Below are 57,671 nucleotides of genomic sequence, written 5' to 3'. Positions count from 1 at the left end.
GTTGCCGACCCGATGCACATCGGCTTGCTCACCAGCCTCCCCTACCTGTGCGCCATTGTCGCGATGGTGCTGATGGGGCGCAGCGGCGACAAGCACCAGGAGCGCCGTTGGCATCTGGTGGCGCCAATGCTTGCCGGTGCGCTGGGCCTCACGTTGGCGGCGGTGTTCGGCACCCACCTGATGCTGTCGGTGTTGTGCCTGTGCCTTGCGGCAGCAGGCGTGCTGTCGGCGTCGTCACTGTTCTGGATGCTGCCGACCACCTTGCTCGGCGGCGTCTCCGCCGCTGCCGGGATCGCTGGAATCAACAGCTTTGCCAACCTGGCGGGTTTCTGCTCGCCCTACCTGATTGGTTGGATCACCACCACGACCGGTTCGAGCGCCATCGGCATGTACCTGATTACCGGTGTGCTGTGCATCGGTGCCTGCCTGGTGCTGCGCATTCCTGCCGCTTCGGTCAATCGTTGAGTTAACGGAGAATTTCCATGACTGCCACTTTATCTCGCGCGCCCTCCACCACGCTGGTGCAGCGCGCCCATAACATTCGCCGCCATGCCTTGCGCATGGGCCAAGTCCAGGGCCAGGGCTATGTCGGCCAGGCGCTGGGCGCGGCAGACTTGCTCGCCGTGTCGTACTTCCACGCCTTGAACTACAAGCCCGAAGACCCCGAGTGGGAACAGCGTGATCGCTTTTACCTTTCCATCGGCCACTACGCGATCGCACTGTATGCGGCGCTGATTGAAGCGCAAATCATCCCACTGGATGAGCTTGAAACCTACGGTTCGGATGACAGCCGCCTGCCCATGTCCGGCATGGCCGCCTACACCCCCGGCATGGAGATCACCGGCGGCTCCCTGGGCCAGGGGTTGGGCATCGCAGTGGGTGCCTGCCTGGGCTTGAAGCGCAAACAGTCCGCCTCATTCGTCTACAACCTGCTGTCGGACGGCGAGCTGAATGAGGGATCCACCTGGGAAGCGGTCATGTCCGCTTCGCACTGGAAGCTCGACAACCTGATCGCCATTGTCGACGTGAATAACCAGCAAGCCGACGGACATTCCAGCGAAGTGCTGGCATTTGAACCCATCGTTGACCGCTGGCAAGCCTTTGGCTGGTTCACCCAGCGGGTAGACGGTAACGACCTGGATGCCTTGGTCAAGGCGTTCGACGCGGCCCGCAGCCACCCCGACGCACAACCGCGCGTCATCATCTGCGATACCAAAATGGGCAAAGGCGTGCCGTTCCTGGAAACCCGCGAAAAGACTCACTTCATCCGCGTCGACGAGCATGAATGGGATGTGGCCCTGAACAACCTGGAAGAAGGCAGAACCGTATGAGCAACGCACACAAGACTGACGTTCAGGCACCCGCAGCGGCGAAGAAAAAGCTGACCACCTCGGCGATGATTGCCTCGATTGCCGCTGAAGGCCAGGCCACAAAACCAGCGCCATTCGGTCACGCACTGGCCGCACTCGCGGACCAGCGCCAGGACATAGTGGGTTTATCGGCTGACTTGTCCAAATACACCGACCTGCACATTTTTGCCAAGGCGCATCCGGAGCGTTTCTACCAGATGGGCATGGCCGAGCAACTGTTGATGAGCGCGGCAGCCGGCATGGCTCGGGAGGGGTTCGTGCCCTTCGCTACCACTTACGCGGTGTTTGCTTCGCGCCGGGCCTATGACTTCATCTGCATGGCGATTGCCGAGGAAAACCTCAACGTCAAAATCGTCTGCGGCCTGCCGGGCCTGACTACCGGGTACGGCCCCAGCCACCAGGCAACGGATGATCTGGCGATCTTCCGCGCCATGCCCAACCTAATGATCGTCGACCCCTGCGATGCCCTGGAAATCGAACAAGCCGTGCCCGCCATTGCTGCGCACCAAGGGCCGGTCTACATGCGGTTACTGCGCGGCAACGTACCGCTGGTGCTCGACGAATATGGCTACACATTCGAGATCGGCAAGGCCAAGACCCTGCGTACGGGCAACGAGGTTTTAATCATTTCCACCGGTTTGATGACCATGCGCGCCCTGGAAGCCGCCAAGGAACTACAGGCAGATGGCGTGGATGTCGCGGTGCTTCACGTGCCCACCATCAAGCCTTTGGATGAGCAGACCATTCTGGCTGAAGCCAGAAAGCCGGGGCGACTGGTAGTGACGGCCGAAAACCACTCCATCATTGGCGGATTGGGCGAAGCGGTGGCAACCGTGCTGTTGCGCAATGGCGTTACCCCGACGTTCCGGCAAATAGCGTTGCCGGACGCGTTTCTCGATGCGGGAGCGCTTCCGACGTTGCACGATCGCTACGGTATTTCCACCCAGGCTGTGTGCGCGCAGATCAAGGGTTGGCTATAGGGTTTGAACCTGCTGGGGACTGAATGAGTCCCCTGCAGGAGTGCCTCCGTTTGAGGTGGGGCCGCTCAGGACGCTACAAACGAAAAGCCGCGACTGGCCGCACTGCGCTCATATTCCAGGAGACACTCATAGTCAGCCTCACTGGCCGGCAGGACTTCCTTGATCGCGAGGTCACGGGACACCTCAGGAAGCTGCCCCAAGGCTTCGTTCATTGCATTCCTGATTGAAACGGCGTCCTGACCAATCGAGGTGATGTAAGGCAGGCAGGGACTGCGCGCACTTCGTGTCAGGATCCTGAGGCCTTCGATCTCGTCACTGTGATCTCTCGCAAGATAGTCGTAGGTGACACTGTCGATGGAAGCCAAATCACCCTCGCCTTCTCTAAGCCTTCGCAGGCTCTCCCTGTGGGATCCGGTGAAGGTGAGTTTCGAAAAAAAACCTCGGTCGCTGATCCCGGCAAGCGTGTGGCGAAATAAATTCATTCCAGAGTTGGAATCCGGGGCGTTGATCAGGCCATGGCGGCCCTGGAAACCTGCCAGGTCAGTCACGGCCGAATCAGCCCTGCAGAGCAGCACACTGCAATGGTCCCCTCCAGAGCCATGGGTAAGCTCATAGCTCGGGCGCCCTACCAGCTTTACCTTTCCCCGTAGCGACGTAACGAATGGATAGCCGCAGGTCTGGGATAACAACAGATCCGGGGAAAGCCAGTGCGCCGCGAGATCAACGACCTGTGTTTGCCCACGGCGCTCGCCGAGAATCGCCAGGATGCGCTCAAGCCAGGCATCCTGTGCGTGTAGAACCCTGGCGGGAGCGAGGTACATGGATAGATCGCTGGTCATATGACATCCATTCAGAGGGGCGATTGATACTGCTCACAGCAGGAAACGGTTGGCCGGCGTCTTCAAGCCCAAGCGATCCCTCAGTGTCCCGGGCTCATATTCCTGGCGGAACACCCCTCTGGCTTGCAGCAGAGGCACCACGCCACGGGTGAAGGTTTCGAAGTCAGTGGGCAAAAACGGAAACATGAGGTTGTAGCCATCGACGGCATTCGACTCGTATAACGCTGAAAGCTTGTCGGCAATATGCTCCGCCGTTCCGATCAATAGCCAGGTGCTGGAGCTCTTGACCAACCGGCGCCCTATCTCGCGGATGGACAGGGAAGTGTCGTACTGCTTGAGCAGGGCCAGCTCGGTTCGAATGCCATCAAACTCGGACTCATCCGGCAACGCTGGCAACGGACCGTCCGGCGATAGTCCTGTCAGGTCCAGGCGGGTGTAGCTGGAGACCAGGTCAATCGCCACCGCATCGATAATCAGGCTGTCCTCCAGGTGCCGACGTCGTTCCTCCTCAGTCTCATCCCCGAGCACCACCGGCAGCACGCCGGTGATGATTTTCAGATCACTGGAATGCCTGCCCTTCAACTCGAGTCGGCGATTCAAATCGGCCCTGTACGCCAGTCCCTCCTCGACCGAATTGATAAAGCAGAAGTGTACGTCCCCATGGGCGGCGGCCAGGTTTTTGCCGGCTTCAGAAGACCCCGCCTGGGCGAGAACCGGGTGGCCCTGGGGTGGACGCGGCACGTTAAGCGGCCCACGTACGCTGAAATGTGCGCCTTTGTGATTGATCGGGTGGATTTTCGAGGGGTCGGCAAAGGCGCCGGTGCCCTTGTCAAACTCAAGCGCGCCCTCCTCCCAGGAGTCCCAAAGCTGCTTGACGACCTGGATGAATTCCTCGGCCCGCTGATAACGATCGCCGTGTTTCGTCACGCCTGACAATCCGAAATTCGAAGCCTCTTCTTCCAGCCAGGACGTCACGATATTCCAGCTGGCTCGCCCTGCGCTGAGGTAGTCCAGCGAAGCAAAATAGCGCGCGAGGTTGAAGGGCTCGTTATAGGAAGTCGAAGCCGTGCCCATCAGCCCGATGTGCTCGGTAACCGCCGCCAGTGCGGACAACAGCGTAATCGGTTCCAGGCGGGCGTTGGCATAGTGCCTCAGCCCGCTGGCCACGGAATCCCAGACCGCAACGTGATCCGCAACAAAAACCGCATCAAACTTCGCTGCCTCCGCCGCCTGCACCAGTTTTACGTAGTAACCCAGGGTCAATATCTCTTGGGTCGGTGCCAGCGGGTGGCGCCAGGAAAAACGATGATCGCCCTGGGGGTTAAAAAAGAACAAATTCAAAATCATACTTTTATTCGACATAACGCCTCCGCGACCTTACCCACGTCGCATTGATTTTCACCGGGCCGTCTTGACGGTATGTTCGGCAACCCACTGCGCCGCGACTTTCGTGGGGTCCTTGTGATCGATATCAACCAGGCGATTGAGTTGCTTGAGGTCGTCATCGGTCAGCTTTGCAGAAACCTCGTTAAGCACCTGGGTGACTTCCGGGGTCAGCAACGCCTTGCGCCCCAGTGGGGTGATGTTTTGCAGGGGCTGTTGATGCTTGTCGTCCTCGAGGACAACCCAAGGCTCTTTCGCCAGGATGCCTTGCGTGGAGACCACCGTGGCCACGTCGATAGCACCGGAGTTCAACGCCAGCCGCGACAAGGGCCCGCCCATGTCCAGCGACTTGACGCTCTTGAAGTTGATGCCGTAGACCGCCTTCAACCCGGGCAGGCCTAACGCAGCCGTGGCAACTTCGGGAGGCCCGCCCAGGGTGAAATCACCCGAGACGGGCGCCAGGTCGGACAAGGTGCGCAGGTTGTACTTTTCTGCGGTCTTTTGGGTGACGGCCCAGGCGGTAATGGAGCCTGCGGACGAAGGCTCAAGCAGCTGGAGGTCCGCCGGCAACTTCTGTTGCAAAGCGCTGAGGATCTCCTTTTGGCTGGTCAGGGCGGTCTTGTCGTCATAGAAACTCAACAGTGACCCCAGGTATTCGGGGACGACGTCTATATCGCCGTTTTCCAGGGCCTGGGCGATGATCTGGCGGTTGCCCAGATTGAGTCGGGTCTTGACGTCTATCCCTTGATTTTTCAGGGCTGACGCATAGATATTGGCGAGAATCGTCTGCTCGGAAAAATTGGCCCCTCCAATGGTGATGGACTGAGCGCTGGCAAACGCGCTGCCCACCAGCAAGCCTAGCCCCAGCAGCAATGAAACCGAGTGCGCTGAGCGAGCCTTCGAACGTTGTTTGTTTTTCATGTGGGTTTGCACCTCTGCAGAGTTAATACACACTTTCAAATGCCTCAGGTCATGTAGCGCTTAGTTCGATTCTCCCCGCGCGCCATTTTCTAACCATGAATGTTTCTATCATTGAACAAACCCACTCACTGACAATCGCCAGTGCCGACACCATCAGTGCGCCGCCAATGATTTGCGGCGTATCATTTCGGCCCAGTCCATCAATCAGAAACCTGCCCAGCCCGCCGAAGCCGGCATACGCGGCGATGGTGGCCGTGGCGATAAGTTGCACCAGGGCTGATCGGAACCCTGAAAAGATCAGCGGAAAAGCCAGCGGCAACTCGAGCTGAAAAAACATCTGCCCCCTGCGCATGCCCATCGATCTGGCAGCCTGCTTCAGGGATGAATCCACCTGATCGATGCCAACATAGGTATTGGTTAATATCGGCGGGATGCTCATGGTCACCAACGCGATAATCACCGTGCTGGTTTCATAACCGATAAGCATGATTGCAAGTATCACAATACCCAGGGACGGTAATGCTCGCCCAATATTGAACAGCCCTATCGCCACCTGCGCACCTTTACGGTAGTTAGCCAACAGTACGCCAAGCGGCAACGCTATTGCGCAAGCAATAGCCAGGCTCAAGGACACATAATAAATATGCTCTGCCAGCCGAGTCAGTATGCCGTTTTCACCTAACCAATTATCTGGAAGAGAAAACCAAAGGTAGACACTTGCGATCATGTTCATCAGCGCACCCAAGGCACCAGCCATTTATTGATTGAATAAAACAGAAAATCAAAACATAACGCCAGTATCACGGTCAGGACCAGGCTGACCGCCACAGGTGTAGTGAAACTTTGAGCCAGCCCGGTAATGAACAGCTGGCCCAGTCCACCTTGACCAATCAAGGCAGTAACAGTCACCAGCCCCACCAAAGTAACCGAGGTTGTTCGTAAGCCCGCCAATAACGCAGGCAGCGCCAGTGGAAGTTCAACCCCGAGGAATCTCTGCATGCGCGTATACCCGAGCGCACGGGCTTCCTCCAATACGTCGGCAGGGTTACTCGCAAGTCCCGCCAAGGTGTTCTGTAACACGATAAGCAAGGCATACAGGCTCAAACCAATGACCGCCGTGGTCTTGGATAACCCGGTAAAAGGCATTATCAAAATAAACAGTGCCAGGGACGGAATGGTAAAGAGTATGCCGCAGACATAAATCATCGGCCGCGCCAATCCTGGCTGCCACAACGTCAAGAGCACCATTGCACCCGCTAACAGCATCCCTATACACAGGCCCAGGGTTACCAGTTGAATATGATCGACTAACAGCTGGCCGATCTGCTGCCAGTTTTCAACGATCCAGGACCAGTCAATCATTGCGCACTTCCGAAGCGGCGTTCATTGAGTGCGCTGTGAAGGCTGGCAATCGACAGGCAACCTTCGTAACTGCCGGCCTCGTCCACGCGAACAACCACCCCCATAGGCGCCGTTAGCATCTTAACCAGGGCGTGATGCAACGAGTCGTGACTCGACACTGTTGTCAGCTCCGGAACAGGCATGTCCGAGTCACTGACCCACTTCAACGGGTTGGACTTGTCATCCAGTAGAAGTTTGAATTCACAACTGATCTCATCCACCGGAAGATCAGAAACCTTCATCAGCGAAAGCCTTTTTAACAGCGGATCTTTGCCGATAAAGGTCTTCACAAACTCGCTGGCAGGATGGGCAAGGATGTTGTGAGGGGTATCGAACTGAACAAGTTTCCCTTCGCCCTCGAAGATGGCAATTCGATCACCAATCTTGATGGCCTCCTCCATATCATGGGTCACCAGGATAATGGTTTTATGCAAACGTCTCTGAAGCGCAACCAGTTCATCCTGCAGTCGCTCGCGTATCACCGGATCAAGGGCGGCAAAGGGTTCGTCCATCAATACAACCGGTGGGTCCGAGGCCAATGCCCTTGCCAGGGCGACACGACTTTGCTGCCCGCCCGACAGCTGATTAGGGTAGCGGTCCAGAAATTCCGGCTGAAGCCCAACCAGGGAAATGAGCTCGCTCACGCGCTGGCGGATTTTATGTTGGCTCCAGCCCAGCAGCCGCGGGACTGCGCCAATATTTTCGGCAACCGTCTGGTGAGGAAACAAGGCGGCGCTCTGCATCATGAAACCAATGCCACGGCGTAGCGTAACGACGTCAAGTTCATCGGTCGCCACGCCGTTGACACGGATGCGGCCACTGTCCTGGGTATCCAGCCGGTTGATCATGCGCAAAATGGTGGTTTTGCCGCAGCCACTCGGCCCGACAAATACACAGATCTCACCCTCCCGGACGTGAAGCGTTAAATCGCTCACGGCCATTCGCGGGCTGCCTTTATGAGTTTTCCTGATGGCTTCAAAACGTATCATTTTCCGACGCCCACATTAGCTTGCCTAGTGTTAGTGCTCAGCAGGATGGCGAGGACAATCCACGGGACTGACCAGATGTTTCTGCAATAACTGGAAGTAGCCATGAATGACATAGCCATTGTTTCGCGCGATCCATTGTTCACGCCTGGCTCTATACACCCTGGGCAAGTAAAACCAGGGCAAACCGGGAAGATCGTGATGAACCAGGTGAAGATTGAGGTTGAGAAACAGCCAACTCAACAGCCCCGACGATTCATTGATAACCGTGCGGTGTTCCGGATACGTTGACGGACGATGTTCGTAAAACGACCTGATCATGGCAATCGACAAAGCCGGCAACGAAACCAGGAATAAGTACTGTATGGCACTGATGGCGCTGTATTCCTCAACCAAAGCCAGCACTACGCCAACACTGAGTAGATGCGCGGCCCACATCCGCCAAGCGATTCGACCGGTATGAAACAGCCCTCTGATTTCGCTACCCACAAGGGCTATCACCGCCAATGGTGCGCCCATAAGCAAACGACCGCCCAAGGTCTTGTTTACCCACAACAACGTTCTGATATACCGAGGCGAGCACAACCAAAAAGCACCGCTGACATAACGACTTTCCGGATCTTGCCCGGGTACCGTCAGCACTTCGTCGTTGTGATGTGCCAAATGGGTGTCCCTGTAAATGTCATAGGGGTACCAAACGGCAAACGGCAGAAATCCCAAGGCCTTGTTTATGGCGGGCCAACGGGTTGGATGACCATGGATAAGCTCATGCTGAATCGACATCCACAGCACAACCAGTGGCACCAGCAGGACAAGGCTGAATACTTCGCCAAGTACTTGCCCATAAAAAATAATAAACGCCCAGGCCAGATAAAACCCGACTAACAAAAGCCAGGTGGGCCATTCGGTTCTACTGGTCAGGGTAGTGCTCAGCTTGACGATTTCCGCTCGATGAGCGTCATCCAAATAGTTTGGCATTGTTGTCAGTCGCGATAGAACGTGCTCGGAACGGGCGCCCAATCACTCACACTTCAAGCTGCAACCCATAAACCGGGATTACCTGAAGATGATTGGCTGGACTAACGGTATGGAAGTGCCCAACAACGACGATTCACATGGCGTAGAGAAGAAACGCCAAGCCTTCGCTGATTGCACTGCAGGCTTCGCTGTTGGCCTGACAAGGGAGAGGTTTGCCGGTAACGGATGGAACGGCAATGGAGGAAAAAGGACGGGTGCTGATATTGTCGGCGTGAGAAATCGCGACATGGGCGCCGTCATGTGACAGAGCCTCAAGGCTGATTTGGAAGATTCGGGCGCCGGACATAGTCGTACCATAACAATAGGATTGAACATATCCGGCGGTCCGGTGACAGCAAGGTAGCATGATGGCTAATACGATCAAGGACTATATTTTATTATGCTTATTCCTAAAATGAATAAGTGATCCAGGCGAATGATGCAAGCCAGCTGCATCGGAACAGACCTCGAATAAAAACAACGGAGGGTTGCCTACCGACTATGAACATTCTCTACGATGAACGCGTCGACGGCGTCCTGCCTGACGTCGACAAACAGGCACTCCTGCACGCCCTGCAGACTCGCTTGCCTGACCTGGAAATCCTGCACCAGCACGAAGCGCTCAAGCCGTACGAATGCGACGGACTCTCGGCTTATCGCACCACGCCCATGCTGGTGGTGCTGCCGCGCCACATCGATGAGGTCCAGGGCGTGCTGCGAGTCTGCCATGAGCGGCGTGTACCGGTGGTGGCTCGCGGCGCGGGCACCGGGTTGTCCGGCGGTGCGCTACCGCTGGAAAAAGGCGTGCTGCTGGTGATGGCGCGCTTCAACAACATTCTGCACATCGACCCCGCCGCCCGCACCGCCCGGGTTCAGCCGGGGGTACGCAACCTGGCGATTTCCCAGGCGGCTGCGCCATTTGGCTTGTATTACGCGCCGGACCCTTCCTCGCAGATCGCCTGTTCCATCGGCGGTAATGTGGCGGAAAACGCCGGTGGCGTGCATTGCCTGAAGTACGGGCTGACCGTGCACAACCTGCTCAAGGTCGACATCCTGACCGTCGACGGCGAACACGTGAGCCTGGGTTCCCAGGCCCTCGACTCTCCGGGTTTCGATCTGCTGGCATTGTTCACCGGCTCCGAGGGCATGCTCGGGGTGATCACCGAGGTCACGGTCAAGCTGCTGCCCAAACCACAAACCGCCAAAGTGCTGCTGGCCGCCTTCGATTGCGTCGAAAAGGCTGGCCGTGCGGTGGGTGACATCATTGCCGCCGGCATCATCCCGGGCGGCCTGGAAATGATGGACAACCTGGCCATTCGCGCCGCCGAAGACTTCATTCACGCCGGCTACCCGGTGGACGCCGAAGCGATTCTGTTGTGTGAACTCGATGGTGTGGAAGCCGACGTCCACGACGACTGCGACCGCGTGCGCCAGGTGCTGGAACAGGCCGGCGCCACCGAAGTGCGCCAGGCTCGGGATGAGGCCGAACGCGTGGGTTTCTGGGCCGGGCGCAAGAATGCGTTTCCGGCGGTGGGCCGCCTCTCACCGGATTATTACTGCATGGACGGAACGATCCCGCGTCGCGAACTGCCTGGGGTGCTGCACGCTATCGCGGCGTTATCGACCGAGTACGGCCTGCGAGTAGCGAATGTTTTCCATGCCGGTGACGGCAACATGCACCCGCTGATCCTGTTCGATGCCAATCAACCGGGCGAACTCGATCGCGCCGAAGCCCTGGGCGGCAAGATCCTCGAATTGTGCGTGAAGGTTGGCGGCAGCATTACCGGTGAACACGGTGTGGGCCGCGAGAAGATCAACCAGATGTGCGCCCAGTTCAATAGCGATGAGCTGACCGTGTTCCACGCCGTCAAAGCCGCCTTCGACCCGGGCGGATTGCTCAACCCTGGCAAGAACATCCCGACGTTGCATCGATGCGCCGAGTTTGGCGCCATGCACGTTCATCTGGGTCAGATGCCCTTCCCCGACCTGGAGCGTTTCTGATGCGCAGCGGACACCCTATCGACGCCAGCGCAGCGCTGCTGGAGCAGGTCAACCAGGCGCTGAACGACGCCACGCCGTTGCGTATCCAGGGCTCCAACAGCAAGGCGTTCCTCGGCCGCGCAGTCACCGGGGAAATCCTCGACACCCGCGCCCACCGGGGCATCGTCAGCTACGACCCGACTGAACTGGTGATCACCGCCCGTTGCGGCACGCCCTTGGCGGAGTTGGCGGAAGTGCTGGACACCGCGCAACAGATGCTGCCCTGCGAACCGCCCTCCTTCGGTGAACATGCCACCGTCGGCGGCATGATTGCCTGCGGGCTCTCGGGGCCGCGACGTCCCTGGTCAGGATCGGTCCGCGACTTTGTCCTCGGGACACGGGTCATCACCGGACAGGGCAAGCATTTGCGCTTCGGCGGCGAGGTGATGAAGAACGTCGCCGGCTACGATCTGTCGCGCTTGATGGCCGGCAGTTACGGCGCACTTGGGGTGGTGACCGAAGTGTCCCTCAAGGTCCTGCCCAAACCACGGCAAACCTTGAGTATCAGCCTGGAAATGGACACCGACCGTGCCTTGCTGCGCCTGGCGGAATGGGGGCAGCAACCGCTGCCGATCAGCGCCGCGTGTCACGATGGCCAGCGCCTGCACCTGCGGCTCGAAGGGGGCGAAGGCTCGGTGGCGGCGGCCCATGAGCGCTTGGGCGGCGAGTGGCTGGACGCGGCTTACTGGCAAGACCTGAACGAACACCGGTTGAGTTTTTTCGATGAGGATCTGCCCCTTTGGCGCCTGTCCTTGCCGCACAACACACCCCAACTGGCGCTGCCAGGTACCCAATTGATCGACTGGGGTGGCGCCCAGCGCTGGCTCAAATCCGACGCCGACGCGAGGGTCATTCGCGCGGTGGTCGAAAAAGCCGGCGGGCATGGGACCTGCTACCACCCGGGCCTGATCGACAGTCCCTTCCAACCGCTGCCCGACACGTTGATGCGCTACCACCGGAACCTGAAGCAGCAACTCGATCCACGGGGCATCTTCAACCCCGGTCGCCTGTACGCGGAGCTTTGAACCATGCAGACCACCTTGAGCGAAGACGCCCGTCGACTGCCGCGCGCCGAAGAAGCCGAACGCATCCTGCGCAGTTGCGTGCACTGCGGTTTTTGCAATGCCACCTGCCCGACCTATCAACTGCTGGGCGATGAACTGGATGGCCCGAGGGGACGCATCTACCTGATCAAGCAGGTGCTTGAAGGCAATGAAGTCACGCAAAAGACCCAGCAACACCTGGACCGATGCCTGTCCTGCCGTAACTGCGAAACCACCTGCCCCTCTGGCGTCGACTATCACAACTTGCTCGACATCGGCCGGGCGGTGGTCGACGCGGCAGTGCAACGCCCACTCAGTCAGCGTTTGCTGCGCGAGGGGTTGCGCAGCGTCGTTCCGAATCCCGCGCTGTTCAAGCTGCTGATCGGCAGTGGCCAGCTATTTCGAGCATTGTTGCCCAACACCTTGCAGGCCAAGTTGCCTCGCCGCGTCTACCCGCCCAAACCGCGCCCGACCACGCGCCACGCCCGCCAGGTATTGATGCTTGAGGGCTGCGTGCAACCGAGTCTGTCCCCCAATACCAACGCCGCCACGGCACGGGTGCTGGATCGCCTGGGGATCAGCGTCATATCCACCCGCGAGGCAGGCTGCTGCGGTGCGGTGGATTATCACCTCGACGCTCAGGCGGCCGGCCTTGAGCGTGCCCGCCGCAACATTGATGCATGGTGGCCGAGCATTGAAAACGGGGCCGAGGCCATTGTGCAAACCGCCAGCGGCTGCGGGGCCTTTATCAAGGATTACGGCCACCTGCTCAGCACCGACCCGGCGTATGCCGACAAGGCGCACAGGGTCAGTGCCCTGGCCAGGGACCTGGTTGAAGTGCTGCGCGGCGAGCCACTGGATAAGCTCGGTGTACACAGCGACCAGCGCCTGGCGTTCCACTGCCCCTGCACCTTGCAGCACGCGCAAAAACTCGGCGGAGCCGTTGAAACCCTGCTGACAAGCCTGGGCTTCAACCTGACCGCCGTTCCCGACGGCCACCTGTGCTGCGGCTCGGCGGGCACCTATTCGCTGACCCAGCCCGAATTGTCGCGGCAACTGCGCGATAACAAGCTGAATGCGTTGGAAAGCGGCCACCCCGACGTCATCGTCACCGCCAATATCGGCTGCCAGTCCCACCTCGACGGCGCGGGACGCACCCCGGTCAGGCACTGGATCGAACTGGTCGAGGCCGCGTTGCCCTCACCAGGTACTGCAGAATCCTTGCGGCTGCACGCACCGAAGCCCACAGCAATCTAGGGGCGCAATGCCTGGATTGAATCGGCCTCCTGTGGTGAGCGGGCTTGCCCCGCGCTGGGGTGCGAAGCAGCCCCTGATGAAGACGAATGCGGTGTATCAGGCACGCCTCTGCGCCTGGTTTTGGGGCTGCTGCGCAGCCCAACGCGGGGCAAGCCCGCTCACCACAACAAGCCCGCTCGCCACAGGTTTCTTTGCGCTCTCCCGGACAGGGTTCAGCCACGGCGGCCTTAAGCAAGCGTGAGGAACAACGCCGAGGTCCAGACCCGGGACTGGTCGCGTTGGCGCGCGCAGATGAACAGCGGATGCTCGCGACCCGGTTGCAGAGTGAGTGGCGCCAAGTCGATCTTGCCTTGGAGCTCGCGAGGCAGCGGCTCGGCGGTGGTCCTTTCCAGGGAGACTTTCAGTTCAGCCCCTGGCAGCTCTTCGATCACCTGGGATTGCGCCAGCAGTTCTTCGCCGGACAGTTCCATCAGCACCGTCGGTGCATGCACGTAGGGCTGCGGTTCGGAGGGATCGCCGACCTTGATGTAGTTGTCGATGCGGCTGCGGACCTGCAACGTCGCACCGGCCAATTGCGACAGGTCGATTTCGATGCTGTCGGTGTCGCCGTTGGTGTCGGTGCGAAAGGCCAGGGTCGTGGCGTCCTTGCGCCATACGGTTTGCTCCGGGTGATCGAGGCCCAGGGCGCGAAAACCATTGATGACCGCGCCCGTCACCCGGATTTCGCCGGTCCAGTACGCGCCGCGATAACGGTCCTTGATGCGTGCGCCGCCCAGGCGCAGCCGGATGCGTTGGGCGGAAAATCCCAGCTCCTGATGCAGGTTGCGTGACCAGATCAGTTTATCGCCGTCGAACAGGTCCACCTGCTCCCAGCCCGCCTCGCCCAGCAATCGATAGTCCAGGGTGGCATTCGAATCCGCCGTGAACACCTCACCCATGAAGTGCTGGCCCTGGCGCAGGCTGGCAAATGCACGCTCGCCCGTCGTGGCAAAGGTGCGACGGGCGCGAAGGGCCTTGCCGACACTCGAACGATCGAAAGACTCGGCGATCACACCGGTCAGCCCGCCGCGAGAGCCAAACACCGCCGTGGCCGGAACCCCGCCGCCGCAACGGCCCTGATGCTCATCGCTGTTCGCCGCGGCGCCGACCCGATAGCCACGCTGAAGGGCTTCGGCGTAGACCCAATGGAACTGGCCCCAGGCCGAGCCGACTTCGATCAAGCGCTCCAGCTCCGGATGGTGCCAGTCGAGGTTGCAACGGCGCCCGCCGACATGGGGCATCATCAGGTGACCTTCCGGGTCTTTCGCATAGGCCGCGTACAACTCGTCCACCGGCCAGGCCCCCGGTTTGATGGTGCCGGCAGTGAACTCGTTCCACTCGAAAGAGCGCACCAGGCGCCCTTGATTGTCGAACGGAAACTCAGGCTTGCGATCATGCAGGAAGACGACATTACGGTCGCCGCCCGCGCAGGAGTTGCCGCACCACTCGGTGCCGGGGTAGCAGACGAAACGGCCGGGCTCGTTGAGTTCGTGAATCAGCTTCACCGCCTGATCCCAGCGTTGCTCGGTGATATTGAAGTCGTTGGCGGTGTAGCCAAGCACATCGAGGCCGGCGACATCGCGGCCGTAGCTGAGGTTGTAGAGCGTGTCGTTGGTGCCCACGGTGTCATCGGAGTGCACATGCAGGTCGGCGTACAGCGGGCGCAATGCGCTGCCGGCCGGGTCAACCGTCACGAAGGCCTGGGCGCCACGCACGCCGGGCGCCTGCACCTCGGCGGACAAACGCCACTCGCCCACCGCGCCGAGGTCAAACCCCTCGAGCCGCACCGTCGCCCACCCTTCATTGGCCAGGGTAAACGCTTGCTGGCGCTCGCCGCCTTCCGGATCAACCAGGGTCAGTACCCCGTTGAGCGGCAGGTTGCGGCACGTGTTGCCCCAGGCATCGTCGACCCGCAGCAGCACGTCGAACCCCTCACCGGCGCTGATCAGGCGCGGCACAATCAGCTGCACACTCTGCGCCGGTCCCGGCACGATGTTCAGCAACGGATCGCCTGGCACCTCGGCAAATTTCGAGCTGCCCAAGGGGTCGATAAACAGCCGGAAACGGAAGTCTTTCTCGACGAAACTCTGCACCCGCGTGCCCGCCCCGCCCTGGCGACGGTCGCCCAGGCGAATAGTGATCTTGTCGCCGGGATTCAGGTAGCCGTCGATGATGTCAATGATGATCGCTTTCTGGAACGGCCGTTCGTGACCCTTCTGGTCGAAGCGCACTTTCAGGTGCTGCACGGTGGCCTGGCTCTGCCCGGGGACCAACTCGCCCGCCTGGTACTCGGCGCTGACGTAGTTGGGGCCGGCCGGGTTCGAGGTCTGGAACAGTGCCCAATCGGAGTAGAACTTGAACGCCAGTTTCAACCAGGCGCCATCCGCCAGGCCGCTGCCGCCGACCTCGTAGACCAGGGTGATTTCATCCCACTGCCCGGCAATCAGCGTGTCTCGGTCACAGTCGATGCTACCGAGGAACGGGCGTTTCTTGTTGCGTTCGTAGAGGCCTTGGGGGGCGATGTAATGCCCGGCTTCGCGGGGATCGAATACGTTACTCACATGACACCTCGTGCAATGGTCCACTGAAGGTTGAAAGGGTTCGAAGGCAAAGGACGATGCTTACTGCACGCGCCATTTCTGGTAGTGACGCTCGATGCGCCGGAACACAAAACTCTCCATCAGCCAGGCAATCAGGCCGATCAGCACAATGCCCAGCAGCACCTGGCTGCTGTTGCCGATCTGCCCGCCGGTGGAGACCATCCAGCCGATGCCCTGGGAGGCGCCGATCATTTCTGCGGCGACCAGTGCCCGCCAGCCCTGGCTGAACCCGATGCGCAAGGCCGCCGTCACGAAGGGCAATGAGGCCGGCAGGTAAACATGGGCCAGCAGTTGCCAGGGGTTGGCGCCCAAGGTGCGCGCCGCGCGGACTTCACCACCGCGAATGCTCTGTACGCCTTCCTGGATGGTCACCGCCATGGGGAACATCGCGGCAATGAAAATCACCAGCACGATGGAGACATAGCCCAGGCCGAAAATGATCATGATCAGCGGCGCCCAGGCAATCGGCGGGATCGCCATGAACAGGCTGTTGAGCGGCGAGATGAAATCGCGAAAGCGCGAAGACAAGCCGCCGGCCGTGCCCAGCACAATCGCGACAAGCACCGCCGCGCAGAAGCCGCCGACTTCCTCCAGGACGCTCGCCCTGAGGTGCTGCCACAGCGAACTGTCGCTGAGCCAACGCAGCGCTTCGCGCGCCACATCCCAGGGCTGCGGCAGGATATAGGTGGGAAAGCGGCTGGCCAGGGCCATCCAGATCAACAGCAGGAAGGGCAGCGAAGCCCATCCCCAATTCGGTTTTGGCAAGGACATGACAGGCTCAGACTCAGCGCGAGGCTTTTTCCAGGTAGGCGGTATCCACGATCTGCTCGGTCTTGAGCGTGGTGTCGATAAAGCCCAGGTCGTGGGAGTAATTCATCAGGCGCTGGATGAATTGGATATCCGCAGGCTGCAAGTCCGCCGACCAGCCCAATCGCGTGCGCGCCTGGGCGACGATGGCCTCCGGGGCAATGGTCTTGCCGTCAGGCCCCTGCACCGCTTCAAGCTTGAACGCCTCGGCGATGATGCGATTCGACTCGTCGGGATGCTCGTTGAGAAACGCGATGGCCTTGCGGTGCGCACGCAGCAGCTTGACCACGTCGTCCGGTCGCTCCTGCAAGGTTTTGGGCAGCGCGATCACCACGTACCACGGGTAGTTCGGCAGTGCCTGGTTGACGTCGAGCAGAATCCGGCTCGACCCGCGCAGCAACGATTGGCTGACAAAGGGTTCCCAGGAAAACGCTGCGTCGACGATGCCGCGCTCCAGCGCTGCGTTCATGTTGCCGGGTGGCATGTCGACGATGTCGAGGTCCTTGTCCGGGTTGAGCCCGGCTTTTTCTTTCAGCACATAGCCGCGCAACAGCACGTCCATGCCACTGCCCTTCTTGACCCCGGCGAGCTTTTTGCCCTTGAGCTGCTCCAGGCTGTTGATCGGGCTTTTTGCATCGACAATCACCGCCGCCTGACCGTAATTGACCTTGGCCAGAATCCGGCTTTGCAAGCCTCGGGAGAACCATTGGTACACCGGCGGCGTGCCGACATAGGCCACGTCCAGCTCATTGGCGGCCAGCGCCTGCTGGATCACCGGGCCATCGCCCAAGGCCTTGAGGTCGACATTCAAGCCTTCCTCGCGGTAGTAACCCTGCTTGTCGGCGATCAGCGCCGGAGCGTTGGCCATGGCGAACACATACCCCACGCGCAGGGGTTTCTCTTCAGCGGCCACGGCACCTGTGCTGCTTGCCAAGGCGGCAACAGACAAGGAAAGAGCAAGCAGCGAACGTTTGATCATGGGGTTAACTCGGGTTGGCGGGTGGGGTTAGGGATGGCTTCGGCCGCGCCCATGACCTGGGAAATGCGCTCCATCAGTTCATTGCGGTAATCGAGAAAGGCCGGCAGGCGACGGGTTTTCAGGTTGGAACGCGGGCGCGGCAAATGAATATCCAGTTCGCTATGGATACCGCCGGGGGCGATGTTGAGCACGATGACCCGATCGGCCAGGAACACCGCTTCGTCGATGTCGTGGGTGATGAACAGCACCGTCTGACCCAGCTCGGCCCAGATCCGCAGCGTTTCTTCATTCATGCTGTTGCGGCTGATGGCGTCCAGCGCGGCGAAGGGTTCGTCCATCAGCAATACGCTGGGCTCCAATGCCAAGGTCCTGGCCAGGGAGACGCGCTGCTGCATGCCGCCCGACAGTTGATGGGGCAAGCGCTGTGCCGCGTTCTCCAGGCCGACCAGGCGCAAATACTGCAACGCCTGGACACGCTGTTGCGCCTCGCTGAGCTGCGCCGTCATCCGCAGGCCAAAACGCACGTTTTCCAGCGCGCTCAACCAGGGAAACAGCTGCGGCGCCTGAAACACATACCCCAACTCCGAGCGCTCCGGGCGCACGGCGGTCTGGTTGATGCTGATCTGGCCGCTCTGGGGTTGCTGAAAGCCCGACAACAGATTCAGCAGCGTGGTTTTTCCGCAGCCGGACGGCCCGAGGATCGCGACGAATTCGCCCGGCTTGGCATTCAGGCTGAACGCGTTGAACACCCGATGGCCGTTGGGGTAGCTGAAACTGATGTGATCGACCGTCAGGGCGTCGGCTTGCGGTGGTGCGTAAGGCAAGGAGTCGGGCATGGCAAGTATCGTCAGGTCGTTTACAATGGGAATGCCTGACATAATACGTATTAATACAAGTTGTCCCAATAACCTATTTTTATAACCTTAGAAGTGAAGGCGCACCGCCCCACTCCAAGGCCCCTGGAAGCCGACCGTGTCCACGTCCATTCTGCGCGACAGCACCACCTCGCTCTACGAACAGATCGCCCATCGTTTGCTGGAAGAGATTCAGCGTGGCGATTTCGAACCCACCGGCAAATTGCCGTCAGAAGCCGAACTGGGCGAACGCTTTGGCGTGAGTCGCGTCACGGTGCGCCTGGCAGTGGGCAAGCTCAGCGACGACGGCGTGGTGGAGCGCAAGCAAGGCAAGGGCACGTTCGTCGCCGCGAAGCAGGTTCGGCATGGCCTGGATGCGTTGCGCAGTTTCCATGAAGCCTTGTTATTGCAAGGGCTCAAACCGAGCATGCAGGTGATCAGCCACACGCTGCAGCCCGTTCCGGAAGCCTTGATGGCGTTGTTTGAAGGCGCCCACGATTGCCTGCTGCTGGAGCGCCTGCATTTCGTGGATGACGAACCTATCGCCCTGGGCCGCAGCCATCTACCGGCCGAGTTGGCCGGCGTGGTCTGGACGGACGTCGAGCATCAACCGATCTACTCGATCCTGGAATCGATCACCGGCCAGGCCGTCACCCGTGCCGACCTGGCCATCCGTGCGCAAGCAGCCGATGCAAGCCTGGCCAGCGCCCTGCACGTCAAACGCGGTGCCGCGTTGCTGGTGATGGAACGCAGCTCTTACTTTGCCGACGGCCGTTGCTGCGACCGCACCACCTTCTTTATCCGGCCGGAACGCTATGCGTTTGTCCTCAGCGGCGTATTCAAATCTGCCAAATAGCGATCTGTACAGGTCATTTGGAGGGATCGGCAGATACGCGGCGCTGGGTTTCCTAGCGATAGCCCCGCGCCTGAACGTCGAACAGCTCGGCATAACGTCCACCCGCAGCCATCAGCTGGTTATGGCTGCCCTCCTCCAGAATCTGCCCGCGTTCCAACACAATAATGTGATCCGCACTGCGCACACTGGAAAACCGGTGGGAAATCAACAGGGTCATGCGACCCCTGGCATGCTCGCGGAAGTGCTCGAACACCGCCGCCTCAGCCCCGGCATCCAGCGCGGCAGTGGGTTCATCGAGGATCAGCAGATCGGCATCCTGACGCATGTATGCCCGCGACAAGGCCACTTTCTGCCACTGCCCCCCGGACAGTTCCTGGCCTCCGAACCAGCGTCCCAGCTGGGTTGAATAGGTATGGCTCAAGCGCTCGATAAATTCCGCCGCCACACCTTGGGTGGCAGCGCTGCGCCAGCGGGCCTGGTCGTCCAGGGCATCGACGTCCCCCACGCCGAGGTTCTCGCCGACGCTCATCTGGTAGCGGATGTAGTCCTGGAAAATAACGCCGATGCGCTGGCGCAGGGTGTGTTCGTCCCACTCCTGCAGGTCGCTGCCATCGAGCATGATGCGGCCTTCATCCGGGGTATACAGACGGGTCAGCAGTTTGATCAGGCTGGTCTTGCCGGAACCATTTTCACCCACCAGGGCCAGGCTTTTCCCCGGTGCCAGGTGCAGGCTGATATTGCGCAGCGCGGCGGATCCGGCGCCTGGGTAGGTGAACCCCACCTGCTCGCAGCGCAGGCCATCGCCAGGGCACGCGCCCTCGGTGAGCCGGCCACGCGGGGTGATCACGGGGGTTTCAAGGTATTCATATAGATCCGAGAGGAACAGGCTGTCGTCGTACAGCCCGGCAATGGCGCTGAGGCTGGCGGTGATTGCGGCTTGCCCCTGCTTGAACAGCACGATGTACATGGTCATCTGGCCCAGGCTTGTCTGGCCACGCACGGTGTCGAGTACCACCCAGGCGTAGGCCAGGTAAAACGCTGCGGTGCCCAGCAGGCCCAATGCGAAACCCCAGGCGTCGCGGCGCAGCGTCAATTGGCGGTCCTCGGTATACAAACGCTGGGCGTTGTCGCGATAGCGCTGGAGGAACAGCGGTGCCAGGCCAAACAGCTTGACCTCCTTGGCATGGGACTCGTGGGAGAGCAAGGATTCCAGGTAGTTCTGCCGGCGCGTCTCCGGTGCACGCCGGTGGAACAGACGGAACGCATTGCCGGAAAAATGCGTCTCGGCGAAAAACACCGGCAACGCACCGACCACCAGAATCAACAGGGCCCACGGCGAAAAGTGCACCAGCAGGACAGCAAAGCTGACCAGCGAAATGAGGTTCTGCACCAACCCCAGTCCTTTGGTCACCAGGCTCAGCGGGCGCGTCGAAGCCCCCTGGCGCACACGCACCAGCTTGTCGTAGAACTCGGCGTCTTCAAATTGCAGCAGCGAAAGGGTCTGGGCTTTCTCCAGGACCATCAGGTTGACCTTCACGCCCAGCTTCACCCGCAACAGCGACTGCTGCATCGACAGCGCCCGTTGCGCCGCCGCCAACAAAGCCAGCACACCGGCCTCGGCCAGCACGTAGCGCATCACCGGCCACACGGGGGCCTGGCTGCCGGCCGCATGAACCTGCATGGCGTGGACCACGCCATCAACGATGCGCTGCCCAATCCAGGCCGCCAGTGCGGGCAGCAGTCCGGCGACAATCGTCGCCAGCAACAGCCCCGTGAACAGTGGCCGCGAGGTTTCCCACACCAGTCCCAGTGCCCTGCGCGCCTGGGTCGAAAACGCGCTCAATCGATTGAACAGCACCATGAATGGCACGGACTCCTTGAGGGGGGGTGAAATCAGGCCGGACGGCCGAGAGTCATGGATATGGGCAGGTCACTGCGCCACTCGCTCCCGGATCCAGGCGCGCCCCGGATTATGACAGGCCGTGACGCCAGAACAACGCGCATTCATCGATGTTCTTCCCAGGCGCGTCGTCGCCAGTGGTTGGCGTGACGTCTTTTGACTCGATGGCGGTTAGGCGCCCGACCTTAGGTCACGTCCTGACGCCCCGCGCGGCCCAGCGACCAGCCAAAATTCATGCCCGCCGCCGCCAGCAGGATCGCGCCTGCGCCCATCACCTGCAGGGCGCTGAGGGGATGGGCGAAGGCTACCCAGTCGACCAGGATGGCGACAATCGGATAGATGAACGACAGTGCCCCGACCAGTGCCGTGGGGATTTTCTGGATGGCGCTGTACAACAGGGTCGACATCAGCCCGGTATGGACCACGCCGATAATGATCAGGTAAGTCCAGGCGCCCTTGAGCGTTTCGCCCCCAGTGAAGTCCACGAACGGTGCCAGCACCAGCACGCCGACCACCATCTGGATCAGCACGATCAGGTGCGCGGTCAAATCCTTGAGACGCTTGGTGATCGCCGCCGCCACGGCATAGAAGAAGGCTGAAGCCAGGGCCAGGCAGACACCCAGCACGTAGTCGGCACCGGTGGCCTGCCCACGGCCCTTGGCGGACACGATCAGCATCAGCCCGGCGAAGGCCAACAGCAGCCAGCCGACCTTGGCGATGCTGAGGCGTTCGGCAAAAAACAGCACACCCAGGCCAACCAGCATGAACGGCTGAACGTGGTAGACCACCGTGGCAATGGCAATGGAGGAATGGGTGTAGGCACCGAACAGCAGCACCCAGTTGAGGACCAGCGCCACCCCGCCCAGGCACACCAGAAGAAATTGCCGGGCAGTGATCCGGGAGCGACGCAGCACCCCAAGCGCCAGGCACGCGACCAGCATCGCCAGGGCGCCGAACAGGCAACGCCAGAACACCACCGCCTCCGGGCTCTGCCCCGACATGACGACGAACCAGCCGACTGTGCCGGAGATGACCATGGCCGAGATCATTTCGAGCGTTCCACGAGTTTGCGACTTCATCACTCACGGCTTCCTTGCTATCGACATCACCATGGCCCAAACCACCGTTCGCGGGGAAATAGGCTGGCAAATACAACTTTATAATGAACGTATGGCCGATATACTGAACACGGCACCCAAGAGCGTCAACCCTTTTAAGGATGGTTTATAAAACAAATGACCGACATAACGAACAAAGTGCCGGGAAATAACCCGAGCCGAATCGATCTGCTGGCGCTGTCAATCAAGCGCGAGCGCCTGGCCGCCGGGCTTTCCTTGACCGAGCTGGCGAAACGCGCCGGGGTAGCGAAGTCGACCTTGTCTCAATTGGAGTCGGGCATCGGTAACCCCAGCATCGAAACCTTGTGGTCGCTGGCGATGGCCATGGGCTTGCAAGTCACCCGGTTCTTCGAGCAACCCCGGCAGGCCCTGCGGGTGATTCGCGCCAACGAGGGCATGACCGCCTATGCCGAGACGGCCCATTACGCAGCGACCCTGCTTGCCGATTGCCCGGCCGGCGTGCAGCGCGACATCTACCGACTCAAGGTGCAGCCCGGCGAAGTTCGTCTGTCTCAGCCTCACCCGCAGGGCACCGTAGAGCATGTGGTGCTGTGCAGTGGCAGCGCCCGTATCGGCCCGGCGAGTGGCCCGGTGTTGCTCAACGCCGGCGACTACATCAGCTACCTGGCGAATGTGCCGCATGTGTTCGAGGCACTTGAGGCGGACACCACGGCGGTGATGGTGATCGAGCATTCCTGAGGTGGGAGCACCCTGACGCCTGCCAAATCCGTAGCTGCCGAGCCCTGGCGAGGCTGCGTCGGCCGCGACTCGGGCTTGAATCGGCAGTGCGCCCAACGCAGCCTCGCTTGCGCTCGGCAGTTGCTACGAGGGCCTTGATGGGGGTTGGATAAGACGGTATCTACGGTTTTGCACAGTGTCGTATAAGACGGTATCTACGGGGGGCAAGTCCGTGAGGTGGATTGGTTTTCGTAGCAGCTGCCGAGCCCTGGCGAGGCTGCGTAGGCCGCGACTCGAGCTTGAATCGGCAGTGCGCCCAACGCAGCCTCGCTTGCGCTCGGCAGCTGCTACGAGGGGCAAGTCCGTGAGGTGGGCAGGGGGATCGCCAGCAACTTAACCCTTTCATCTCGTCCATTTTATCGAGCAGTACGCCAATAACCCCCGCCTTTTTTTTTGGGGGGGGGGCCATCAGTTGCGCGTCAAGAGCGTGTGCGGCGCAACCCCAAACGCCTTGCGAAAAGCATGACTGAAATGGGAGAAATCGGAAAAACCGAAGTCCAGTGCGGCTTGGGAAACGCTGCGCACCTGGCCGCACTCGATAGCCGCGCGACTGGCATTCAGCCGTTCTTTCCAGATCTCCGCGACCGGGCTTTTCTGATGACGGGCGAATGCACGGGTCACCGTGCGGGTGGACACGTGGTGGGCTTGGGCGATCAGTTCGATCGACAGTTCTCGGTCGCTCAAGTGGTGCTGGATGTAGGTCATTATCCGCGCATACAGATCCAGCTCCTGGTGAGTGGTCTTCAGATCCTGGAGTTCCAGGCTGATCGCGAGCAGGTCGATTATCGTGTTGGAGTAACGATTGCAAATGCCTCCATCCTCCAGAAGCACGGGAGTGTTCGCCATCTGGCGCAGCATCTCGCGCAGCGGCACCACGCCGGGGCGGCGGTCATCCAGCACCATTGCGGTGCATTCCGCCACACGCGGCAACCGCTCAGTCAGCAACTGCCGAGGGATGCGCATCAAGTGGTTTTCGCTCCCCCCCAGGCTGAATCGGAACGGCCGGGTTGCGTCATAAAGGAACAAATTACCCGCGCCCAGTGTGGCCTTGCGCCCCTCTTGCTCAAGTTCGCCATACCCATTGAGGGTGAAGCCCAGCCACAGGTCGTCTGCGGGGCCACTGCGTAAATGCCGCTCGGAACGGACCCAATGGTGCAGCGGGGACGACAGCCTGGAGACATCCAACGCCCCTACGCCGGAGACCTGGAGGGTTCCGTTGAAATCGCTCTGGGTCGAGGGTTTGCTGTCAGCCATAAGACAATGGCGACACACCACTTCTTTCCAGTAATCGAAGCGACGCGGTTGCGAAACGGCAAGGGTGGAATAGTGATTGTTCTGAGCCATGGCACTCACCTTAATGCAACGACTTGAAGCAGCGACACGCTGCCGGTCGATCTTGGAAAGCAAAATTCAGACCACGCCCAGCCCTCTTTATCGCGCCTGAGCCCTGGCATCGGGCATCTGTCTTTTCCAACCAAGCGGTTGTCCTGGCGAACAAAGCGAGGCGGTTCGTACCTGCCTGACTATGACCTCACAGCCTGTCCAGCCCGCTACGCCTGAACCTGAAAAAAACAAGGAGCCGCCCATGGAATCTGCGATCGACAAACACCTTAGATGCCCACGAACGTTGTCCCGCCGGGTGCCCGAGGACTACCAGCCGCCCTTCCCTATGTGGGTCGGCCGCGCTGGCGAACAATTGAAGCAGGTAGCGATGGCCTACCTGGGCGTGCAGTTTCGCGGTGAGGCGCAGCGTGAGCGTGCCCTTAAGGCCATGCGCGACATCGTCGGCAGCTTCAGCCTGCCCGACGGCCCGCAGACCCACGACTTGACCCATCACACGGACAACAGTGGCTACGACAACCTGATGATCGTCGGCTACTGGAAGGACGCCGCAGCCTATTGCCGCTGGCTGCGATCGCCGCCCGTCAATGACTGGTGGGCATCGCCGGATCGCCTGAACGACGGCCTGGGTTACTTTCGCGAAATCACCGCGCCGCGTGCCGAGCAGTTCGAAACCCTCTATGCGTTCCAGACGCAGTTGCCGGGGGTGGGCGCGATCATGGACACCACCAGCGGCGAGATCGAAGAGCACGGTTACTGGGGCTCGATGCGCGATCGTTTCCCGGCGTCCCAGACCGACTGGATGAGCCCCACGGGCGAACTGAAGGTGGTGCAGGGAGACCCGGCCAAAGGTGGCCGCGTCGTCGTCATGGGCCATGACAACATCGCGCTGATTCGCTCCGGCCAGGATTGGGCTGACGCCGAGGCTGACGAGCGCTCACTGTACCTCGACGAAATCTTGCCGACATTGCAGGACGGCATGGATTTCCTGCGCGATAACGGAGCCCCCCTGGGCTGCTACAGCAATCGCTTCGTGCGCAACATCGACCTCGACGGCAACTTCCTCGACATGAGCTACAACATCGGCCACTGGCGTTCGGTCGAGAAACTGGAACGCTGGGCGGAATCCCATCCCACCCACCTGCGCATCTTCGTCACCTTCTTCCGTGTGGCGGCCGGCCTGGTGAAGTTGCGGCTGTACCACGAAGTGTCGGTCTCGGACGCCAAGAGCCAGCTGTTCGAGTACATCAACTGCCACCCGCAGACCGGCATGTTGCGTGATGCAGGTGTCGCGCAAAGCTGACCCTCGGCACCGCCCCATTCGTCCCGATTATTTTTTGGCCCTCATCTCTAGCGCATGGGGTCGGGGCCACTTTTTGACAGGCATCTGACCATGAAGTGGCACCGGGCTGAGCTGTCCTGTTCAGCCAAGCGAGTGTCCTGTTCAACCAAGCCGCAGTGGCAAAAGAGGCCTAATTTGTTCTCCATTACTACCCGGAATGATCCGACCCCGAAAGTGCTGGAAGTGTTTGAACAGCCTCAAGTCTTCCCGACGATCATCGATGACATCAAGGAAAATCATGGCCATTATTCGACCCACGCTTGATCAACTGCAGGACCTCGCCACCCAGTTGCACATGCAGCTGACACCTGAGCAGGCAGCGCAGTACCTGGACCTGATGCAACCGAGTTTCGACGCGTACGACCTGGTCGATGAGCTGCCTGATTTCGTTCCGCCCGTACGCTACGAGCGCAGTTCGGGCTATCGGCCCTCGGACAAGGAAAACCCGTTGAACGCCTGGTACTACCGGGCTGAAGTGAACGGGGCCCGGGAGGGCCTGCTGGCCGGCAAAACCGTCGCGCTGAAAGACAACATCGCCCTGGCAGGCGTGCCGCTCATGAACGGCGCTGCGCCGCTGGCCGGTTTCGTGCCTTCATTCGACGCCACCGTGGTCACGCGCCTGCTGGATGCCGGGGCGACGATCCTGGGCAAGGCCACCTGTGAACATTACTGTTTGTCCGGCGGCAGTCACACCTCTGACCCTGCCCCCGTGCACAACCCCCATCGTCACGGTTACGCCGCCGGCGGTTCTTCCTCGGGCAGTGCGGCGTTGGTCGCGGCCGGAGAGGTGGACATGGCCGTTGGCGGTGATCAAGGCGGGTCCATCCGAATCCCGTCGTCCTTCTGCGGCACCTACGGCATGAAGCCGACCCACGGCCTGGTGCCCTACTCCGGGGTCATGGCGATTGAAGCCACGATCGACCATGTCGGGCCCATTACCGCCAACGTGCGCGACAACGCGCTGATGCTGCAAGCCATGGCCGGCGCGGATGGGCTTGACCCGCGCCAGGCCGCGCCGCAAGTCGACGATTATCACAGCTACCTGTCGAGGGGCGTGCGCGGGCTCAAAATCGGTGTGTTGCAAGAGGGCTTCGCACTGGCCAACCAGGACCCTCGCGTCGCCGAGAAAGTGCGTGACGCCATCGCCCGTCTCGAGGCGTTGGGCGCACAGGTCGAGGCGGTGTCCGTTCCCGAGCACAACCTGGCAGGCTCGTTGTGGCACCCCATCGGCTGCGAAGGCTTGACCATGCAGATGATGCATGGCAACGGCGCGGGCTTTAACTGGAAAGGCCTCTACGATGTCGGCCTGCTGGACAAACAGGTCGGCTGGCGCGAGCAGGCCGACCAATTGTCCGCGTCACTCAAGCTGTGCATGTTCGTCGGCCAATACGGGCTGAACCACTACAACGGACGTTACTACGCCAAGGCGCAAAACCTCGCGCGCTTTGCCCGGCAGGGCTATGACAAGGCGCTGCAGACCTACGACCTGCTGGTGATGCCGACCACGCCGATCATTGCCCAACCTCATCCACCAGCCGATTGCTCGATCACTGAGTACGTGGCGCGCGCGCTGGAGATGATCGGCAACACCGCGCCACAGGACATCACCGGGCATCCCGCCCTGTCGATTCCGTGCGGGCGGGTAGACGGCCTGCCCGTCGGGCTGATGCTCGTCGCCAGACACTATGCCGAAGGCACCCTTTACCAGGCTGCGGCGGCGTTTGAAGCATCCGTGGACTGGCGCACGCTCTGAGCCGTCTACGGGCGCCGCCGGCGCCCGTAGAACAATAAGAAATCCAATGACTTTACCACCGTGTTGACTGATAGGAGTGACCCCATGAGTACAGCTACTTCAACGCCCGGCGAAAGAGCCTGGGCATTGTTTCAAGTCCTCAAGAGCAAGGAACTCATCCCGGAGGGCTATGTCGAGCAGCTCACGCAATTGATGGAGCACGGCTGGAGCCCCGAGAACGGCGCCCGTGTGGTGGCCAAGGCGTGGGTCGACCCACAGTTCCGGGCACTGTTGCTCAAGGACGGCACGGCGGCCTGTGCCCAGTTCGGCTACACCGGCCCCCAGGGCGAATACATCGTCGCCCTGGAGGACACGCCGACGCTGAAGAACGTGATTGTCTGCAGCCTGTGCTCCTGCACCAACTGGCCGGTCCTCGGCCTGCCACCGGAGTGGTACAAGGGTTTCGAGTTCCGCGCACGCCTGGTCCGGGAGGGGCGCACGGTACTGCGCGAGCTGGGGACGGAGTTGCCCCGGGACATGGTGGTCAAGGTCTGGGATACCAGCGCCGAAAGCCGCTACCTGGTGCTGCCGGTCAGGCCGGAAGGCTCAGAACACATGAGCGAAGAGCAGCTTCAAGCGCTGGTGACCAAAGACGTGCTGATCGGCGTCGCCCTGCCCCGCGTGGGCTGAAAACAACACCTCATCATCGTTCACTCCCGGAGTTTTGATTATGGATGGCTTTCACGATCTCGGCGGCTTCCAAGGTTTTGGAAAAGTCCCCCACACCATCAACAGCCTGAGCTACAAACAGGTGTTCAAGCAGGACTGGGAGCATCTGGCCTACAGCTTGATGTTCATCGGTGCCGACCACTTGAAAAAGTTCAGCGTGGACGAAGTGCGTCACGCCGTCGAACGCCTGGATGTGCGCCAGCATGTCGGCACCCAGTACTACGAACGCTACGTCATCGCGACCGCCACCCTGCTGGTCGAAACCGGCGTGATCACCCAGGCGGAGCTTGATCAGGCCTTGGGCTCCCACTTCAAGCTGGCGAATCCCGCCCATGCCGAGGGCCGCCCGGCGATCACGGGACGGCCGCCCTTCGAGGTGGGGGATCGGGTGGTGGTGCGAGACGAATATGTGGCTGGACACATCCGCATGCCCGCCTACGTGCGCGGCAAGGAAGGCGTGGTCCTGCACCGCACGTCAGAGAAATGGCCGTTCCCCGACGCAATCGGGCATGGCGATGTAAGCGCCGCCCATCAACCCACCTACCACGTCGAGTTCGCCGTGAAGGACCTGTGGGGAGATGCGGCCGATGAGGGTTTTGTGGTGGTCGACCTGTTCGAAAGCTACCTGGACAAGGCCGCCGGCCCGCGCGCGGTGAACCCATGACAGACGGCGCCCAGGCAAGCCGACTGCCTGTGACGGTCCTTTCGGGCTTCCTCGGCGCCGGCAAAACCACCCTGCTCAACCACATCCTGCGCAATCGCGAAGGCCTGCGCGTGGCCGTCATCGTCAATGACATGAGCGAAGTCAATATCGATGCCGAAGAAGTGCAGCGCGATGTCGCGCTGCACCGTGGTCGCGATGAGCTGATCGAGATGAGCAACGGTTGTATCTGCTGCACCCTGCGCGCCGATTTGCTGGAACAGATCAGTATGCTCGCACGCCAGCAGCGTTTCGATTACCTGCTGATTGAATCCACGGGGATCTCCGAGCCGATGCCGGTCGCGGAGACGTTCGCCTTCCTTGACGCTGATGGCTTCAGCCTCAGCGAACTGGCGCGCCTGGACACCTTGGTGACGGTGGTCGATGGCAGTCGTTTCCAGGAACTGCTCGAATCGCCGCACACCGTTGACCGCGACGACGCCACGCCAGACGCACCCAAGCGCCACCTGGCCGATCTGCTGATCGAACAGGTGGAGTACGCCAACGTCATTCTCGTCAACAAGCTGGACCTCATCGATGCTGCGCAATACCAGGCCGTGCAGGCGATCCTCACGGGGCTTAACCCGACGGCGCGGATCATGCCGATGGCCCACGGTAACATCCCGTCAGCCAGCCTGCTCGGCACCCATCTGTTTGATTTACCCAGCCTTGCCGCGTCGCCGGGCTGGATGCGGAAAATGGAGGCAGCAGACGCGCCGGCCTCCGAGTCGGACACCTATGGCGTGACGTCCTGGGTGTACCGTGAGCGCGCGCCTTTCCACCCGCAACGGTTGCTCGACTTTCTCCAGCAGCCCTGGAGCAACGGGCGATTGCTGCGCAGCAAAGGTTACTTCTGGCTCGCCAGCCGCCACCTGGAAACCGGCCTGCTGGTGCAAAGCGGCAAGCGGTTCCAGTGGGACTATGTCGGGCGCTGGTGGAACTTCATCGAGCCGTCGCAATGGCCCCGGGACGAATACCGGCTGCAGGGCATCAGGGCCAAATGGGACAGCGTGGTCGGCGACTGCCGGCAGGAGTTGGTGTTTATCGGCCAGGGACTCGACACCGACGCGTTACAGCGCGAGCTCGACCACTGCCTGCTGAGCGCGCCGGAAATCGCCGCCGGCCCACTGGCCTGGCAAGCGCTGCCGGGGGCGACAGCCTTTGACCAACAGGCCCTTGCCCGCATACCCACACAGCCCATGGCGATTGACCCCATTTGATCCGAGATAGAGGTGCCCCATGCTCTTTTTCAGCCGAACCAGCCGCTGGGTATTGGCTCCGCTTGCCGACAGACTGGATGAGCCTGACCAGGCGAGTACACCGCTGTCGTCGAGCAACCCGTTATTGCGACGCATCCTGGCGGGCGTCGAGACATTGCTGCAAGAGCGGCGAGCCCTGAAAGCACAGACACACGCGCTGGCATTGGAAGCCACCCAATTGGCCGAGCACCTGGCCCGCCGCGACGCGCTTTTACAGAAGCAGGAGGCGCGCTGGGCACTTATCGCCCAAGGCGCAGGTGAGCTGTTTTGGGAACTGCAACCGGCAGGTATTGCTGCACCCGCACCGGAGTGGGCTATGAAGTGGACAGGGTCCGCGTCGATCCCGACCCAAGGTATTGATCGACTTGGCCGCTGGAACGAGCACCTGCACGCGACGGACCGGCAACGCCATCTTGACGCGCTGGCCCGGCACCTGGCTGATCGCAGCGGGCGAACGCCCTTTACGCTGGACGTACGCATGGCCCTTGCATCAGACGGTGACTATCGTTGGTGCAGGATCAGCGGTGTGGCGCGCCGGGATGCGCAAGGGGTACCGGTCGCCATCGGCGGAAGCCTGCGTGACATTCATGAACAGCGCCTGCACGAAGAGTCACTCGAACTGGCGGCCACACGCTTCGAGATTTCCCGTGAAATGCTCCATGACGGGCTCTGGGACATTGAGGTGGTGGCGGGTGACCCGGCGAACCCGAACAACACCATCTGGTGGTCTTCGCAAATGCGGCGACTGCTGGGGTATACCACGGTTGAGGAATTTCCCAACACATTGGAAAGCTGGACCTCACGCTTGCATCCAGACGACAGCGCGCGGGCAATCGCGGCGTTTGTGGCCCACGTCGAAGACCGCAGCGGCAAAACACCCTTTGATGTCGATTATCGGCTCAAGCACAGCAATGGCAATTACCGCTGGTTTCGCGGCCGTGGGCAAACGCGACGCGCAGAGGACGGTTCCCCGCAAAGGGTGGTGGGCGCCATCACCGATATCCATGCCCACCATGAAGAAAACAGCATGCGTGAGGCTCAGGAACACCAGCACCGAGTAATGCAGGAGACCCTGCGCAAGCTGACGCACATTGTCGCCACCATCCAGGGCATCGCCAGCCAGACCAACCTGTTGGCCTTGAACGCCGCCATTGAAGCCGCCCGCGCTGGCGACGCCGGACGCGGGTTCGCGGTGGTCGCCGATGAAGTGCGCAAGCTGGCGACCCGCACCAGCCAAGCGACCCAGCAAGCGGCCGACATGATGGACAGCTAGCGCCACGGGCCGAGTCGTGAGCAGCGCAGCCAGTGGCAGTACAAACCCAACAATAAGAACCAGGTATCGTTATGCGTGATTATCAAGCTGTGGCCACATCCTTCAATTACCAACAGACCGCCGAACTGGCTTTGCAAGGCGACCTGACTGCCCTGAATGCCTGCGTCGAATGCTGCGACCGGCACGCCCACGACGACGCCGTGGCGTTGTATTGCGAAGCGCAGGATGGCAGCGCCGCCCAATACACATTCAGCCAATTGCAGGCCAGCGCTGCCCGCTTCGGTCATTTCTTGCGTGAGCAAGGGGTGAAACCGGGCGACCGCGTCGCCGGCCTGATGCCGCGCACGGTTGAACTGCTGATTGCCATCTTGGGGACCTGGCGGGTGGGCGCGGTCTATCAACCGCTCTTCACCGCATTCGGTCCCAAGGCGATCGAGCAACGATTGGGCTGCTCCAACGCGCGCTGGATCGTGACGGATGCGCAGAACCGTCCCAAGCTGGATGAGATCGGCAACTGCCCAAGCGTGATCGTAACCGGCGAGGGCCCGCAGAACCCCAGCGATTATCCGTTCTGGAGCATCCTGGACGGCCAAGACGTCGAGTGCGAACCGGTACTGCTGGACGCCAGCGCGCCGTTCCTGCTGATGTGCACATCGGGTACTACGGGGCCGGCCAAGCCTCTGGAAGTGCCGTTGCGCGCCATTCTCGCCTTCAAGGGTTATATGCGCGACTCCATTGGCCTGCAGCAGGACGACCGGTTCTGGAACCTGGCCGATCCCGGCTGGGCCTATGGCCTGTATTACGCGGTGACCGGCCCGCTGGCCTGTGGTCATGCCACGTTGTTCTACAACGGCCCTTTTACGGTGGAGAGTACGTGCCGAGTCATTGCCAAGTACGCCATCAGCAATCTAGCCGGCTCCCCGACGGCCTATCGCTTGCTGATCGCCGAGGGGGCAGCGTTCGCCGACGCCGTGCGCGGTCGCCTGCGTGCCGTCAGCAGTGCCGGCGAGCCGCTCAACCCACACGTGATCCGCTGGTTTGCCGAGCAACTCGGCGTGACCATTCACGATCATTACGGCCAGACGGAAATCGGCATGGTGTTGTGCAATCACCATGGTTTGCGTCATCCGGTCCGTGAGGGCTCGGCGGGTTATGCGGTGCCCGGCTACCGCATCGTCGTGCTGGACGACGCGCATCGGGAATTGCCGGCGGGTCAGCCGGGCGTCCTGGCGGTGGATCGCGAACGCTCGCCCCTGTGCTGGTTCGACGGCTACCTGGGTATGCCCACCCGGGCCTTTGTGGGGCGCTATTACCTGAGCGGCGACAGTGTGGAGCTGAATGACGACGGCAGTATCAGCTTCGTCGGCCGCAACGATGATGTGATCACCACGTCCGGCTACCGCGTCGGGCCGTTCGACGTCGAGAGCGCGCTGATCGAACACCCGGCGGTGATCGAGGCGGCGGTGATCGGCAAACCCGACCCGCAACGCACCGAGCTGATCAAAGCCTTTGTCGTGCTCGACAGCCAGTACCAGCCCAGCGCCGAGCTGGCTGAAGTACTGCGCCTGCATGTACGGCAGCGCCTGGCCGCCCATGCCTATCCGCGGGAAGTGGAGTTCGTCGAGCAACTCCCCAAGACCCCCAGTGGCAAGTTGCAGCGCTTTATCCTGCGCAATCAGGAAATTGCCCGGCAGCAGGCGCCCGGGACATGAACCCGTGGCCGGTGTGCCGGAGCGCCAGGCGTGTGCGCAATCCAAGGCAAAGCGTGTGCTGAACCGATCAGACTTCCAGCGCAAAGCCTCGGAGTTATTCAAGGAGCGCAGTTTCAACCAAGTCAGCATGCGTGAACTCGCCGCCCATGTCGGCATAAGCCCGGGGGCGATCTATCACCATGTGGAAAGCAAAGAGGCGCTGCTTTACGAACTGCTGATGGAGCTGTATCAAACCCTGTTGTCCCAGGTGCACGGCATCAAGAATCGCCGATTGGCACCCGATCAACGCCTGGCCCAACTGATCGACTGTCACCTTCAATTGCATGAACACATGACCGGACACTTCAAGCTGGCGGTCATGGACGCCAATTGCCTGGGCGACTCGATGCAGGCAAGCGTCCAGCAACTGCGGCGTGCCTATGAGTCGGAAATAATGGATCTGATCGGCCAGGCAGGCCATCCACCGGGCGGGCCGTTGCGCGAGGGCGCGCTCACGGCCATTTTGCCCATGCTGAACAGTCTACCCACATGGTTAAGCCCGATGCTCGATAACGTTCAGCGGCGAACGATTACGAAGACCATCGCCTGTGCGGTCTTACGGGCCATTGATTCCCTGCCCTGAGCCCAGCATGACCCATACTGAAACGCCAGGCTGGCCCGAGGCGGGTTGCTGGAGCGCCTCATCAATCAACACAGAAACCTGAACAGTCAGCGGCGCTGATGCATGGAGTGCAGGATCGCCGCCGATATCTGCTCAAGGGGCAACTCACGCTCCACGGCCCCCAGTTTGAACGCCTCCTTGGGCATGCCATACACCACGCAGGACTCTTCATCCTGGCCCAGGGTGCGGGCGCCGTTGTCGTGCATTTCCTTCAGGCCCCGGGCGCCGTCGTCGCCCATCCCCGTCATGATGATCCCCAGCGCGTTACTCCCGGCACTGCGGGCCACCGAACGAAACAGTACATCAACGGAAGGTCGATGCCGGCTGACCGGAGGTCCGTCGACAATTTCCACCTGGTATTGGGCACCGCTGCGCTTGAGCACCATGTGCCGACCACCAGGGGCAATCAGCGCACAACCGGGGATAACCCGGTCACCGTTCTTCGCCTCCCTGACCTCGATCTCGCACAGCCGATTGAGGCGCTCGGCAAACGCGGCGGTGAAGTGTTCGGGCATGTGCTGCACGATGACGATGCCCGGGCAGACCCTGGGCAAGGCGGTCAATACCAACTCCAGGGCTTGGGTGCCGCCCGTGGACGTACCAATGGCGACAATGTTCTCGGTGGTGCGCGCCATTGCCTGGGCGCCCGCCGGCAATATGACGTCGGCCGTCAGCCTGGCGGGAGCGCGCTCGCTGGAAGGCACCATGCGTTTCATGTTGGCCCGCGCGGCGGCCTTGACGGCCCCCGCCAATTCATCGGCACTGTCGGTGAGAAACTGGCGCAGGTTGAGTTGTGGCTTGGTCACAATGCTGACCGCGCCGGCCGCCAGCGCCTGCATGGTGGTGGCCGCACCCTTTTCGGTCAGCGTGGAGCAGATGACCACGGGCGTGGGATGTTCGGCCATCAATTTCTTGAGGAACGTGATGCCATCCATCCGTGGCATCTCCACGTCCAACACAATCACATCCGGCCATTGCTTGTTCATTTTGTCCATGGCGAACACCGGGTCTGCCGCCGCGCCGATAACCTCAATAGCGGGGTCTTGCCCCAGGGTCGCCGTCAGCACCTGACGCACCACGGCGGAATCATCAATGATCAGCACTTTGATAAGGCTCATGTCGCACGCTCTCCATGAGGGCTGCTGGGGGTTCACTTCAAGGCCAGGTAGTTGAGTTCGATTTCGCCGTTGGCCAGATCGAACACAATGGTCCGATAACCCACGCCTTCCACATGAAAGTGTTGACACCGCAACTGATGCAGGTCGAGCAGGCGCATGGCCTGTTCGACATTGCGCTGGCCGACGTAATCATTGTCCGAGCGCACAAGCCCGGGAAACATGTTCCCACCGCCGAATACGCTGATCCTGAACTCCGTCGGCAGGGCCTTGATCGACTGTATTCGAGCGAGCAACAGTTCAAAGGCTTCGTTGCCGTAGCGACCATCCAGGACACCGTGTTTGGCCACGGCGCGCTGTGGCAGCAGGTAGTGACACATGCCCCCCAGCAAGCGCCGGGGATGCCAGAACACCAATGCAACACACGATCCCAGCACCGTACGCAGGCGAATCGCACCCGAGCCGAAAAACCACTCGCCGGGATTCAGGAACACCTCGTTGGGCGGTCGACTGTCAGGCATGCGGCCTCCGGTAGATGGAAGGCTTGACCAGTCGCAGCTGATCGGTGATGCCGTTGAGGCTCTCCGAATGGCTGACCAGAAAGTACCCGCCCGGCTTGAGGTGACTGACCAGGCGCTTGACCACCTGCACTTTGGTGTCGTTGTCAAAATAGATCATCACATTGCGCAGGAAGATCACATCGAACATCCCCAGTTTCGGCAGCGGGTTATTCAGATTGATCGACTGGAAATCGATCTTCGCCGCCAGCGCCGGGTCGACCATGAAACAACCGTGGTTGGCGCCCACGCCCTTGAGGCAATACTTGTTCAACAGCGCCTCGGGGATGCCGCGTATGCCGTCGAGGGGATAACGCCCAAGGCGGGCTTTTTCCAATACCCGGCTGCTGATGTCCGACGCGACAATCTCCCAGGGCCGGCCGGCGAGGTTGTCTGCCAGCACCATTGCCAAGGTATAGGGTTCTTCGCCGGTCGAGCAGGCGCCACTCCATATGCGCAACGGCCCGCTGCCCCGCAGCTCGGGCAACGCTACATCGCGCAGGAAATCAAAATGCTTGGGCTCACGGAAAAAGTAGGTCTCGTTGGTAGTCAGCATGTCCACCGCTACCTGCAACTCCACGCTGTCCTTCATCAGCACCTTGTAGTAAGCGCCGTAGGTATTGAGCTTGAACACCTGCAGTCGCTTGGCCAGGCGAGCGCTCACCAACTGTTTCTTGGCATCGGACAGGCTGATGCCGGCGATTTGATAAATGAGGTCACGAAACTGCACGAACTCGGCGTCAGAGAGGATCACGTTCATCAGGACATTCCCCCCAGCCTGTTCAGGCGATCGAAGGTAGCGAAGACTCAAGGTTGACCAGCGCATCGACCTGTTCCAGGGACAGCACGCGGCCGATGTCCAGCAACAGCACAAAACCGCTCTCCAGTTTGCCGATGCCCAGTAAAAAGTCGGCCCTGACATCGGTGCCGAAATTCACCGACGGCTCGATGTCCTGGTCGGCGATTTCCAGGACCTCGCTGACCGCATCGACAATGATGCCCACCGGCTTGCGCTGGGCATTGGCCTGTACCTCAAGGATCACAAAGCAGGTCCTTGGGGTCTGCACCGTGCGTTCGCCGCGAAAGCGCACCCCCAGGTCGAGCACGGGCACCGCCGCGCCGCGCAGGTTAATCACCCCGCGTATGCTGGGAGGCAGCAACGGCACGCTGGTGATCGGCCCGTATTCGATGATTTCCCGGACGTTGAGCGTGCCCACGGCGAACATCTCCTCCCCCAGCACAAAGGTGAGGTACTGGCTCGGGCTCGAGACGCTGGCATTGCCTGGACTGTCGATGGGTGGGGCCATGATTCACCTCGGGTCAAATACGTTTTCGTCTTCATCAGGGGCGCTTCGCACCCCGGCGCGGGACAAGCCCGCTCACCACAACAGCTCTATCCGCCGGGGGTTCAGCGTTGAGATACCTAGACAGAGATCAGGCCGGCTATCTCATCGACACACAGCACATGCTCGATCTGCAGGAGCGTGACGAACTCGCCTCGCACCTTGGTCATCCCCCCGATGAAGTCGGTGCGAATGTGATTGCCGAACGCCGGAGCGGGCTTGATATCGATCTCGAGTATCTCGATCACTTCGCTGACCGAGTCCACCACCACCCCCAGGACCTGGGATTCGCCCTCCTTCGCCGCCTCAAGGATGACGATGCAGGTGCGACTGCCCAGTACCGTCGTGCCCTTGCCGAAACGCGCCTTGAGGTCCACGACCGGCACCACCGAGCCGCGCAGGTTGATAACCCCCCGCAGGAATTCCGGCATCATCGGTACGCTGGTCACCTGGTTGTATTCGATGATTTCACGAACGCTCAGGGTATTGACCGCGTACATCTCCTCGGCCGCCAGGAAGGTCAGGTACTGCAAGGGTTCATCCACTGGCGACGCAGCTTCGACAGCGCCCTGCATGCCCGCTGAGGTGCCCATGGGTCAACTCCCGAAGCGGACGAAACCACCGTCCGAGGAGCGACTGTCCAGGTCCTGGGTGGACATCGCTCGGCTGATCTGGGGCATCGAGACATTGCGCCCGACACGTTTGCTTTGCACGGTGAAAAACCCCATGAGTTCCTGCAACTGCTCGGCCTGGCCACTCATTTCCTCGGCCGTCGCCGCCAGTTCCTCGGAGGCCGACGCGTTTTGCTGGGTCAGTTGGCTCATCTGCGACATCGCGCTGTTGATTTGTTCGGAACCGATGGATTGTTCTTCCGAGGCAGCCGCAATTTCCTGCACCAGGTCGGAGGTCTTGGCAATCGACGGCACAATCTCGTCCAGCAGGTTGCCCGCCCGTTCGGCCAGGGCCACGCTGTTCTTGGCCACCTCACTGATTTCCTGTGCGGCAATCTGGCTGCGCTCCGCCAGTTTGCGCACTTCAGCCGCGACCACCGCAAAGCCTTTGCCGTGCTCGCCGGCCCGTGCCGCTTCGATCGCCGCGTTGAGCGCCAGCAAGTTGGTCTGGTAGGCAATGGAATCGACAATGCCGATTTTTTCGGCGATGGTTTTCATCGCCGCCACGGTGTCCTTCACGGCTCGACCGCCTTCCGACGCTTCCTTGTTGGCTTTGCCCGCCATGCCGTCGGTGACCTTGGCATTTTCGGTGTTCTGGGAAATGGACGCTGACATTTGCTCCATCGACGCCGAGGTCTGTTCGACCGATGCCGCTTGCTCGGAAGCCGACTGGGCCATGCTTTGGGCGGTGGCGGAGATCTCTTCCGAAGCGCTCGACAGCGAGTCCGCCGAGCCGCGCACTTCGCCGATGATTTCCGAGAGTTTTTCCACGGTGCCATTGACCGAGTGCTTCAGCTCCAGGAACTTGCCCTGGTAGTCGCCGGTAATGCTGCGGGTCAGGTCGCCGGCGGCCATCGCCGACAGCACCTCCATGGCCTCGGTGATCGGTACGATGATCGCGTCCAGAGAACCATTGATACCGAGGATGATGCGGCGGAAATCGCCCTGGTGCCGGGCGGCGTCAGGGCGGGTGTCCAGCTTGCCGATCAGCGCACTGTCGCTGATCTCGCTGGTATCTTCCACAAGGGCCAGGATATTGGCGCGCAGTTGCTCGACGTTTTCATTGATAAAGGCTTTCTTGCCGGGGAAACGCTCCAGGGGCGCGGACAAATCCCCTTCGCCGAACGCGCGAATACAGGCCATGGCTTTTTTCTTCACGTTGATATGGCCGTTGACCATGTCATTGATGCCCTGGCCGATATCCCGGTACGAACCCGAGAAGCCCTCGACATCGATCATCACGTCAATGTCACCTTTTTCATGCTCGCTGGACATGTGCTGCATTTGATTGATCAGCGCCAGGATGTTGGTGCGCAACAGCTCGATGTTGTCGTTGATAAAGGCTTTTTTGCCGGGGAATTGTTCCAGGGGCGCAGACAGATCACCGTTACCGAAGGCGCGTATGCAGGCCATGGCTTTTTTCTTCACCGCGATGTGGCCGTTGACCATATCGTTGATGCCCTGGGCCATGGAGCGGTAACTGCCATGAAAGCGGCCGGCATCGATCTGTGTATCGATCTCGCCCTTGTCGTGTTCACTGGACATACGGTCCATCTCCACGATCAATTCATGCAGGTTCGCGCCCAACTGCTGCATGCTCGCCATCAGGCTGGTGGTGTCTCCCGCCTTGAGCGTTGCCTTGGCATTCAACTCGCCAGCCGATAGACGTGCCGCATAGGCTTGCACCACGGTAGGCTCCGCCCCGAGCCGGCGCATCAGATTGCGCCCCAGCAAGACACCGATCAGCAGGGTAGCCACCAGGGTCAGGCCGCTCACCAGCAGGATGAGGGTGCGTGCGTTCTTCTCGGTGGTGGTGGCAAGCACCTGGCCCTTGCGCCCCAGTTCCAGGTTGTATTCACGCAGCTCGCCGATCGCCGCGAGCACGGCGGTCTGCAAGGGCTGGCTCGTCTCGATCAATGCACGGGCCGAGGCCTGGTCACCGTCATCGATGAGCTTGTCGAAGTGGGTCTGCAACGCCGCAAACTCAGCCAAGTAACCGCGCAGTTGTTTCAACAACGCCGCATCGCGCTCGTCGGAGGTCAACTCGGCCTGATAGCGATCCAGGGCTTTGCCAACGGCACTGAAATCCTGCGCCACGCTGGCCGCGTAAGCCGCCACGCTGGTTTTGTCGGTCTCGTTCAAGCGCTGCCATTGCAAGGCATGCAGGTCGGTGAAGGCCGCGGCGGCGCGGTCGATCTCCAGCAGGCTGGGCACCGTATTGACGTTGGCATAGCTGGCGCTCGTATTGATTTCACCGGCCAGGTACAGGCTGGTGCCACCCAACACGAAGACACCCAGCATGGCTGTGAAAACCAGCAACATGATATTTCTGATAACTGTCATGGCGAGGCACTCCTGATGACGCTTCAATGAGTCGATAAAGGGCTTGGGATCGAACGATGAGGGGTTTCCTTGGCAACCTGTCCTAGCAAATTCGGGATATCCAGGATCAGCGCAACGGCTCCACTTCCGAGGATGGTGAACCCGCCCAGCCCATGGGCATCACCAAACACTTTGCCCAGTGGCTTGATCACGGTTTGGAACTCCCCCTGCAGGCGGTCAACCACCAGGCCGGCACGCAAACCTGCGTATTGCACGACGACCACGTTTTCCCGGCTGCCTCCAGGCTCTTGCACATCAAACATGTCGCGCAGCCGCAGGATCGGCAGCACCTCGCCCCGCAGGTCCAGGTAGCCGGTTTCGGTGCCCCGCTGAGGTGCCAGCTCGATGCACTCCTCCACCATGTTCAGCGGAATCACATAAGAAGCCTTGCCCACGCCGATCAGGAAACCGTCAATGATCGCCAGTGTCAGCGGCAGGCGGATGCGCACCGTGGTGCCCTGCCCGACTTCGCTCTCGAGGCTGACGCTGCCGCGTAACGCCGTGATATTGCGCTTCACGACGTCCATGCCCACGCCACGGCCGGACAGGTTGCTGACCTGGTCGGCGGTGGAGAATCCCGGCTCGAAAATCAGATTCAGAATGTCTTTGTCCGACGGCTGCTGGCCCTCTCCCACCAAACCACGCTCACGGGCCTTGGCCAGGATCTTGTCCTTGGCCAGGCCACCGCCGTCGTCGGACACCTCGATCACGATGCTGCCGGATTCGTGATAGGCATTCAGGCGTACCGTGCCCTGGGCCGGCTTGCCCCGCTGGAGGCGCGTCGACGCCGGCTCGATGCCGTGGTCCATGGCATTGCGCACCAAATGGGTCAGCGGGTCGCCAATGCGTTCGACGACGGTCTTGTCCAGCTCGGTCTCACCGCCGCCGATGTGCAGCACGATGTCCTTGCCCAACTCTTTGGAGACGTCCCGCACCACACGCTGGAACCGCGTGAAGGTTGCGCCGATCTGCACCATGCGCAGGGTCAGCGCCGAGTCGCGGACTTCCTCGACCAGCCGCGATAACAGGCTGGTGGATTCGATCATCTCGCCAATCCCACTGCGTACCGCCACCAGGTTGGCGCCGGCACCGGCAATGATCAGCTCGCCGACCAGGTTGATCAGTTGGTCCAGCTTGGCCGCATCGACCCGAATCAGATTGCCTTCGTTGCTCGCCGCGCTCTTGCCGGCCTTGACCGGCGGCGTTGTCGACTCCTGGACATCAGGCTCGCTGCGCGTTTCGACCGGTGCCTGCTCGGCATCCTCGGTCACGAGCAAGGCCTGGGCCTCGGTCAATGTGCCGCAACGCACCAGCAGCTCGATCAGCGCGGCGTTGTCTTCCGGCAACCCGTCGAGATGGGTCCGACACGCCTGCACCGTGGCATTCGGTGCAAGGATGCGAACCAGCGCGTCCTCGCGGACAAAATCAAAGGCGCCGTCGATGACCTCCAGGGAAGCGTCGCTGGCCAGTGCGAGTTCAAACCCGAGGTAGTTGGTTTCCGGGTCCATCGCGGTCATGGGCGGCAACCCATCGAACAAGGTAACGGTGTGCAGCAAACGCCCCAGCGTGCTCAGGTAACGCAGGAACGCCAAGGGGTCCATGCCATTGCGCAACACATCCGGGCCAAAGCGCAGCGACAAATGCCAATGGCCGGGACTGCCGCCTGGCTCATCCGCCGGCGCCGGCGCTTGAAGGGCCGGCGCCGGGGTCGAGACCGCCGCGTCCAGATACAGCGACAGCCGCTCAATGAGCGCTTGACCCTGAGCCCGCACCGGTTCGTCCAGGCGATCCAGGTTGCCGTCCTCGGCCAGCAGGTCGATCAATTGGCCGATATGGTCACGGGCGTCGAGGAACAACGCACTCAACGCCTCGTCGACGCGCACTTCCAGGCTGCGCACCCGGTCCAGCACGCTTTCGGCGACATGGGTGAACTCAACGATCGGCATCAAGCCAAACAGGCCGGCCGAACCTTTAATGGTGTGGGCCACACGGAACAGGCCGTTGATGGTGTCCAGGTCCTGGGGCGACTTCTCGATCTGCAGCAGCGCATCTTCCATTTGCAACAGAAGCTCGCGACTTTCGGCAATGAACGTCTGCAGCACGTCATCCATGTTCATACGCTTACGCTCCGACCGACTGGGTGAAACACGCATTGGTGAAGTAGTCATCAAGGCCGCTGAGGCGAAAGGCTTCGCTCACCGTCGAACTGGGGTTGCTCAGCAACAACTGGGTGCCTTCCTTGAGAGACTCGCGCTTGATGAGGATCAACAGCTGCAAACCGGCACTGTCGAGTTCATCGACACTGGACAGGTCCAACTCGACTTCATGGGCCAGGGGAAACAACGACAACAGCACGTCCTTTTGCTCGGCAGCCGTGTAGATCGTCAGGGGGCCTTCCATGACTTGGATTCGACGTAGCATCGGGACGGCGCTTTTCATGTAAACCTCCTGGCCAGCGGTCGCTGGTCATCGCTATGGCAGGATCAACTTGGACACGGCAGTCAGCATTTGCGCAGGCTGGAAGGGCTTGACCATCCAGGCCTTGGCGCCGGAGGCCTGGCCTTGCTGCTTCATCGCATCGCTGGCTTCGGTGGTCAGCATGATGACCGGCGTGAACTTGTAGGCCGGCAACAGCTTGGCGGCCTTGACGAAACTGAGGCCGTCCATGTTGGGCATGTTCACGTCGCTGACAATCAGGTGGATTTTGCGGCCGTCCAGTTTGCTCAGGGCGTCTTTGCCATCACAGCCTTCGATCACGTCGTAACCGGCGCCTTTGAGCGTGATGCTCACCACCTGGCGGATGGAGGCCGAGTCGTCGACGATCAGAATGGTTTTACTCATCGGAAAAACTCCTCTAGAAAAACGTGATTTCGTTGGCAGCGGCCTGGGCAGGCGCTTTACCGCCATGAATGGCGTGCTGCTCTGGCATGGTGTAGGCCGTTGACAGCTCCTGCAGCCAACGGTCACTGCTCATCGGCGCCAGGGACTGTCCGCTGAGGCTCGACTCATGACGTTCGTCCAACTGCTGCTGCAACTTGTCGAGGTCGCGGGTAATCAAGGTCAACATCTGGCTGACGCGGTCCTGGAACTGCAGGGCAACCAGCACCTGGGCAATCTCGTCGGCGACGTTGGCGCTCTGCTGCTGCAGGTCATGGCTGTTGCGCACAATGGTCTGGGCGGTTGCGCGAAAATGTTCGATAACCTCCGACACCACGCGCTCCGAATCGGCGAGGGTCAGGGTGTCTTGTTCGGCGTGGTGGCGGGACATCTGCACCGTACGGGCGATGGCGGCGTTGACGGTGATCACGGTTTCGCTGATCTTGCGCCCGGTCTCGCCGGACATGCTCGACAACTTGCGCACTTCATCGGCGACCACCGCAAACCCTCGCCCCGCCTCCCCGGCTCGCGCAGCCTCGATAGCCGCGTTGAGGGCAAGCAGGTTGGTTTGACTGGCGATGTCGCCGACAAACTTGGCCATCTGCTGAAGCTGCTCGGTGAAGCCCGAGAGCTGCATGACTTCCTTGAGCTCATTCTCCTTATTGGTGAGCGCGGCGCGCAGGGCCACGACGATGGAATTGAGGTCACGCTGGCCGACCTCCAGCAAGTCGACCAATTGTTGCGAAGCGTCCTGGCCGCCATTGCTGGAGACGCTGTGGCTGATGTTGGATGACAGCGTGCCAAAACGCTCGCTGAGGCTGAGAATCGAGGTTTCACTGATCGAACGCGCCGCTTCTATCTGCCGCGACCAGATCGGCAGCACGCTGACGCACACCTGTGCCAGGCCGTTATCGACGGCCAGCGTCGGAGCAATGGATGCCGGTTGATCGAGCTGCTGTTGCAGGCCACGCCACTGCGCCCGGCTCCTGCTGTTTGCCCACAGGCCCATGCCGATACACAACGTAAACAAGGCGCCGCCAGCGGCCAGCGACCCCATGCTGAAGCGCTCGCTCCAGGCAATCGCAAGCCCGCCCAGCAGACCCGCGAACGCAACCGGAAACAGGGTCAAAGCAGCGGAAGGGGGGGGTGTCGGTGCGCTCACGGTCTGTCTCCCTGTCAAGGCATGTCGTCACGACCTGACCGGCCATTCGACTGCTTGAAAGAGATACTGGCCCGATAATGGCACTGCCACCATCGGAGCATCCCTATTCTGGGGTAGGGATCCTGGAAAACCGCCTAGGAAAATCCCTACCCCCGTACACGCTTCACGAAATACCCAGGGTCATGGCGAAACGCACAATGTCTGCGGTGGAGGAAAACCCCATTTTTTCCATCAGCCGGGTCTTATGGGTGCTGACCGTCTTGTTACTGATGACCAACTGCTCGGCGATCTGGTTGACGCTCATGCCGTGCGCCAGCAGGCGCAGGATCTGGAACTCGCGATCGGACAAGCTCTCGACAAAGGTCTGCTGCTTCAAGCCACTGCTTTGCAGCGCGATCTGTTCCGCCAGCCCGGGGTCCAGGTAGCGTTGGCCACTGACCACTCGACGCATGGCAACCAACAGGGTTTCGGGATCGCGGTCCTTGGTGAGGTAGCCGAGCGCACCGGCGCGTAATGCCCGTTGCGCGATATGGATTTCGTTATGCATGCTCAACACCAGAATCGGCAGTTTCGGGTATTGGGTATGCAGGCGCGCAATCAGAATCTCGCCGCTGATACCCGGCATATTCATGTCGAGCAGCAACAGGTCGATCTCGACCTGGCGCAACAGTTCGATCAGTTGCGTGCCACTCTCGGCTTCGGCCACCACCTGCACGTCGGCGACCAGCGAGAACAGTTGCTTGAGCCCTTCGCGCATGATGGTGTGGTCATCGGCGATCAGCATGCGAATCATCAATACCTATCCTTGTGCATCGGAATGAACGCCTGGACCGTAGTGCCCTGCCCAGGATGACTGAAAATGATCACTTTGCCGCCCAGCATCAGGCCGCGCTCACGCATGCCGGCCAAGCCCAGGGTCTGGCGGCCGACGGCATCCGGGTCAAAGCCCTTGCCGTTGTCCTGGACCTCGAGCACCCAGTGCGTCTCCTGCGGGCTCAGGGTGACGCTGACCTGTGTCGCTTCGGCATAACGCGCGATATTGGTCAGCGATTCCTGCACGATGCGAAACGCCGCGGTCACGTGGGTATCCGGAAGGGTCAGGGGAATCAGCGGCAGGTTCAACGCACAGGGAACCTGGGTCAGGGTGACGAATTCGGCTGTCAGCCATTCAAGACCGGACACCAGCCCCAGGTTCAGCGCGGAGGGGCGCAGGCTCGTGGACACATTGCGCACCACCTGAATGGTCTTGTCGGTCAGCCCCATCAAGCGCTCGACCTGAGGGGTGAGTTCAGGCGTATCGGTGCCGAACTGAAACCTCAGCAACGAGATGCCCATGCGCAGCGCCGTCAGGTGCTGGCCCAGTTCGTCATGGATCTCCCGGGCAATCAGTTTGCGTTCCTCTTCCCGCGCCGTTTCCCGGCGGGTCGACAGGTCGCGTAATTGCGCGTTGGAATTGGCCAGGCGCCGCTCCGCCGCGCGCAGCTTGGAAATATCGCGCCCGACGGCCAGCACGCTGACGACCCGCTGGCCGTCGACCTCGGGAACAAAGTGGATCAACACCACCTTGGGCGCGGTTTTCAAACCCGACAATAGGAACTCCTGTTCCGTGGCTTTGTTCTGGCGAATCACCTGGGCCACCAATTCTCGAAAAAGCTGGGACTGGGCGTTCAGCGGCACCACTTCATCCATGGGCATGCCCATCAGTTCCGGCCAGGCCCCGCCCACCCATTTTCGCAACTGCGCATTGACGTAGAGCACCTCCCCGAGAACACTCAGCCGAGCGACGGCGTCCGGGCTGTTTTCCACCAGGGCGTTGATGTCGTGCTGGCGTTCCAGTTCTTTCTGTCGGGCCCGGGTCAAATGGGTCACATCACGACCGATCACCAAGACCCGCGGGCCCACGCTGCCCGAGTCGGCCACCGGCACCAAGGTAAAGTGCAGGTTGCGCATTTCGTTGCGCAGCACCATGCCCTCCTCAGACTCAACCACCCGTTCGGTGGCCCTGCATTGGTCATGGAGGGCCTGGATTTTTTCCGCGTTGAGCCGGCCAAATATCGACGCCAGCGCCTCGCCAATAACCTCGCCATGGGGTTTCCCAAGCACCTGCAACAGCGCCGGATTGACCTCGACACAGCGCAGCTCACCCCGTGGCGCAGCCTCCAGCAGGCACAACATGTCCAGGGTATGGTCGAAAATATCCCGGTAGCGGCGCTCGCGCTCCCTGAGCAAGGATTCGGAGCGCCAGCGTTCGATGGCAATCGCGGCAATGTGACAGGTCTGGCGCACGCGCAGCCGGTCGCTCTCGTCCAGCGCAGAACCGGGTGAGCGCGACAACGCGAAAGCCCCGAGGATCTGCCCCTGATTGTCGAGGATGGGCTCGTACCAGCAGGCGGAAGAAGGCTTGGATACCGACGATTCGAGGCTTTGCGGTTCAGCAAGCACGACGCCACAGGAACAGTGAGGCAAGGCCAGTTGAAGATAACTCACCAGCAACCCCAGGGTTTCGTCCAGCGAGGCGCCCGTGGCCATTGTTTCGAAGATGCGCAGACGTGCGTCTTCAAGCACTTGCTGTTTGCGCAACTCAGTGATGTCGTGGGCCAGTGCCAGCACGCCTGCCACCTCACCGGATGGGCTGCGTTCAGCCATCAGGCTGACGACACAACTCACCGCTTCACCACCGGGGCCGGCCGGCCAACTGTTGAGGAATTGAGCGGTCTCGCCTGTGGATGCCACATGACGCAGATGGTCGAGGTAATCGCCGGGCTGCTCCCTGGGGCTGGCGCCTATGGCTTCGTCATAAGACATGCCGGTCAAGAGCAGGAACGTCGGATTGACGTAGGTACGCAACAGGTTGCGATCGTAGCGCACAATAATGTTGGGTGAGTTCTCCGCCAGGGTGAGGAATTTCAGCTCGCTGCCCAGCAAGGTTTCGCGAAGCTGCCAGTTCTCGGTGATGTCTTCCAGTTGGGAGACAAAACAGATCGGCTGCCCCTGGTCGCCCCGCACCAGCCCCACGGTCAGGCGCACCCAGACAACCTGGCCGTCGTGGTGGATGTAGCGTTTATGCAAGGTGGCGCCCTGCCGTGTACCACCCTTCAATTCTTCTATCAGTTGCTTGCCCACTTCGCGGTCTTCGGGGTGGGTCAATGCCATGAACGTGGTGCTTTGCAGCTGTGCCTCGCTGTAGCCAAGCAGCCTGCAAATGACGCTATTGGCCCTCAGCCAACGACCGTCCAGTGACACGAGGGCCAAGCCAGTGCCGGAGGAATCGAAAATGGCTTCAAGTGGGATCTCGGAGAAGCGCTCGCTGTGGGAATGCGCGGTTGGGGGCCCAGGCAGGGGAAGGATTTCAACGATAAAATAGTCGTCGCGCCACGTTGTCATCGACAGGTTCAACCGGCCGGACTGCCTCGCGGTCGCCTCGAAACACACCCGGGATTGCCCATCGGCCTTTTCCAGTGCCGCATAAAAAAGCTGGCTGTCCTGCGGGCGCAGCAAGGAGAGAAACTCGGTGATTGCCTCGGGAGAGACGCCGTTCTGACACTGCAGCGTTGAAAACGCAGGGTTGCCCAACACGACCCGTGCAGATCGATCCAGGACCACAACCGCACCCGACAGGCAGGCAAATACGCCTTTAAGGGTTTGCAGCACTTCCTTGACTGCCATTACCGCTCCTGCATACGTCCACGCTTACGATGAAGACCCCACCGTAAATACTTCAAAAGTTCTTGCTGGTTCGGTCCATAAAAGCCTGGGTACCTGGCGAAGCCGGTAACCGAACCAGTCAATTGAATGTATGCCCAACGGGTGCCCACAAAAACAACACCCTATGGATAGCATTGCCCGGCACTTGATGGAGACTATCGTAGTCTCATTTACGGCCGGCGCCAGCCAGACTAAAGATTTACGTTCAGCCGCAGGAAATCCTCACGCCGGCCTCCGGCATGCCACCCCACGTCGATGTTTTGGATGTCGAACGCTCAACCCACGCCAAGGCCCCGCACATAATAAAAATAGATGATCTTATAAATTTACAAGATAACAATATCTAATAATTAGCTTATTCCAAAAAAGACTTTCCCCATGGTTTTTTATAGGGATATCTTCATTCCACACACCGACCCCATGCCTGGCGGAGGACGTACCCCCGATCACCAGGAGCCTTCAGCAGGCTTACATGGACCCTTTCCGACATGCCAGACATCGCCGCCCCCCTACCCCGCAGAAGATTCCACCTGTCACTGCTGACCAGTTCCCTGCTGCTGGCCGGCGCGCCCTCCTTCGCCGAAGCCGCCGCCGACGAGGCCAAGCTCGATACGGTGACCGTGATCTCCACCGGTTTGCGTGGCCAGCAACGCACCGTGGCCGACAGCCCGGCGCCGATTGACGTGATCAACAGCGAACAGCTGCTCAAGACCGGGCGCGCCGAGTTGTCCGAGGCGATTGCCAAGCTGCTGCCGTCGTTCAACTTCGGCACCAATATCGCCGGCTACAACTCGGTGACGCGTCCGCTGAGCAACCGCAGCCTCGGCCCGGCCTATACCCTGGTGCTGGTCAACGGCAAACGCCGGCACAACGGCGCCACCGGCCAGCGCGGGTCGATCGACAACAGCGGCGCCAATGCGGTGGACATCGACCTGATCCCGGTCAGTTCGGTGGACCATATCGAGGTGCTCAAAGACAGCGCGGCGGCCCAGTACGGTTCGGATGCCGTGGCCGGGGTGATCAATATCATCCTCAAGGCCGGCAATAGCGGCGGGCACCTGGAAACCAGCTACGGCCAGTTGTTTTCCGGCCAGGGGGAAACGATCAAGGTGGCCGGCGACCAGGGTTTCAAGCTCGGCGACGGCGGCTTTTTCCACCTCTCCGCCGACGCCCGCAAGCGCGGCGAGGCCGCGTGGAACGACAAGGCCGACAGCAGCGTGCGCGCCTTCAACGACCCGGCCAGGGAAGCGGCCTGGGACCGGGTGGCAATCAAGAACGGCGACCCGGACCTGAAGGCCTTCAACCTCGCCTACAACGCCGAACTGCCCCTGGAAGACCTGACGCTCTACTCGTTCTCCACCTACGGCGAGCGCGATGCCGAGGCCGCCAACTACTTCCGCCTGCCGACCGGTCGGGCCGCGGTGCCGGAGGTGTTCCCCGACGGCTACTACCCGCTGAACAACATCAAGGACCGCGACTACCAGCTGCTGTTCGGCGGCAAGGGCCAGGCGGCCGAGTGGAACTGGGACCTGAGCACCACCTACGGACGCAACAACGTCCATCATTCCAGCGACCTGAATATCAATCCGTCCCTGGGCACCGCGTCGCCGACCAGGTTCGACAACCTGGCCACCTTCCGTTTCGAACAGTGGGTGAACAACCTGGACGTCACCCGCCGCTACGACAGCCTGTTCAACCTGACCTCACCGGTGCAGGTGTCGGCGGGCCTGGAGCATCGTTGGGAACATTTCAGCACCTTCGCCGGTGACCCCGAGGCCTATATCACCGGCACCTACCCGGCGGCGTCGGGCGCACAGGCGGCGGTGACGATCCGCCCGGAGGATGAAGTCAGCCTGATCCGCAACAACTACGCCGGCTACCTGGACCTGGGCTTCGACCTGACCGAACGCTGGTTCCTCGACGTCGCCGGGCGGATCGAACATTACGATGACGACTCGGGCAACACCTTCGGCCTCAAAGTGAATTCGCGCTACGAACTGACCGACAGCGTGGCCGTACGCGGCACCGTCGGCACCGGCTTCCGTGCACCGTCACTGACCCAGATCGGCTACACCGTGGCCGACAACCGGGTGGCCGTGGATGTGAACGGCAACGTGGTGCCCGCCGTGACCCGCCTGACCCCGTCGGGCAGCAACCTGGCCAAGGCCTTGGGTGGCGATGACCTCAAGCCGGAAAAGTCACGCAACCTCGGGCTGGGCTTGACCTGGCAGCCGGCACCGCGCACCAGCATCACCGCCGACGCTTACCTGATCGACATCGACGACCGCATCGCCCTGACCAGCAATATCTACGATCAGGGCAACGGCGTGATCAACGGCATCCTCAGCGCCCAAGGCGTGCCCTCGGGGACCTGGGTCAACTACTACACCAACGCCTTCGATACCCGCACCCGTGGCCTGGACGTGGTCGCCGACCACACTACGCCGCTGGAGGCCTGGGGCGATGTGCGCTGGAGCCTGGGCTTCAATTGGAACAAGACCACCATCGAAGGCACCCGGGACACCCCGAGTGCGCTGGCCAACTCCGGCGTCACCCTGGTGGGCCGCGACCGCGAAGGCGATCTCACCCAAGCCTCGCCCAAGACCAAATGGATCCTGGGCGCCAACTGGAAGGTCGAGGACCTCGCAGTGAACCTGCAAACCAGCCGCTACGGTGCGGTCAAGACCCTGGCGGTAAACCCCTCCGGCGACCGCAGCTTCGGTGCGAAATGGATCACCGACCTGGACGTCAGCTACACCTTCGTCGACCAGATCACCGTCAGCATCGGCGGCACCAACATCTTCGACGTGCGCCCCGACCGGCACGCCGTCTACAGCAACCTGGGCCTGGCGCCCTACGGTAACCCGCCGTTCTACCCCGGCGGCGGCTACTGGTACACCAAGCTGGCCTACGACTTCTAAGCCAATCGCCATACGAGGGCATCCCATTGAACACCTCCAACTTGATGAGCCGTCTATTGGCCCCTTGCGTCCTGGCGTTGAGCCTGGCCGCCTGCTCGCCTGCGGGCAGTGACAGCCAGGCCGGCAAGACCCTGAACATCGCCTTCTTTGGCGACAACACCATCCTGGTCAGCATTGATCCGTTCCAGGTCTACTGGCTCGAACACCGGGTGCTGCTGCGCAATATCGCCGAATCCCTCACCGACCAGGACCCGCAGACCGGCAGGATCATTCCCTGGCTGGCGAAAAGCTGGGAAGTCAGTGACGACGCGTTGACCTACACCTTCCACCTGCGCGACAACGTCACCTTCAGCAACGGCGAGCGCTTCGATGCCAAGGCCGTGAAAACCGCCTTTGACAGCAACAAGGCACTGGCGACCGAGCTGCCGGCCACCTTCGGCGCGACATACCTGGCAGGCTTTGATCACGCCGAAGTGGTCGATGACTTGACCGTCAAGCTGGTGCTCGCCAAACCCAATGCGGGCTTCCTGCAGGCGACCTCCACGACCAACCTGGCCATCCTCGCGCCGGCCTCCTACGCGCTGAGCGTCAAGGAACGCTCACTCGGCCAGATCATCGGCACCGGCCCGTTCGTATTGGCCAGCTACACCCCGGAAGTCGGCGCGCACCTGACCAAGCGCAAGGGTTACGCCTGGGCGTCAGCGAATATGAAAAACCAGGGCGAAGCGCACCTGGAGGCGGTGGATGTCACCTACATCCCCGAGGAAAGCGTGCGTAACGGCCTGTTCCTGCAAGGCAAGGCCGACATTCTGTGGCCACGCAACCCGTTCTCGGAAGTCGACCTGAAACTGTTCCAATCCAAGGGCGCCACCATCCAGAGCCGCTCGCTGCCGGGGCCCTCCCTGAACCTGTTGCCCAACACCCGTGGCGGTCGCGTATTGGCCGATAAACAGGTGCGTCTCGCCGTGCAGAAAGCCATCGACCGCAAGAGCTACGCGAGTACCGTCTACAACGATGAGTTCGCGGTGGTAGACGGCATCTTTGATGTGACCACGCCTTACTTCAAGAGCCAGGGCGCCAAGCTCGCCTATGACCCGGTGGGCGCCGAGCGCCTGTTGGACGCTGCCGGCTGGGCCAAAGGCGCAGACGGCTATCGGCAGAAGGACGGTAAGCGCCTGAGCCTGAACTACAACGTCATGCAGGCCGAGACCGCCGGCGATGTGCTGCTGCAGGACCAACTGCGCAAAGTCGGCATTGAGGTAAAACTCAGCGTGGTAACGCGTGCCGAATGGGTCGCCAACAACTCCGCCGGCAACTACGACCTGACGATCAGCTACATGACCCGCGCCGATCCGATCATCCTGCAAACCATCCTTGATCCACGTACTGCCAACAGCTCAACCGTAGCGACGAACATCTTTGAGCCGCAGGTGCTTGAGCGCGCCAAGGGTCTGTTTGACGCCGGCATCACCGCCACCCAAAGCGCTCAAAGGGCGACAGCCTACGGCGACCTGCAGGACCTGCTGATCGACGAAGGCTCGGCGTTCCCGGTGTATGAGCGCGTGTGGCAGGCCGCGACGTCGCCCAAGGTGAAAAACTTCCGCTGGACCGCCGAAGGCTTCGCCCTGCTGGGCGATATCGAGGTCGGCACGCCATGAGCCGCTACCTGATAGGCCGGGTCGGCCAGGCGCTGCTGGTGCTATGGGGGGCCTATAGCATCACCTACTTCATCCTCTATCTGCTGCCGGGCGATACCTTGTCGATCATGCTCAGCGCGTCCGGCATGGAAGCCGACGCCCTGTCGGCGGAAGACCTGGCCAAGGCGCGCGCCTACTACGGCTTGGACAAAGGCCTGTTCGAGCAATATATCGACCTGCTGCTGGGGGCATTGCACGGGGACTTCGGGCAGTCGCTGTCGCTCAATCGCCCGGTGGCCGAATTGCTCGCCGAGCGTCTTCCCCAGACCCTTTCCCTGGCCGGCCTGGCGATTGTGCTCTCGCTGCTCGGCGGTATCGGCCTGGCTTACCTCACCGCGTATATCCGCTGGCAACCGTTGAAAAAGGCACTCGCGCGCTTGCCGTCCCTGGGCTTTTCGGTGCCGGTGTTCTGGATGGGGTTGCTGTTGATCCAGGTGTTTGCGTTTGGCCTGGGTTGGTTTCCCGCCACCGGCAGCCGTGGGGTTGAAAGCCTGGTGCTGCCGGCGATCACCCTGGCGATTCCCAGCGCAGCGGTGTACGCCCAGGTGCTGCAACGCAGCTTCCAGGGCGTGTGGAAAGAGGCCTATATCGTCACTGCGTACGCCAAGGGCTTGAGCCGGGGCCAGGTGCAGGCGCGCCACGGGTTCAGGAACGCCGCGCTGCCGATCCTCACCCTGATCGGCCTGCAGGTGGGTAACACCGTGTCCGGCGCGGTGCTGGTGGAAACCATCTTCGCCCGCTCCGGTATCGGCCGCCTGGCCCAGGAAGCGGTGCTGCGCCAGGACATTCCGGTGGTGCTGGCCATCGTCGCGGTTTCGGCGGCGGCATTTGTCCTGGTGAACCTGCTGGTGGACCTGCTTTATCCCTGGCTCGACCCGCGCATCTCCCACACGCCCAAGGTGTCCTAGACCATGACGACGCTTACCCGGAAACTGATCCGCAGCGAAACACTCTGGCGTCGCCGCAGCCCGTGGCAACGCGCGACGGCGACACTCCTGCCATTGCTGCGCCGCCCAGGGTTCAGCCTGGCGGTGCTGGTGGTGCTGTTCTCCCTGGTCGCCGCCATGACGCCGCAACTGCTGAGCAGCTTCGACCCTTACGCCACCGCGCCCGCCGCCAAACTCAGCGCCCCCAACCTGACCCACTGGTTCGGCACCGATGAACTGGGCCGCGACCTGTTCACCCGCGTGGTCTACGGCGCCAGCCTGTCAGTGCTGGCCGCCTCCCTGGCGGTCGGCATCGCCCTGGTGGGCGGGTTGGGGCTGGGCATTTTGTCCGGGTTTGCCGGTGGCCGTATCGATGCGCTGATCATGCGTTTTGTCGATGTGCTGCTGGCCCTGCCCGGCCTGTTGCTGGCCCTGGCGATTGTCACGGCCATCGGCTTCGGTACGGTACCCGTGGCGATTGCCGTGGGCATCGGCATCATTCCCGGCTTTGCCCGCACCACCCGTGCCGAAGTGCTGCGGGTGAAAACCCTGCCCTATGTCGAAGCCGCTCGCCTGGGCGGTGCCAGTTGGGGCCGTACGTTGTTGCGGCACATCCTGCCCAACGCCTGGGGCCCGGTAGCCGTGCTGGCGACCCTGGATTTCGGCGCCGCGATCCTCGCCACCGCGGGCTTGAGTTTTCTCGGTTTCGGCGCCGCCCCACCGGCGGCGGAATGGGGCACCCTGATCGCCAACGGCCGCCACTTCCTGATCACGGCGCCGTGGGTGTCCTTGCTGCCTGGCCTGTTCCTGGTGGCCGTGGTGTTCAGCCTCAACCATATCGCCCGCACGTTCGAGGAGATCCAGCGATGAGCACCCAGCCGCTTTTAATCGATGTGCGCCAACTGAGTGTCGACTACCGTTCCGGCGGCCAGCTCAATCCGGCGGTGCGCAGCCTGTCGTTTTCACTCACCCAGGGCGAGACCGTGGCGATTGTCGGCGAGTCCGGCTCGGGCAAATCCACCCTGGCCAATGCGATCCTCGGCCTGCTGCCCGAGAATGCGCAGATCAGCGCCGGTGAACTGTGGGTGGATGGTCACAACCTGACCCACGCCGGCGAACGCCAGAAACGCAAGCTGCGCGGGCGCACCATCGGCCTGGTGCCCCAGGACCCGATGGTCAGCCTCAACCCCACGCTGCGCATCGGCCAGCAGATCGCCGAGGCGCTGATACTCGCCAAGGGCAAACGCTACCCCGGCGTCGATGCCGACATTGTCGAGCTGCTGCAACAGGTGGGCATCGACAACCCGGTATTGCGCGCGCGCCAGTACCCCCATGAACTCTCCGGCGGCATGCGCCAGCGCGTGCTGATCGCCATCGCCCTGGCCGGCAACCCGCGCCTGATCATCGCCGACGAGCCCACCAGTGCCCTCGACGTGACCGTGCAGCGCAAGATCCTTGATCACTTGCAGCGCCTGGTCAGCGAACGCGGCATTTCCCTGCTGATCATCACCCATGACCTGGGCGTGGCGCTTGACCGTGCCGACCGCATCCTCGTGATGCAACAGGGTGAAGTGGTGGAGCAAGGTCCGCCACGGCAGATCCTCGCGCAGCCCAGCCACGACTACACCCGCGCGCTGATCGCCGCTGCACCCGCCTTTGCCAGGCGGCGTGAACCGTTGCTCAACCTCGACCTGGGACGTGAGCCGATCCTGAGCCTGCACAACGTCGGCAAGACGTTTGCCCTGCCCAAGGTCAAAGGCGAAGCCTCGACCTTCGTGGCCCTGGAGGATTTGAGCCTGGAGGTGTACCCCGGCCAGACCCTGGCCATCGTCGGCGAGTCCGGCTCGGGCAAGAGCACCGCGCTGCGCATCGCCCTGGGCCTGGAGAAGCCGACCCAGGGCCGGGTGCGGTTCGAGCAGCAAGACGTCACCGACCTGAGCTGGCGCGACTTCCGCCCGTTGCGCCAACGCCTGCAACTGGTGCAACAAAACCCCTTCGCGGCGCTGGACCCGCGCTTCACGGTGTTCGACAGCATCGTGGAGCCGCTGGTGTCATTTGGCTTGCTCAAGGGCGCCGCCCTGGAACAGGCGGCGCGGGCGTTGATCAGCCGCGTGCACCTGCCGGTGAGCTTTCTCGATCGTCTGCCCCGGGAACTGTCGGGCGGCCAGTGCCAACGGGTCGCCATCGCCAGGGCCCTGGCATTGAAACCCGACCTGCTGTTGCTGGATGAACCGGTCAGCGCCCTCGACGTGTCGGTACAGGCGCGCATCCTTGACCTGCTGGAAGAGCTGCAACGGGAAATGGGCATCGCCTATGTGCTGGTGTCCCACGACTTGTCAGTGGTGGCCAACTTCGCCCATGAGGTGCTGGTGCTGCGCAATGGCCGCGTGGTTGAACAGGGCTCGGTGGAACGCATCTTCAACCAGCCGGCCAGCGACTACACCCGTGAATTGATTGCGGCCATCCCTGGCCGTCACGTCACGGCAAGCGCCGCCTGAGGTTCACTGCGCCGAGCAATCACGCGCCACGATGCCCTTCTCCTGGGCATACGCGGCGGACTTGGCTTCGATCAACGGACGCAAGGTGGCGCGGTCGGCCTGCAGCCAGTCGGTCACCAGCACCCACTTTTGCCCATCCCACTGCTGCACCCGGGCGGAGCCGCCACCTTCGTGGTCGGCGCAGGACAGCTTCAACGGTGCCAGCAGACCTTCGAAGCCCATGGCCTTGAGGCGCGCGGCGTCGATGTCCAGGTGCTCAAATGCCCAGCGGGTTTCCTCGCCGTTCAGCGCGCGGTTGCCGAATTGGGCCTGGCCGGTGCGCAGCGCTTCGACGGCAATCGCGGCGTTGATCAGGCCGATGTTGTAGTAGACCTTGCCGAAGTAGCTGGGGTACTTGAGGTTGCTCTTGCCGGGATCGAGGATGAACTGCCTGAGCTTTTTATGGATCTCGAAACTGTCGCCACCGGGGAACGGCGCCAGCGCCTGGTAGCCCTTGGCGGCGGTGCCGGCGGGGATTACGTCGGCTTCGGAGCCGGCCCACACATCACCGATCAGACGGTCCACGGGGATGCCAAAGCGCACGGCGGTCTTGATGCCGACGGGGGTGGACACGCCCCAGGTGCGCAGGAACACCCAGTCCGGGTTGATCTGCCGCACTTGGCGCCACTGGGTCGACTGCTCGTTGCCGGGGTCGGCCACGGGGATCTGGATGTTCTCGAACCCGTACTTTTGCGCCAGCAACTGCATGGCCGCCTGGGTTTCGCGGCCGTAGGCGGAGTCGTGATAGACGGTGACGATCTTCTTGCCCTTGAGCTTGTCCAGGCCGCCTTCACGCTGGGCGATGTAGTTGATGCCCACCGACGCCTGGCCGTAGTAGTTAAGCAACAGCGGGAACGCGTAGGGAAACACGCGGCCATCGGTGGATTCGGTACGCCCGCCGGCGCCATCGATCAGCGGGATGTGGTCAATGGCGGCACGGTCCATCAGCGCATAGGAGGCCGGTGTGCTGTGGGTGAAGAAGAACCCGGTGGGTGCGCCGTCCAGGCCGGCTTTGTAGCGCTCGTAGCATTCGATGATGCGGTCGGTCTTCCACTCGGTCTCGCATTCCTGCCAGACCAGCTTGACGCCGTTCACGCCGCCTTCGACCTCGTTGATGTAGCGGAAGTAATCAATCTCCCCCGCCCACCACGGAATGCCGCTGGAAGCGTAGGCGCCGACCCGGTAGGTGGCCAGCGGGATGAACTGTTGATCATTGGCGGCCTGGGCAACCGGCCCGCCCAAGGCGCCGAGTGCCAGCAGGCTGGCGATGACTGTGCGTTGCAAGACGTTGTGCATGGGTGTGGTTTCTTATGAAAGGTGAGGTTTCCCTCCCGTCGTCGGGTCAGCGCCAATCGGGTCACAACACAATTCATGCCAAGCCTGGAAGCCCTCAAATTCGAGGGTTGGCGCTGTACCGGTCACCCTCACGATCAGGACAATCGAACACTTTATTGAACCGCTGTTGCGCCACCAACACTGCGCTCGGTCGTCAGGGTTGACCTGCAACTGAAAAACCTCACCAACCGCTACTACGGGTACGCCTGGTATGGCCCGGACGGCGCCAAAGCGTCGCTGCACTCACCGGGTGACGGGTACACCGGGCCTGGGCGAGGTGCCGAGTGGTGAGGGTGGTTGCTTCCGTGGCGGCCTTCGGGCCGACCATGTCGTTGGTTTTGATCGAGTACATATCCGTTGCTGCGGTAACGGCTGCTTAGGGTTCCGCTCTTACAGCGGGTCACTTTTGGAAAAGAGCCCCAAAAGTAACCAAAAGGGCTCTTGCCCCAACACTCGGCACCTCGCCTAGGTTCGGTGTGCCCTCACTCCGGCTTGAATCCGTGGGCCGCCGTCATGGGCCATCCTTGGCCCAGGACGGCTAACCCGGCGTCCTGCCGGGTTACCCA

48 protein-coding genes and 4 pseudogenes (1 of these 52 running past the window's edge) are annotated in these 57,671 nt (G+C 61.4%); 24 read left to right on the top strand and 28 right to left on the bottom strand.

What is annotated here, in order from left to right; genetic code table 11:
- The 3 genes in view from BM416_RS00245 to BM416_RS00235 are tightly spaced (at most 17 nt apart) and all read left to right on the top strand, a layout consistent with a single transcriptional unit that may run on beyond the window.
- A protein-coding gene (locus BM416_RS00245) for an MFS transporter (protein ID WP_092358102.1) crosses the window boundary here: on the top strand, nucleotides 1–465 show its 3' end. The gene continues 837 nt to the left of window position 1, outside the view; only the last 465 of its 1,302 coding nucleotides appear in the window; the start codon falls outside the window, past its left edge; the stop codon is at nucleotides 463–465.
- A 17-nt stretch (nucleotides 466–482) separates the two neighbouring features.
- Complete coding sequence (locus tag BM416_RS00240) at nucleotides 483–1,331, top strand: transketolase (protein WP_092484043.1); 849 nt, start codon at nucleotides 483–485, stop codon at nucleotides 1,329–1,331.
- On the top strand, nucleotides 1,328–2,350 hold the full coding sequence (locus tag BM416_RS00235) for a transketolase family protein (protein ID WP_027605720.1): 1,023 nt from the start codon (nucleotides 1,328–1,330) through the stop codon (nucleotides 2,348–2,350). Before BM416_RS00240 ends, BM416_RS00235 begins: the two co-directional genes overlap by 4 nt.
- A gap of 65 nt (nucleotides 2,351–2,415) precedes the next feature.
- Here BM416_RS00235 and BM416_RS00230 read toward each other — a convergent pair whose 3' ends face one another.
- Genes BM416_RS00230 through BM416_RS00200 form a run of 7 tightly spaced genes read right to left on the bottom strand, consistent with a single transcriptional unit; the run spans nucleotide 2,416 to nucleotide 8,858 of the window.
- A complete protein-coding gene (locus tag BM416_RS00230; protein WP_092484040.1) occupies nucleotides 2,416–3,189 on the bottom strand; it encodes a phosphate/phosphite/phosphonate ABC transporter substrate-binding protein in 774 nt (257 codons plus the stop codon).
- Nucleotides 3,190–3,222: 33 nt separating this feature from the next.
- Nucleotides 3,223–4,551: an LLM class flavin-dependent oxidoreductase gene (locus tag BM416_RS00225; protein ID WP_092484037.1), complete on the bottom strand. Its 1,329-nt coding sequence runs from the start codon at nucleotides 4,549–4,551 to the stop codon at nucleotides 3,223–3,225.
- Nucleotides 4,552–4,587: 36 nt separating this feature from the next.
- Nucleotides 4,588–5,493, bottom strand: coding sequence for an ABC transporter substrate-binding protein (locus BM416_RS00220; RefSeq protein ID WP_092484034.1), 906 nt, complete (start codon nucleotides 5,491–5,493; stop codon nucleotides 4,588–4,590).
- A gap of 49 nt (nucleotides 5,494–5,542) precedes the next feature.
- A complete protein-coding gene (locus BM416_RS00215; protein ID WP_092485534.1) occupies nucleotides 5,543–6,226 on the bottom strand; it encodes an ABC transporter permease in 684 nt (227 codons plus the stop codon).
- Entirely contained in the window at nucleotides 6,226–6,855 is a 630-nt protein-coding gene (locus BM416_RS00210; RefSeq protein WP_092484031.1) for an ABC transporter permease, read from the bottom strand. Before BM416_RS00210 ends, BM416_RS00215 begins: the two co-directional genes overlap by 1 nt.
- Nucleotides 6,852–7,883 carry an ABC transporter ATP-binding protein gene (locus tag BM416_RS00205; protein WP_092484028.1) on the bottom strand — a complete coding sequence of 344 codons (1,032 nt, stop codon included), beginning with the start codon at nucleotides 7,881–7,883 and terminating at the stop codon, nucleotides 6,852–6,854. Before BM416_RS00205 ends, BM416_RS00210 begins: the two co-directional genes overlap by 4 nt.
- A 30-nt stretch (nucleotides 7,884–7,913) precedes the next feature.
- Nucleotides 7,914–8,858, bottom strand: a complete 945-nt coding sequence (locus BM416_RS00200; RefSeq protein ID WP_092484025.1) for a fatty acid desaturase — start codon at nucleotides 8,856–8,858, stop codon at nucleotides 7,914–7,916.
- 109 nt (nucleotides 8,859–8,967) lie between these two features.
- Here BM416_RS00200 and BM416_RS00195 point away from each other — a divergent pair, with 109 nt between their 5' ends.
- The 4 genes from BM416_RS00195 to glcF all read left to right on the top strand — a co-directional run bounded on the left by BM416_RS00195 (nucleotide 8,968) and on the right by glcF (nucleotide 13,237).
- On the top strand, nucleotides 8,968–9,162 hold the full coding sequence (locus tag BM416_RS00195; protein ID WP_092484022.1) for a hypothetical protein: 195 nt from the start codon (nucleotides 8,968–8,970) through the stop codon (nucleotides 9,160–9,162).
- A gap of 236 nt (nucleotides 9,163–9,398) precedes the next feature.
- Nucleotides 9,399–10,898, top strand: coding sequence for a glycolate oxidase subunit GlcD (gene glcD, locus BM416_RS00190; protein ID WP_092484019.1), 1,500 nt, complete (start codon nucleotides 9,399–9,401; stop codon nucleotides 10,896–10,898).
- Entirely contained in the window at nucleotides 10,898–11,962 is a 1,065-nt protein-coding gene (gene glcE, locus BM416_RS00185) for a glycolate oxidase subunit GlcE (protein ID WP_092484016.1), read from the top strand. Before glcD ends, glcE begins: the two co-directional genes overlap by 1 nt.
- Before the next feature lie 3 nt (nucleotides 11,963–11,965).
- Nucleotides 11,966–13,237 carry a glycolate oxidase subunit GlcF gene (gene glcF / locus BM416_RS00180; protein WP_092484013.1) on the top strand — a complete coding sequence of 424 codons (1,272 nt, stop codon included), beginning with the start codon at nucleotides 11,966–11,968 and terminating at the stop codon, nucleotides 13,235–13,237.
- A 227-nt stretch (nucleotides 13,238–13,464) separates the two neighbouring features.
- Here the strand turns inward: glcF and BM416_RS00175 are convergent, their stop codons facing one another.
- From BM416_RS00175 to BM416_RS00160, 4 genes are read right to left on the bottom strand one after another with little or no spacing between them, the layout of a single operon-like run.
- Nucleotides 13,465–15,837, bottom strand: coding sequence for a CehA/McbA family metallohydrolase domain-containing protein (locus BM416_RS00175; RefSeq protein WP_092484011.1), 2,373 nt, complete (start codon nucleotides 15,835–15,837; stop codon nucleotides 13,465–13,467).
- A gap of 60 nt (nucleotides 15,838–15,897) precedes the next feature.
- A complete protein-coding gene (locus BM416_RS00170) occupies nucleotides 15,898–16,647 on the bottom strand; it encodes an ABC transporter permease (protein ID WP_065927692.1) in 750 nt (249 codons plus the stop codon).
- 13 nt (nucleotides 16,648–16,660) lie between these two features.
- Entirely contained in the window at nucleotides 16,661–17,662 is a 1,002-nt protein-coding gene (locus BM416_RS00165) for an ABC transporter substrate-binding protein (RefSeq protein ID WP_092484008.1), read from the bottom strand.
- Nucleotides 17,659–18,498: an ABC transporter ATP-binding protein gene (locus tag BM416_RS00160; RefSeq protein ID WP_092484005.1), complete on the bottom strand. Its 840-nt coding sequence runs from the start codon at nucleotides 18,496–18,498 to the stop codon at nucleotides 17,659–17,661. The genes BM416_RS00165 and BM416_RS00160 overlap by 4 nt, the downstream gene beginning before the upstream one ends.
- Nucleotides 18,499–18,634: 136 nt before the next feature.
- Between BM416_RS00160 and BM416_RS00155 the strand changes: the two genes are divergently transcribed.
- Nucleotides 18,635–19,372, top strand: a complete 738-nt coding sequence (locus BM416_RS00155) for a GntR family transcriptional regulator (protein ID WP_092484002.1) — start codon at nucleotides 18,635–18,637, stop codon at nucleotides 19,370–19,372.
- A 52-nt stretch (nucleotides 19,373–19,424) separates the two neighbouring features.
- Here BM416_RS00155 and BM416_RS00150 read toward each other — a convergent pair whose 3' ends face one another.
- Both BM416_RS00150 and BM416_RS00145 read right to left on the bottom strand, forming a co-directional pair.
- A complete protein-coding gene (locus BM416_RS00150; RefSeq protein WP_092483999.1) occupies nucleotides 19,425–21,233 on the bottom strand; it encodes an ABC transporter ATP-binding protein in 1,809 nt (602 codons plus the stop codon).
- Nucleotides 21,234–21,457: 224 nt separating this feature from the next.
- Nucleotides 21,458–22,351, bottom strand: a complete 894-nt coding sequence (locus BM416_RS00145) for a DMT family transporter (protein WP_092483996.1) — start codon at nucleotides 22,349–22,351, stop codon at nucleotides 21,458–21,460.
- On the opposite strand from BM416_RS00145, the gene BM416_RS30520 reads away from it, so the two are divergent.
- Nucleotides 22,308–22,502, top strand: a complete 195-nt coding sequence (locus BM416_RS30520; RefSeq protein ID WP_175539018.1) for a hypothetical protein — start codon at nucleotides 22,308–22,310, stop codon at nucleotides 22,500–22,502. The two genes, BM416_RS00145 and BM416_RS30520, sit on opposite strands and share 44 nt — an antisense overlap.
- Nucleotides 22,503–22,507: 5 nt before the next feature.
- Nucleotides 22,508–23,089, top strand: a complete 582-nt coding sequence (locus BM416_RS00140) for a helix-turn-helix domain-containing protein (protein ID WP_092483993.1) — start codon at nucleotides 22,508–22,510, stop codon at nucleotides 23,087–23,089.
- A gap of 447 nt (nucleotides 23,090–23,536) precedes the next feature.
- Here the strand turns inward: BM416_RS00140 and BM416_RS00135 are convergent, their stop codons facing one another.
- On the bottom strand, nucleotides 23,537–24,472 hold the full coding sequence (locus BM416_RS00135) for an AraC-like ligand-binding domain-containing protein (protein WP_092483990.1): 936 nt from the start codon (nucleotides 24,470–24,472) through the stop codon (nucleotides 23,537–23,539).
- Between the two features lie 241 nt (nucleotides 24,473–24,713).
- Between BM416_RS00135 and BM416_RS00130 the strand changes: the two genes are divergently transcribed.
- The 9 genes and pseudogenes from BM416_RS00130 (at nucleotide 24,714) to BM416_RS00095 (ending at nucleotide 33,838) form a co-directional block, all read left to right on the top strand.
- On the top strand, nucleotides 24,714–25,772 hold the full coding sequence (locus tag BM416_RS00130) for an aliphatic aldoxime dehydratase (RefSeq protein WP_092483987.1): 1,059 nt from the start codon (nucleotides 24,714–24,716) through the stop codon (nucleotides 25,770–25,772).
- Nucleotides 25,773–26,049: 277 nt separating this feature from the next.
- Complete coding sequence (locus BM416_RS00125; protein WP_065927702.1) at nucleotides 26,050–27,564, top strand: amidase; 1,515 nt, start codon at nucleotides 26,050–26,052, stop codon at nucleotides 27,562–27,564.
- Nucleotides 27,565–27,648: 84 nt separating this feature from the next.
- A complete protein-coding gene (nthA, locus tag BM416_RS00120) occupies nucleotides 27,649–28,233 on the top strand; it encodes a nitrile hydratase subunit alpha (RefSeq protein ID WP_065941365.1) in 585 nt (194 codons plus the stop codon).
- A gap of 40 nt (nucleotides 28,234–28,273) precedes the next feature.
- Entirely contained in the window at nucleotides 28,274–28,936 is a 663-nt protein-coding gene (gene nthB / locus BM416_RS00115) for a nitrile hydratase subunit beta (RefSeq protein ID WP_027605698.1), read from the top strand.
- Nucleotides 28,933–30,192, top strand: coding sequence for a GTP-binding protein (locus BM416_RS00110; RefSeq protein WP_092483984.1), 1,260 nt, complete (start codon nucleotides 28,933–28,935; stop codon nucleotides 30,190–30,192). Before nthB ends, BM416_RS00110 begins: the two co-directional genes overlap by 4 nt.
- Before the next feature lie 19 nt (nucleotides 30,193–30,211).
- A pseudogene (locus BM416_RS30960) lies at nucleotides 30,212–31,225 on the top strand (PAS domain-containing protein); the annotation flags it as partial.
- Nucleotides 31,211–31,480: pseudogene (locus tag BM416_RS31000) on the top strand (methyl-accepting chemotaxis protein); the annotation flags it as partial. The pseudogenes BM416_RS30960 and BM416_RS31000, both read left to right, overlap by 15 nt.
- Before the next feature lie 95 nt (nucleotides 31,481–31,575).
- Nucleotides 31,576–33,216 (top strand): AMP-binding protein, encoded by a 1,641-nt coding sequence (locus BM416_RS00100; protein WP_092483978.1) that lies wholly within the window; start codon nucleotides 31,576–31,578, stop codon nucleotides 33,214–33,216.
- 58 nt (nucleotides 33,217–33,274) lie between these two features.
- On the top strand, nucleotides 33,275–33,838 hold the full coding sequence (locus tag BM416_RS00095; RefSeq protein ID WP_092485531.1) for a TetR/AcrR family transcriptional regulator: 564 nt from the start codon (nucleotides 33,275–33,277) through the stop codon (nucleotides 33,836–33,838).
- A gap of 86 nt (nucleotides 33,839–33,924) precedes the next feature.
- On the opposite strand, the gene BM416_RS00090 is transcribed toward BM416_RS00095, so the two are convergent.
- The 13 genes and pseudogenes from BM416_RS00090 to BM416_RS00035 form a co-directional block, all read right to left on the bottom strand.
- Nucleotides 33,925–34,995 (bottom strand): protein-glutamate methylesterase/protein-glutamine glutaminase, encoded by a 1,071-nt coding sequence (locus BM416_RS00090; protein ID WP_065948701.1) that lies wholly within the window; start codon nucleotides 34,993–34,995, stop codon nucleotides 33,925–33,927.
- A gap of 32 nt (nucleotides 34,996–35,027) precedes the next feature.
- Entirely contained in the window at nucleotides 35,028–35,513 is a 486-nt protein-coding gene (locus BM416_RS00085; RefSeq protein WP_092483975.1) for a chemotaxis protein CheD, read from the bottom strand.
- Entirely contained in the window at nucleotides 35,506–36,309 is an 804-nt protein-coding gene (locus tag BM416_RS00080; RefSeq protein WP_027605691.1) for a CheR family methyltransferase, read from the bottom strand. Before BM416_RS00080 ends, BM416_RS00085 begins: the two co-directional genes overlap by 8 nt.
- A 22-nt stretch (nucleotides 36,310–36,331) precedes the next feature.
- Complete coding sequence (locus tag BM416_RS00075) at nucleotides 36,332–36,856, bottom strand: chemotaxis protein CheW (RefSeq protein WP_092483972.1); 525 nt, start codon at nucleotides 36,854–36,856, stop codon at nucleotides 36,332–36,334.
- Between the two features lie 116 nt (nucleotides 36,857–36,972).
- The gene (locus BM416_RS00070) at nucleotides 36,973–37,485 is read right to left on the bottom strand and encodes a chemotaxis protein CheW (protein WP_371856024.1); all 513 of its coding nucleotides are present in this window, start codon (nucleotides 37,483–37,485) and stop codon (nucleotides 36,973–36,975) included.
- Between the two features lie 122 nt (nucleotides 37,486–37,607).
- Nucleotides 37,608–38,325: pseudogene (locus BM416_RS30685) on the bottom strand (methyl-accepting chemotaxis protein); the annotation flags it as partial.
- 63 nt (nucleotides 38,326–38,388) lie between these two features.
- Nucleotides 38,389–39,906 (bottom strand): annotated as a pseudogene (locus BM416_RS30680) (MCP four helix bundle domain-containing protein); the annotation flags it as partial.
- A 23-nt stretch (nucleotides 39,907–39,929) separates the two neighbouring features.
- Complete coding sequence (locus tag BM416_RS00060) at nucleotides 39,930–42,062, bottom strand: chemotaxis protein CheA (protein WP_092483966.1); 2,133 nt, start codon at nucleotides 42,060–42,062, stop codon at nucleotides 39,930–39,932.
- Between the two features lie 4 nt (nucleotides 42,063–42,066).
- Entirely contained in the window at nucleotides 42,067–42,384 is a 318-nt protein-coding gene (locus BM416_RS00055; RefSeq protein ID WP_092483963.1) for an STAS domain-containing protein, read from the bottom strand.
- Nucleotides 42,385–42,417: 33 nt separating this feature from the next.
- Nucleotides 42,418–42,786, bottom strand: coding sequence for a response regulator (locus BM416_RS00050; RefSeq protein ID WP_027605685.1), 369 nt, complete (start codon nucleotides 42,784–42,786; stop codon nucleotides 42,418–42,420).
- A gap of 13 nt (nucleotides 42,787–42,799) precedes the next feature.
- On the bottom strand, nucleotides 42,800–43,831 hold the full coding sequence (locus tag BM416_RS00045; protein ID WP_256577430.1) for a methyl-accepting chemotaxis protein: 1,032 nt from the start codon (nucleotides 43,829–43,831) through the stop codon (nucleotides 42,800–42,802).
- A 316-nt stretch (nucleotides 43,832–44,147) separates the two neighbouring features.
- On the bottom strand, nucleotides 44,148–44,777 hold the full coding sequence (locus tag BM416_RS00040) for a response regulator (protein WP_065927714.1): 630 nt from the start codon (nucleotides 44,775–44,777) through the stop codon (nucleotides 44,148–44,150).
- Complete coding sequence (locus BM416_RS00035) at nucleotides 44,777–47,650, bottom strand: PAS domain-containing sensor histidine kinase (protein WP_092483960.1); 2,874 nt, start codon at nucleotides 47,648–47,650, stop codon at nucleotides 44,777–44,779. The genes BM416_RS00040 and BM416_RS00035 overlap by 1 nt, the downstream gene beginning before the upstream one ends.
- Nucleotides 47,651–48,177: 527 nt before the next feature.
- On the opposite strand from BM416_RS00035, the gene BM416_RS00030 reads away from it, so the two are divergent.
- Genes BM416_RS00030 through BM416_RS00010 form a run of 5 tightly spaced genes read left to right on the top strand, consistent with a single transcriptional unit; the run spans nucleotide 48,178 to nucleotide 55,731 of the window.
- Nucleotides 48,178–50,610, top strand: a complete 2,433-nt coding sequence (locus BM416_RS00030) for a TonB-dependent receptor plug domain-containing protein (protein ID WP_092483957.1) — start codon at nucleotides 48,178–48,180, stop codon at nucleotides 50,608–50,610.
- 44 nt (nucleotides 50,611–50,654) lie between these two features.
- On the top strand, nucleotides 50,655–52,268 hold the full coding sequence (locus tag BM416_RS00025) for an ABC transporter substrate-binding protein (protein WP_092483954.1): 1,614 nt from the start codon (nucleotides 50,655–50,657) through the stop codon (nucleotides 52,266–52,268).
- Nucleotides 52,265–53,215, top strand: a complete 951-nt coding sequence (locus tag BM416_RS00020) for an ABC transporter permease (protein ID WP_092483951.1) — start codon at nucleotides 52,265–52,267, stop codon at nucleotides 53,213–53,215. The genes BM416_RS00025 and BM416_RS00020 overlap by 4 nt, the downstream gene beginning before the upstream one ends.
- A gap of 3 nt (nucleotides 53,216–53,218) precedes the next feature.
- The gene (locus tag BM416_RS00015) at nucleotides 53,219–54,103 is read left to right on the top strand and encodes an ABC transporter permease (RefSeq protein ID WP_092483948.1); all 885 of its coding nucleotides are present in this window, start codon (nucleotides 53,219–53,221) and stop codon (nucleotides 54,101–54,103) included.
- Nucleotides 54,100–55,731: a dipeptide ABC transporter ATP-binding protein gene (locus tag BM416_RS00010; RefSeq protein ID WP_092483945.1), complete on the top strand. Its 1,632-nt coding sequence runs from the start codon at nucleotides 54,100–54,102 to the stop codon at nucleotides 55,729–55,731. The genes BM416_RS00015 and BM416_RS00010 overlap by 4 nt, the downstream gene beginning before the upstream one ends.
- A gap of 3 nt (nucleotides 55,732–55,734) precedes the next feature.
- Here BM416_RS00010 and BM416_RS00005 read toward each other — a convergent pair whose 3' ends face one another.
- Nucleotides 55,735–57,066, bottom strand: a complete 1,332-nt coding sequence (locus BM416_RS00005) for an ABC transporter substrate-binding protein (protein WP_092483942.1) — start codon at nucleotides 57,064–57,066, stop codon at nucleotides 55,735–55,737.
- Nucleotides 57,067–57,671: the final 605 nt, after the last annotated feature.

It is taken from the genome of Pseudomonas sp. NFACC42-2 (genome assembly GCF_900116055.1).
GTDB classification, from domain to species: domain Bacteria; phylum Pseudomonadota; class Gammaproteobacteria; order Pseudomonadales; family Pseudomonadaceae; genus Aquipseudomonas; species Aquipseudomonas marginalis.
The sequence above is the reverse complement of the archived record's forward strand: the minus strand, read 5'-3'. Positions and strand labels throughout refer to the sequence as shown.

Coding starts and splice junctions, on each gene's coding strand:
- BM416_RS00240 (WP_092484043.1), top strand. CDS start 483: ATGACTGCCACTTTATCTCGCGCGCCCTCCACCACGCTGGTGCAGCGC.
- BM416_RS00235 (WP_027605720.1), top strand. CDS start 1,328: ATGAGCAACGCACACAAGACTGACGTTCAGGCACCCGCAGCGGCGAAG.
- BM416_RS00230 (WP_092484040.1), bottom strand. CDS start 3,189: ATGACCAGCGATCTATCCATGTACCTCGCTCCCGCCAGGGTTCTACAC.
- BM416_RS00225 (WP_092484037.1), bottom strand. CDS start 4,551: ATGTCGAATAAAAGTATGATTTTGAATTTGTTCTTTTTTAACCCCCAG.
- BM416_RS00220 (WP_092484034.1), bottom strand. CDS start 5,493: ATGAAAAACAAACAACGTTCGAAGGCTCGCTCAGCGCACTCGGTTTCA.
- BM416_RS00215 (WP_092485534.1), bottom strand. CDS start 6,226: ATGAACATGATCGCAAGTGTCTACCTTTGGTTTTCTCTTCCAGATAAT.
- BM416_RS00210 (WP_092484031.1), bottom strand. CDS start 6,855: ATGATTGACTGGTCCTGGATCGTTGAAAACTGGCAGCAGATCGGCCAG.
- BM416_RS00205 (WP_092484028.1), bottom strand. CDS start 7,883: ATGATACGTTTTGAAGCCATCAGGAAAACTCATAAAGGCAGCCCGCGA.
- BM416_RS00200 (WP_092484025.1), bottom strand. CDS start 8,858: ATGCCAAACTATTTGGATGACGCTCATCGAGCGGAAATCGTCAAGCTG.
- BM416_RS00195 (WP_092484022.1), top strand. CDS start 8,968: ATGGAAGTGCCCAACAACGACGATTCACATGGCGTAGAGAAGAAACGC.
- glcD (WP_092484019.1), top strand. CDS start 9,399: ATGAACATTCTCTACGATGAACGCGTCGACGGCGTCCTGCCTGACGTC.
- glcE (WP_092484016.1), top strand. CDS start 10,898: ATGCGCAGCGGACACCCTATCGACGCCAGCGCAGCGCTGCTGGAGCAG.
- glcF (WP_092484013.1), top strand. CDS start 11,966: ATGCAGACCACCTTGAGCGAAGACGCCCGTCGACTGCCGCGCGCCGAA.
- BM416_RS00170 (WP_065927692.1), bottom strand. CDS start 16,647: ATGTCCTTGCCAAAACCGAATTGGGGATGGGCTTCGCTGCCCTTCCTG.
- BM416_RS00165 (WP_092484008.1), bottom strand. CDS start 17,662: ATGATCAAACGTTCGCTGCTTGCTCTTTCCTTGTCTGTTGCCGCCTTG.
- BM416_RS00160 (WP_092484005.1), bottom strand. CDS start 18,498: ATGCCCGACTCCTTGCCTTACGCACCACCGCAAGCCGACGCCCTGACG.
- BM416_RS00150 (WP_092483999.1), bottom strand. CDS start 21,233: ATGGTGCTGTTCAATCGATTGAGCGCGTTTTCGACCCAGGCGCGCAGG.
- BM416_RS30520 (WP_175539018.1), top strand. CDS start 22,308: ATGGCCGAGATCATTTCGAGCGTTCCACGAGTTTGCGACTTCATCACT.
- BM416_RS00145 (WP_092483996.1), bottom strand. CDS start 22,351: ATGAAGTCGCAAACTCGTGGAACGCTCGAAATGATCTCGGCCATGGTC.
- BM416_RS00140 (WP_092483993.1), top strand. CDS start 22,508: ATGACCGACATAACGAACAAAGTGCCGGGAAATAACCCGAGCCGAATC.
- BM416_RS00135 (WP_092483990.1), bottom strand. CDS start 24,472: ATGGCTCAGAACAATCACTATTCCACCCTTGCCGTTTCGCAACCGCGT.
- BM416_RS00130 (WP_092483987.1), top strand. CDS start 24,714: ATGGAATCTGCGATCGACAAACACCTTAGATGCCCACGAACGTTGTCC.
- BM416_RS00125 (WP_065927702.1), top strand. CDS start 26,050: ATGGCCATTATTCGACCCACGCTTGATCAACTGCAGGACCTCGCCACC.
- nthA (WP_065941365.1), top strand. CDS start 27,649: ATGAGTACAGCTACTTCAACGCCCGGCGAAAGAGCCTGGGCATTGTTT.
- nthB (WP_027605698.1), top strand. CDS start 28,274: ATGGATGGCTTTCACGATCTCGGCGGCTTCCAAGGTTTTGGAAAAGTC.
- BM416_RS00110 (WP_092483984.1), top strand. CDS start 28,933: ATGACAGACGGCGCCCAGGCAAGCCGACTGCCTGTGACGGTCCTTTCG.
- BM416_RS00100 (WP_092483978.1), top strand. CDS start 31,576: ATGCGTGATTATCAAGCTGTGGCCACATCCTTCAATTACCAACAGACC.
- BM416_RS00090 (WP_065948701.1), bottom strand. CDS start 34,995: ATGAGCCTTATCAAAGTGCTGATCATTGATGATTCCGCCGTGGTGCGT.
- BM416_RS00085 (WP_092483975.1), bottom strand. CDS start 35,513: ATGCCTGACAGTCGACCGCCCAACGAGGTGTTCCTGAATCCCGGCGAG.
- BM416_RS00080 (WP_027605691.1), bottom strand. CDS start 36,309: ATGAACGTGATCCTCTCTGACGCCGAGTTCGTGCAGTTTCGTGACCTC.
- BM416_RS00075 (WP_092483972.1), bottom strand. CDS start 36,856: ATGGCCCCACCCATCGACAGTCCAGGCAATGCCAGCGTCTCGAGCCCG.
- BM416_RS00070 (WP_371856024.1), bottom strand. CDS start 37,485: ATGGGCACCTCAGCGGGCATGCAGGGCGCTGTCGAAGCTGCGTCGCCA.
- BM416_RS00060 (WP_092483966.1), bottom strand. CDS start 42,062: ATGAACATGGATGACGTGCTGCAGACGTTCATTGCCGAAAGTCGCGAG.
- BM416_RS00055 (WP_092483963.1), bottom strand. CDS start 42,384: ATGAAAAGCGCCGTCCCGATGCTACGTCGAATCCAAGTCATGGAAGGC.
- BM416_RS00050 (WP_027605685.1), bottom strand. CDS start 42,786: ATGAGTAAAACCATTCTGATCGTCGACGACTCGGCCTCCATCCGCCAG.
- BM416_RS00045 (WP_256577430.1), bottom strand. CDS start 43,831: ATGGGCCTGTGGGCAAACAGCAGGAGCCGGGCGCAGTGGCGTGGCCTG.
- BM416_RS00040 (WP_065927714.1), bottom strand. CDS start 44,777: ATGATTCGCATGCTGATCGCCGATGACCACACCATCATGCGCGAAGGG.
- BM416_RS00035 (WP_092483960.1), bottom strand. CDS start 47,650: ATGGCAGTCAAGGAAGTGCTGCAAACCCTTAAAGGCGTATTTGCCTGC.
- BM416_RS00030 (WP_092483957.1), top strand. CDS start 48,178: ATGCCAGACATCGCCGCCCCCCTACCCCGCAGAAGATTCCACCTGTCA.
- BM416_RS00025 (WP_092483954.1), top strand. CDS start 50,655: ATGAGCCGTCTATTGGCCCCTTGCGTCCTGGCGTTGAGCCTGGCCGCC.
- BM416_RS00020 (WP_092483951.1), top strand. CDS start 52,265: ATGAGCCGCTACCTGATAGGCCGGGTCGGCCAGGCGCTGCTGGTGCTA.
- BM416_RS00015 (WP_092483948.1), top strand. CDS start 53,219: ATGACGACGCTTACCCGGAAACTGATCCGCAGCGAAACACTCTGGCGT.
- BM416_RS00010 (WP_092483945.1), top strand. CDS start 54,100: ATGAGCACCCAGCCGCTTTTAATCGATGTGCGCCAACTGAGTGTCGAC.
- BM416_RS00005 (WP_092483942.1), bottom strand. CDS start 57,066: ATGCACAACGTCTTGCAACGCACAGTCATCGCCAGCCTGCTGGCACTC.